General features: G+C 60.4%; 49 protein-coding genes (2 of these 49 running past the window's edge). 20 read left to right on the forward strand and 29 right to left on the reverse strand.

The genetic code is table 11. The features are described 5' to 3' along the window. Positions 1-663 carry the 5' portion of a DegT/DnrJ/EryC1/StrS family aminotransferase gene (locus tag V6M87_RS07585; protein WP_332875991.1) on the reverse strand. It extends 531 nt beyond the left edge of the window, so only the first 663 of its 1,194 coding nucleotides appear in the window; its start codon is at positions 661-663; its stop codon lies off the left edge, out of view. 163 nt (positions 664-826) lie between these two features. Between V6M87_RS07585 and V6M87_RS07590 the strand changes: the two genes are divergently transcribed. From V6M87_RS07590 to rfbC, 3 genes are read left to right on the forward strand one after another with little or no spacing between them, the layout of a single operon-like run. Beyond that, a complete protein-coding gene (locus V6M87_RS07590) occupies positions 827-2,389 on the forward strand; it encodes an acyl-CoA ligase (AMP-forming), exosortase A system-associated (protein WP_332875992.1) in 1,563 nt (520 codons plus the stop codon). Then, positions 2,386-3,660, forward strand: a complete 1,275-nt coding sequence (locus V6M87_RS07595; protein ID WP_332875993.1) for a pyridoxal-dependent decarboxylase, exosortase A system-associated — start codon at positions 2,386-2,388, stop codon at positions 3,658-3,660. The genes V6M87_RS07590 and V6M87_RS07595 overlap by 4 nt, the downstream gene beginning before the upstream one ends. Then, on the forward strand, positions 3,657-4,202 hold the full coding sequence (gene rfbC, locus V6M87_RS07600) for a dTDP-4-dehydrorhamnose 3,5-epimerase (RefSeq protein WP_332875994.1): 546 nt from the start codon (positions 3,657-3,659) through the stop codon (positions 4,200-4,202). The genes V6M87_RS07595 and rfbC overlap by 4 nt, the downstream gene beginning before the upstream one ends. 129 nt (positions 4,203-4,331) lie before the next feature. Here the strand turns inward: rfbC and V6M87_RS07605 are convergent, their stop codons facing one another. From V6M87_RS07605 to V6M87_RS07630, 6 genes are all read right to left on the reverse strand, one after another. Further along, on the reverse strand, positions 4,332-5,360 hold the full coding sequence (locus V6M87_RS07605) for a glycosyltransferase family 2 protein (RefSeq protein ID WP_332875995.1): 1,029 nt from the start codon (positions 5,358-5,360) through the stop codon (positions 4,332-4,334). 40 nt (positions 5,361-5,400) lie between these two features. Continuing rightward, positions 5,401-6,399, reverse strand: coding sequence for a glycosyltransferase (locus V6M87_RS07610; RefSeq protein ID WP_332876073.1), 999 nt, complete (start codon positions 6,397-6,399; stop codon positions 5,401-5,403). Between the two features lie 66 nt (positions 6,400-6,465). Then, positions 6,466-7,638: a hypothetical protein gene (locus tag V6M87_RS07615; RefSeq protein ID WP_332875996.1), complete on the reverse strand. Its 1,173-nt coding sequence runs from the start codon at positions 7,636-7,638 to the stop codon at positions 6,466-6,468. 60 nt (positions 7,639-7,698) lie between these two features. Continuing rightward, entirely contained in the window at positions 7,699-8,697 is a 999-nt protein-coding gene (locus V6M87_RS07620; protein ID WP_332875997.1) for a glycosyltransferase, read from the reverse strand. Positions 8,698-8,710: 13 nt separating this feature from the next. After that, positions 8,711-10,147 (reverse strand): oligosaccharide flippase family protein, encoded by a 1,437-nt coding sequence (locus V6M87_RS07625; RefSeq protein ID WP_332875998.1) that lies wholly within the window; start codon positions 10,145-10,147, stop codon positions 8,711-8,713. A gap of 192 nt (positions 10,148-10,339) precedes the next feature. Further along, positions 10,340-11,302 (reverse strand): glycosyltransferase family 2 protein, encoded by a 963-nt coding sequence (locus tag V6M87_RS07630; protein WP_332875999.1) that lies wholly within the window; start codon positions 11,300-11,302, stop codon positions 10,340-10,342. Between the two features lie 143 nt (positions 11,303-11,445). On the opposite strand from V6M87_RS07630, the gene V6M87_RS07635 reads away from it, so the two are divergent. Further along, positions 11,446-12,903: an oligosaccharide flippase family protein gene (locus V6M87_RS07635; RefSeq protein WP_332876000.1), complete on the forward strand. Its 1,458-nt coding sequence runs from the start codon at positions 11,446-11,448 to the stop codon at positions 12,901-12,903. A 7-nt stretch (positions 12,904-12,910) separates the two neighbouring features. Here V6M87_RS07635 and V6M87_RS07640 read toward each other — a convergent pair whose 3' ends face one another. The 4 genes from V6M87_RS07640 to V6M87_RS07655 are packed head-to-tail and all read right to left on the reverse strand — an operon-like array spanning position 12,911 to position 18,825. After that, positions 12,911-15,151 (reverse strand): glycosyltransferase, encoded by a 2,241-nt coding sequence (locus V6M87_RS07640; RefSeq protein ID WP_332876001.1) that lies wholly within the window; start codon positions 15,149-15,151, stop codon positions 12,911-12,913. 17 nt (positions 15,152-15,168) lie between these two features. After that, a complete protein-coding gene (locus tag V6M87_RS07645) occupies positions 15,169-16,497 on the reverse strand; it encodes a putative O-glycosylation ligase, exosortase A system-associated (protein WP_332876002.1) in 1,329 nt (442 codons plus the stop codon). After that, positions 16,490-17,650, reverse strand: a complete 1,161-nt coding sequence (locus tag V6M87_RS07650; RefSeq protein ID WP_332876003.1) for a glycosyltransferase family 4 protein — start codon at positions 17,648-17,650, stop codon at positions 16,490-16,492. Before V6M87_RS07650 ends, V6M87_RS07645 begins: the two co-directional genes overlap by 8 nt. Then, positions 17,647-18,825, reverse strand: a complete 1,179-nt coding sequence (locus V6M87_RS07655; RefSeq protein ID WP_332876004.1) for a glycosyltransferase family 4 protein — start codon at positions 18,823-18,825, stop codon at positions 17,647-17,649. Before V6M87_RS07655 ends, V6M87_RS07650 begins: the two co-directional genes overlap by 4 nt. Before the next feature lie 286 nt (positions 18,826-19,111). On the opposite strand from V6M87_RS07655, the gene V6M87_RS07660 reads away from it, so the two are divergent. Then, complete coding sequence (locus V6M87_RS07660) at positions 19,112-20,476, forward strand: UDP-glucose dehydrogenase family protein (protein ID WP_332876005.1); 1,365 nt, start codon at positions 19,112-19,114, stop codon at positions 20,474-20,476. Continuing rightward, positions 20,476-21,456, forward strand: coding sequence for an NAD-dependent epimerase/dehydratase family protein (locus V6M87_RS07665; protein ID WP_332876006.1), 981 nt, complete (start codon positions 20,476-20,478; stop codon positions 21,454-21,456). The genes V6M87_RS07660 and V6M87_RS07665 overlap by 1 nt, the downstream gene beginning before the upstream one ends. 81 nt (positions 21,457-21,537) lie before the next feature. On the opposite strand, the gene V6M87_RS07670 is transcribed toward V6M87_RS07665, so the two are convergent. From V6M87_RS07670 to V6M87_RS07725, 12 genes are all read right to left on the reverse strand, one after another. After that, positions 21,538-22,731 carry an acyltransferase family protein gene (locus V6M87_RS07670; protein ID WP_332876007.1) on the reverse strand — a complete coding sequence of 398 codons (1,194 nt, stop codon included), beginning with the start codon at positions 22,729-22,731 and terminating at the stop codon, positions 21,538-21,540. 153 nt (positions 22,732-22,884) lie between these two features. After that, positions 22,885-24,777 carry an XrtA/PEP-CTERM system amidotransferase gene (locus V6M87_RS07675; RefSeq protein WP_332876008.1) on the reverse strand — a complete coding sequence of 631 codons (1,893 nt, stop codon included), beginning with the start codon at positions 24,775-24,777 and terminating at the stop codon, positions 22,885-22,887. A 24-nt stretch (positions 24,778-24,801) separates the two neighbouring features. Further along, a complete protein-coding gene (locus V6M87_RS07680) occupies positions 24,802-25,953 on the reverse strand; it encodes a TIGR03088 family PEP-CTERM/XrtA system glycosyltransferase (RefSeq protein ID WP_332876009.1) in 1,152 nt (383 codons plus the stop codon). Further along, complete coding sequence (gene xrtA / locus V6M87_RS07685) at positions 25,950-27,488, reverse strand: exosortase A (protein ID WP_332876010.1); 1,539 nt, start codon at positions 27,486-27,488, stop codon at positions 25,950-25,952. Before xrtA ends, V6M87_RS07680 begins: the two co-directional genes overlap by 4 nt. After that, complete coding sequence (locus V6M87_RS07690; RefSeq protein WP_332876074.1) at positions 27,485-28,678, reverse strand: TIGR03087 family PEP-CTERM/XrtA system glycosyltransferase; 1,194 nt, start codon at positions 28,676-28,678, stop codon at positions 27,485-27,487. The genes xrtA and V6M87_RS07690 overlap by 4 nt, the downstream gene beginning before the upstream one ends. 5 nt (positions 28,679-28,683) lie before the next feature. Further along, the gene (locus V6M87_RS07695) at positions 28,684-29,775 is read right to left on the reverse strand and encodes a FemAB family XrtA/PEP-CTERM system-associated protein (RefSeq protein ID WP_332876011.1); all 1,092 of its coding nucleotides are present in this window, start codon (positions 29,773-29,775) and stop codon (positions 28,684-28,686) included. 1 nt (position 29,776) lies between these two features. Beyond that, positions 29,777-30,655, reverse strand: coding sequence for an XrtA system polysaccharide deacetylase (locus V6M87_RS07700; RefSeq protein ID WP_332876012.1), 879 nt, complete (start codon positions 30,653-30,655; stop codon positions 29,777-29,779). After that, the gene (locus tag V6M87_RS07705; RefSeq protein ID WP_332876013.1) at positions 30,652-31,728 is read right to left on the reverse strand and encodes an XrtA/PEP-CTERM system-associated ATPase; all 1,077 of its coding nucleotides are present in this window, start codon (positions 31,726-31,728) and stop codon (positions 30,652-30,654) included. The genes V6M87_RS07700 and V6M87_RS07705 overlap by 4 nt, the downstream gene beginning before the upstream one ends. A gap of 16 nt (positions 31,729-31,744) precedes the next feature. Further along, entirely contained in the window at positions 31,745-33,283 is a 1,539-nt protein-coding gene (locus V6M87_RS07710; protein ID WP_332876014.1) for a TIGR03016 family PEP-CTERM system-associated outer membrane protein, read from the reverse strand. Further along, positions 33,264-34,319, reverse strand: a complete 1,056-nt coding sequence (locus V6M87_RS07715) for an XrtA-associated tyrosine autokinase (protein ID WP_332876015.1) — start codon at positions 34,317-34,319, stop codon at positions 33,264-33,266. The genes V6M87_RS07710 and V6M87_RS07715 overlap by 20 nt, the downstream gene beginning before the upstream one ends. 15 nt (positions 34,320-34,334) lie before the next feature. Then, positions 34,335-35,867 carry an XrtA system polysaccharide chain length determinant gene (locus V6M87_RS07720; RefSeq protein ID WP_332876016.1) on the reverse strand — a complete coding sequence of 511 codons (1,533 nt, stop codon included), beginning with the start codon at positions 35,865-35,867 and terminating at the stop codon, positions 34,335-34,337. Beyond that, positions 35,855-36,109: a hypothetical protein gene (locus V6M87_RS07725; RefSeq protein ID WP_332876017.1), complete on the reverse strand. Its 255-nt coding sequence runs from the start codon at positions 36,107-36,109 to the stop codon at positions 35,855-35,857. Before V6M87_RS07725 ends, V6M87_RS07720 begins: the two co-directional genes overlap by 13 nt. A 190-nt stretch (positions 36,110-36,299) precedes the next feature. Here V6M87_RS07725 and V6M87_RS07730 point away from each other — a divergent pair, with 190 nt between their 5' ends. The 9 genes from V6M87_RS07730 (at position 36,300) to pepA (ending at position 43,721) form a co-directional block, all read left to right on the forward strand. Beyond that, a complete protein-coding gene (locus V6M87_RS07730; protein ID WP_332876018.1) occupies positions 36,300-37,037 on the forward strand; it encodes a S1 family peptidase in 738 nt (245 codons plus the stop codon). Between the two features lie 121 nt (positions 37,038-37,158). After that, the gene (locus tag V6M87_RS07735) at positions 37,159-37,779 is read left to right on the forward strand and encodes an XrtA/PEP-CTERM system exopolysaccharide export protein (protein WP_442920563.1); all 621 of its coding nucleotides are present in this window, start codon (positions 37,159-37,161) and stop codon (positions 37,777-37,779) included. A gap of 170 nt (positions 37,780-37,949) precedes the next feature. Then, on the forward strand, positions 37,950-38,618 hold the full coding sequence (locus V6M87_RS07740) for a hypothetical protein (RefSeq protein ID WP_332876019.1): 669 nt from the start codon (positions 37,950-37,952) through the stop codon (positions 38,616-38,618). A gap of 3 nt (positions 38,619-38,621) precedes the next feature. Beyond that, the gene (locus V6M87_RS07745; RefSeq protein ID WP_332876020.1) at positions 38,622-38,900 is read left to right on the forward strand and encodes an HPr-rel-A system PqqD family peptide chaperone; all 279 of its coding nucleotides are present in this window, start codon (positions 38,622-38,624) and stop codon (positions 38,898-38,900) included. Further along, positions 38,894-39,808, forward strand: a complete 915-nt coding sequence (locus tag V6M87_RS07750) for an HprK-related kinase A (protein ID WP_332876021.1) — start codon at positions 38,894-38,896, stop codon at positions 39,806-39,808. The genes V6M87_RS07745 and V6M87_RS07750 overlap by 7 nt, the downstream gene beginning before the upstream one ends. Beyond that, on the forward strand, positions 39,805-40,887 hold the full coding sequence (locus V6M87_RS07755; protein WP_332876022.1) for a nucleotidyltransferase domain-containing protein: 1,083 nt from the start codon (positions 39,805-39,807) through the stop codon (positions 40,885-40,887). The genes V6M87_RS07750 and V6M87_RS07755 overlap by 4 nt, the downstream gene beginning before the upstream one ends. Positions 40,888-41,107: 220 nt before the next feature. After that, positions 41,108-41,833, forward strand: coding sequence for a GNAT family N-acetyltransferase (locus V6M87_RS07760; protein WP_332876023.1), 726 nt, complete (start codon positions 41,108-41,110; stop codon positions 41,831-41,833). Positions 41,834-41,963: 130 nt separating this feature from the next. Then, positions 41,964-42,638: a class I SAM-dependent methyltransferase gene (locus V6M87_RS07765; RefSeq protein ID WP_332876024.1), complete on the forward strand. Its 675-nt coding sequence runs from the start codon at positions 41,964-41,966 to the stop codon at positions 42,636-42,638. 255 nt (positions 42,639-42,893) lie between these two features. Next, a complete protein-coding gene (gene pepA / locus V6M87_RS07770; protein WP_332876025.1) occupies positions 42,894-43,721 on the forward strand; it encodes a flocculation-associated PEP-CTERM protein PepA in 828 nt (275 codons plus the stop codon). Between the two features lie 89 nt (positions 43,722-43,810). On the opposite strand, the gene V6M87_RS07775 is transcribed toward pepA, so the two are convergent. The 5 genes from V6M87_RS07775 to icmF all read right to left on the reverse strand — a co-directional run bounded on the left by V6M87_RS07775 (position 43,811) and on the right by icmF (position 52,274). Continuing rightward, positions 43,811-44,677, reverse strand: a complete 867-nt coding sequence (locus V6M87_RS07775) for a ThiF family adenylyltransferase (protein ID WP_332876026.1) — start codon at positions 44,675-44,677, stop codon at positions 43,811-43,813. Between the two features lie 97 nt (positions 44,678-44,774). Beyond that, positions 44,775-45,368 carry an N-acyl amino acid synthase FeeM domain-containing protein gene (locus tag V6M87_RS07780; RefSeq protein WP_332876027.1) on the reverse strand — a complete coding sequence of 198 codons (594 nt, stop codon included), beginning with the start codon at positions 45,366-45,368 and terminating at the stop codon, positions 44,775-44,777. A 273-nt stretch (positions 45,369-45,641) separates the two neighbouring features. Beyond that, positions 45,642-48,422: an XrtA/PEP-CTERM system TPR-repeat protein PrsT gene (prsT, locus tag V6M87_RS07785; RefSeq protein WP_332876028.1), complete on the reverse strand. Its 2,781-nt coding sequence runs from the start codon at positions 48,420-48,422 to the stop codon at positions 45,642-45,644. A gap of 182 nt (positions 48,423-48,604) precedes the next feature. Further along, complete coding sequence (locus V6M87_RS07790; RefSeq protein WP_332876029.1) at positions 48,605-48,913, reverse strand: hypothetical protein; 309 nt, start codon at positions 48,911-48,913, stop codon at positions 48,605-48,607. Between the two features lie 73 nt (positions 48,914-48,986). Continuing rightward, positions 48,987-52,274, reverse strand: coding sequence for a fused isobutyryl-CoA mutase/GTPase IcmF (gene icmF / locus V6M87_RS07795; protein WP_332876030.1), 3,288 nt, complete (start codon positions 52,272-52,274; stop codon positions 48,987-48,989). A 196-nt stretch (positions 52,275-52,470) separates the two neighbouring features. On the opposite strand from icmF, the gene V6M87_RS07800 reads away from it, so the two are divergent. Continuing rightward, positions 52,471-53,697, forward strand: coding sequence for an HD-GYP domain-containing protein (locus V6M87_RS07800; protein ID WP_332876031.1), 1,227 nt, complete (start codon positions 52,471-52,473; stop codon positions 53,695-53,697). A gap of 42 nt (positions 53,698-53,739) precedes the next feature. On the opposite strand, the gene V6M87_RS07805 is transcribed toward V6M87_RS07800, so the two are convergent. After that, positions 53,740-54,777 carry a GGDEF domain-containing protein gene (locus tag V6M87_RS07805; RefSeq protein WP_332876032.1) on the reverse strand — a complete coding sequence of 346 codons (1,038 nt, stop codon included), beginning with the start codon at positions 54,775-54,777 and terminating at the stop codon, positions 53,740-53,742. A 317-nt stretch (positions 54,778-55,094) separates the two neighbouring features. Here V6M87_RS07805 and V6M87_RS07810 point away from each other — a divergent pair, with 317 nt between their 5' ends. The 4 genes from V6M87_RS07810 to V6M87_RS07825 form a co-directional block, all read left to right on the forward strand. Beyond that, positions 55,095-55,274: a Flp family type IVb pilin gene (locus tag V6M87_RS07810; RefSeq protein ID WP_332876033.1), complete on the forward strand. Its 180-nt coding sequence runs from the start codon at positions 55,095-55,097 to the stop codon at positions 55,272-55,274. A 78-nt stretch (positions 55,275-55,352) separates the two neighbouring features. Beyond that, entirely contained in the window at positions 55,353-55,865 is a 513-nt protein-coding gene (locus V6M87_RS07815; protein ID WP_332876034.1) for an A24 family peptidase, read from the forward strand. Positions 55,866-56,231: 366 nt separating this feature from the next. Then, positions 56,232-56,411 carry a Flp family type IVb pilin gene (locus V6M87_RS07820; protein WP_332876035.1) on the forward strand — a complete coding sequence of 60 codons (180 nt, stop codon included), beginning with the start codon at positions 56,232-56,234 and terminating at the stop codon, positions 56,409-56,411. 332 nt (positions 56,412-56,743) lie between these two features. Next, positions 56,744-57,671, forward strand: the 5' portion of a protein-coding gene (locus V6M87_RS07825) for an ATP-binding protein (protein ID WP_332876036.1). Its footprint extends 398 nt past the window's final position; the window shows 928 of its 1,326 coding nt (coding positions 1-928); it begins with the start codon at positions 56,744-56,746; its stop codon lies beyond the right edge, outside the window.

Genomic DNA, 57,671 nt, shown 5'->3' on the forward strand with positions numbered 1-57,671 from the left:
GCCAGGTAATCGGCCATAGGCAAAGCTGTGTTCCAGCGTGTTCAGTACCACTTTGGTTTCGAAACCGGCGCCGGCGCAATGCAGCACGATGCCAGCCAGGTCATGGCGCCGGGAGGCCAGTACGCCGCCTTCGTAGGCCGGGAAAAACTTCATGCTGCTGGCGATGGCATAGTCGCCGGACGCGCCAACCTGTTCACCAAAGAAGCAGTGCGCGCAGTCTTCCAGCAGGGCGACGCGCCTGCGGTCGCACCAGGCGCGGATTGGCGCCATGTCCTGCATGAACCCGAAATAATGGGTGACCACGATGGCTTTCACGCGGTGATCAAACCTCGCATCGAGGTCGGCCAGGTCGACCTGGGCGTGCGGCGTGACACGATAAAAGCGTGGCGTGGCGCCGCGCCACAGCACCGGCGGGATCATCGACAAGCTGTGGTAGGCCGGCATCAGGACAATATCGCCTGCTGCGACACCCATCGCGCGCAGGGCCAGTGCGATGGCAACGCGACCGCTGGTGACGAGGCGCACCTGGCCGGCGTCCAGGATGTTGCCCACGGGCGCATGCCCGCCTTTGGCGAACGAGGCGCGCGATAGTACCGGCGCCAGCGGCACCCATGGCCGCGCCGGTGGCGTTGCGGTGACGGGAGGAGGGGTGAAATCGCGCATGCGCGAGTATACGCACAGCCTGCGGCATTGGTCGAGGGCATAGTTAAATTGAAAGTATTCGCCCATCGCCCCTTGCCCCGGAATGGTAAGATGGCGGCTTGTTACGGCCACGTTTTCGCGCGGCCGCCTCCTGCCCCGAACGTATGCGTTATTTAACACTCTGATGAGCATTCTGGTTCACGATTTCCTGTTCGACGCCGCCACCGGCACGCCGCACGCCGAAGCGCTGGTACACGGCGCGCGCCGGCTCGACTACGCCACGTTGGCCGACGAGGTCACGCGCGCCGCGCAGCTGATTTTGGCGCGCGGCGTGCAGCGCGGCGAACGGGTGGCGGTGTACCTGGAAAAGCGCGTGGAAAACGTGGCGGCCATGTTTGGCGCCAGCCTGGCCGGCGCCGTGTTCGTGCCCGTCAATCCGCTGCTCAAACCCGAGCAGGTGCTGCATATCCTGAACGACTGCAATGTGCGCCTGCTGGTAACGTCGCCCGAGCGCCTGCCGGCCCTGGCGCCGCTGCTGGCCCGCTGCCCGGACCTGCGCGCGATCGTCGTCACCGGTGCACACGCGCTCGAGGCCAGCTTGCCTGTCACCGCATGGGATACGGCGCCGGTTCCCTGTGACCTGCCCGCACGCGTCATCGATGCCGACGTCGCCGCCATCCTGTACACCTCCGGCAGCACCGGCAAACCGAAAGGCGTCGTGCTCTCGCACCGCAATATGGTAGCTGGCGCCGTCAGCGTCGCGAGCTACCTCGACATCACGGCGCCTGACCGCATCCTGGCTGTGCTGCCACTCAGTTTCGACTACGGCCTGTCGCAGCTGACCTGCGCTTTTCATCGTGGCGCCACGGTGGTGCTGATGAATCACCTGTTCCCGCGCGATATCGTGCGCGCGGTCGTCGACGAGCGCATTACCGGCCTGGCTGCCGTGCCGCCACTGTGGGGCCAGTTGGCGCGACTCGCGTGGCCGGCTGACACCACGCTGCGCTATCTGACCAATTCGGGCGGCGCCATGCCCGGCGCCACGCTGGCGGCATTGCGCGCGGCGCTGCCGCAGGCGCAGGTGTTCCTGATGTACGGATTGACGGAAGCATTCCGCTCGACGTACCTGCCACCGTCCGAGATCGACCGCCGGCCCGGCTCCATGGGCCGCGCCATTCCGAATGCCGAGGTGCTGGTGGTGCGCCCGGACGGCAGCCTGTGTGCCGATGACGAGCCGGGCGAACTGGTGCACCGCGGCGCGCTGGTGGGGCTGGGTTACTGGAACGACCCGGCCAAGACGGCCGAGCGCTTTCGACCTGCGCCCGGCCAGAACAGCGCGCTGGCGCTGGTTGAAATGGCCGTGTGGTCGGGCGACACAGTGCGGCGCGACGCCGATGGCTATCTGTATTACATCGGCCGCGACGATGATCTGATCAAGGTGTCCGGCTACCGCATCAGTCCTGCCGAGATCGAGGAAGCGCTGCATGCCAGCGGCCTTGTCGATGAAGTGGCGGCGTTCGGCGTGCCGCATCCCGAGCTGGGCCAGGCCATCGTGCTGCTGGCGGTGGGTTCGGCCGAGCTGGCGACCCAAGCGCTGGTGAAGGAATGCCAGCGCCGCCTGCCGGCCTACATGGTGCCGGCCCATATCGTCGTGCAGACGCACGCGTTCCCGCGCAATCCCAACGGCAAGCTGGACCGAAAGCTGCTGCGCGCCGAGTACGTCAACCTGTTCGAAAGCGCCGCATGACTCCCGTAAAACCTGTGCATGCGCCGCAAACCGGCTTTGCGGTCGTTGGCAATGAATTGCAAGTGGGCGGCGTGGCGCTGTCCCTGTTGGCCGAGCGGGTTGGCAGCACGCCATTTTTCGCTTACGACCGCGCGCTGCTATCGCAACGCGTGGCGCAGGTACGGGCGGCGTTGCCGCCGGCCGTGCGCCTGCACTATTCGATCAAGGCCAATCCGATGGCGGCGCTGGTGCAGCATATGGCGAGTATGGTCGACGGACTGGACGTGGCATCTGCGCAGGAACTGCGCATCGCGCTCGACACCGGCTGCGATCCGGCCGCCATCGCCTTCGCCGGTCCTGGCAAAACCGACGCGGAATTGCGCCAGGCGCTCGCCGCCGGCATCTGCATCAACCTTGAATCGATGCGTGAAATCGACACCGTCGCGCGCCTGGCCGGTGAGTTGCATGTCGCGCCCAGCGTCATCCTGCGCATCAATCCTGACTTTGAATTGAAATCGTCGGGCATGCGCATGGGCGGCGGCGCCAAGCCGTTCGGCATCGATGCCGAACAGGCCCCAGGCGCAATGGCACGCCTCGCAGCACACGGCATTGCGCTGCTGGGCTTCCACATTTTCAGCGGTTCGCAAAGTCTCAAGGCAGACGCGATCATCGAGGCGCACGCGCGCAGCGTCGCACTCGCGCAGCAACTGGCCGAATACGCGCTGGCGCCCCTGTCGATGCTGAACCTGGGCGCCGGCTTCGGCATTCCCTATTTCCCCGGCGAGCAACCGCTGGCGCTCGACGCCATCGGGGCCAACCTGGCGCAGTGCGTGGCCCGCTTGCATGGCCAGCTGGCCGGCGCACGGGTGTCGATCGAAGCGGGCCGCTACCTGGTCGGTGAAGCGGGCGTGTACGTGGCGCGCGTGACGGACCGTAAAATCTCGCGTGGTCAGGTATTCCTGGTCACGGACGGCGGCATGCACCACCACTTGGCGGCGTCGGGCAACCTGGGCCAGGTGATCCGCAAGAATTATCCGGTGGCCATCGGCAACCGCATGGCCTCGACCGCACTGGAAACGTGTTCGGTGGTGGGGCCGCTATGTACGCCGCTCGACATTTTGGCCGACCGTATGGAGTTACCAAACGCCGTGCCGGGCGACCTGGTGGTCGTGTTTCAGTCGGGTGCATATGGCCTCTCGGCCAGCCCGGTCGGTTTTCTGGGTCACCCGGCGGCGCGCGAAGTGCTGGTCGGCACGCAACTACAACGTACACAAGACGAGGTTTTGAAATGAAAGTAACGCCTACCGCGATGCCCGAAGTGCTGGTCCTGGAACCGCGCGTGTTCGGTGACGACCGCGGCTTCTTTTATGAGAGTTTCAACGCGCGCACGTTCGAGCAGTTGACCGGGCAGCGCGTTAATTTCGTCCAGGATAATCACACCCGCTCGGCGCGCGGCGTGTTGCGCGGCCTGCATTATCAGATTCGCCAGCCGCAGGGCAAGCTTGTGCGGGTCAGCAGCGGCGCCATCTTCGACGTCGTGGTCGACATGCGGCGCAGTTCTCCGTTCTTCGGTCGCTGGGTTGGCCTCGAGCTGTCAGCGGAGAATCGGCACCAACTGTGGATTCCGCCAGGGTTTGCGCACGGCTTTGTCGTGACCAGCGAGCATGCGGAAGTGCAATACAAAAATACCGATTACTGGGCGCCGGAACACGAGCGCGCGGTGCTGTGGAATGATCCGGCGCTGGCGATCGACTGGCCTTTGAGCGGTGCGCCGATCTTGTCGGGTAAGGATAGCCAGGGCAAGCTGCTGGCGGATGCGGAAGCGTTTTCTTGAACGTTAGCGACAGGATTATCTGCCTTGCGTCCTTCTTTGCACAAATAGCGTTCTACAGGGAGCCTTGAGCTAGCTACTGCATTGGACTTGACTAGTTTTGACTGATGTAAGCGAGACGTGCTGCCCAGATTATTCTTGGCTAAGCTGCTGCGCCATCAGTGTTTTTTTGTATGCTTTTAGTCGTTCTTTGTGCATCAGGATAGACAACCGACACGCGGCGTGCATCAGGAACGGTACTTTGCGGGCCAGGTCGGGCCGGCCATGGCGCTGAATAATGAAATCCCAGATGCCCAGCAATGCCGCCTTGGCCTGAGTGTGCATGCCGCGCAGCGGCAAGCGAATGGCGTTGTACAGCGCTTGGTTAACGAGTTTCGCCCAGAGGAAGCGGCGCCGGCCGGCCGGCATGTGGGTATGCAGAAAAATGAGTTCGTTGCGGTAAAAGAGATAAAAGAAATAGTCTGGCAGCTGGTCGATCGTCCGCCAGCCGTGATCGATGGCCGCGTCGAATATCACCTTGCTGCGCCAACCCTTGCGCGCCAGGCGCACGCCAATATCGCTGTCGTCGTAATAGGCAAACAGGCGGTCGTCCAGGTCGCCGACCTGCGCCAGCGCCGAAATGCGCAACATCGAGGCGGTGCCCGCAACGAACAATTCGTCAGGGTGCTCCACGTGCGCGGCGCGCGACTGTGCTTCTGATTTGAACCAGACAGTCTCGCGCGTTGCCCAGTTATGCATGCCACCCCACGCGGCGATGGCGTCGCCGCCGCCGCGCGGCTCAATCACGGGTGACACTGCACCGATGCGCGATTCGGTTTCCATTGCGCGCACCAGGCGCGACAAACAACCGGGCAGGACAGTGGCGTCGTTGTTCAATAGCCAGACATAGTCGAAGTTGTGAGCATGCGCCCACGCGATGGAGGTATTGTGGCCACCGGTAAAGCCAAGGTTGTGTTCCAGGCGGGTGATGTTGAAGCAGATACGCTGGGCGCCTTCCTGCAAGGCCAAGTAGTCGGCCAGCGTCGAGCCATTGTCGATCACGCGCACCTCTACGTCGAAAGAGTCGCTATGTACCTCGGCAGCGAGCGATGCGACACAGTGGATGGTTTCTTCAGCGTTGTTCCAATTGAGGATACTGATCAGGACGGAGGGACGGGTCATGGCGTTTTCGCTTTGGAGGATCGGTGCATATTGGTAAGCGTCAGGCGACTTTGTCGAGCCAGCGCGCGTGTTTTAGTAGTAGCAGTTTGCGTGCCACTTGCATCAGTAGCGGCGGACGCCGGTCCAGCGCCGGCACACCGCCTTGTCCGCGCCAGCCGTCCAGTGCACCGAGCAGGCAGGCATCGGCGCTGCTGGCCAGTCCCTTGCGGCGTAGCCGGTTTGCCGTGAACATTGCCTTGTCCATCAGCCGCCAGCGCAGCCTGGCGCGGTATGCTGCTGGGGTGTGCGCTACAAAAAACAGAAATGCATTCCGGTGCATCAAATAAAAATAATGCGGCGGGCGTTGCTTGGCGGGTGGGGTTGCGTGCAGGGCGCTGGTCTCGAAAGCCATGCGGTTGCGCCAGCCTTTCCGCGCCAAGCGAATGCCGATATCGTCGTCTTCGTAGTACGCGAACAAGTGGGCATTGAGTTCTCCAATGTCGCGCAGCGCAGCCATGCGAAACAGGACGACGGTACCGGTCAACCACATGTCCATAGGGCGGTCCGATTCCATCTGGCGCCCTTCCGCTACCGTTTTTGCCCGCACGAAGGTCAGGTTTTCCCAGTCGTGATACGTGCCGCAAAAATCGATCTCTTCCTGGTTTTCCAGGATCCGAACTACCGGGGAGACGGCACCGCATTGCGGATCGGCGGCCATCACCTTTAATACCTCAGTCAGCGTATTGGCTTCGAGCAGCGAATCGCTGTTCACCAGCCAGATGAAATCCATCTGACGCTCGTGAGCCAACTTGATCGCCACATTATGTCCACCCGCGAACCCGCGATTGGTGTCGTTGCGAATCAGTTCGACGTTCAGCCTGGCCAGGCGCCGTTGCAGGTTTTCCCAGTCTGGCGCCGCCGAGCCGTTGTCGATCACTAGGATCGTGAGGCTAACACCGGGATCGACGCGCATCTTCATGACGGACTCGACACATTCCCCCGTCATCTCTGAGGTGTTCCAATTCAAGATGCTGACAAGGACGTTGTGGTCTGTTTTCATGGTCTGCAAAATTCTACGATATGAGTAAGGCAATAGCGGTAGTGGCCTGACGAACCGGCCTTGATGCTAGGACCAGCAGCGTTCCTGCATGGCGCGGTACGCCGGGGCTGTCGCGTCGGGCAGGCGGCTTGCATAGGCCCGGTCGAGATTTTCCCGTTGTTGCTGGTAGCGTTGCGCATCGAATTGATGCAGCAGGCGTTCGGCGGTCGACTGTATCTCGGCCTCGTCCGCGCAAATGTAGCCGATATCGCCAAACATGTTGGCCAATTCGCGGATGACAGGCGTGTCGAGCGCGATGACGGGTTTGCGCCAACGCAGCACGTCGAGCAGCACGCCACTGGCCGACAAGCCGTAATAATTCATGTTATAGGGCAAGACGACGTAGTGCAGCGCACAAATCTCTGTCTCGAATATTTCACGCGTTAGCCACGATTGGGAAAACGGTAAGGGGCCGCTGATACCGCTCAGATCGAGGGTATTGGCGTCTTGCTGAAGTTTTCCGACCAGGCGAAAGTCTGGCTGGAACGGCTGGTCGCGGCTGACCCGCAAGGCCAGCTTCGCAAACAGGTCCAGTCCTTTCGATGGGCCGGCGATGCCGAGCAGGCCGAACCGGATCGACGTCGTTGGCAAGCACGATGAAAGCCAAGGCGTATCGGACGCAATACAGGGGTGACGAATCATGTCGATGACGGGTGTCGCCGGGGGAATGCGTTGAGCAAGATTGACGGCGATATGGGTTTCCAGCGTGATGTAGCGGATATCGCGCAGCGGTAGCGTACCGATGGCGCTGGTGTAATCGAGGCCGCGCAGCATGGGGTTGCGCGCGCGCGGCGCCTGGATGCTGTTCAGATCACCGTGCAGTACCATGTGGCAGCGAAAGGCCGGATGCAGCATCTTGAAGCACTTTGCGGCCCAGATATGATGGGGTTCGCTGCTCAAAAACACCACTTGCGGCGCCTGCTTTTCCAGTGGCAGCCAGGTCTTGTGCAACATTGCGAACGTGGACATGAAGCGGCGCCGGAAGTCGCGCGCCTTCAGTTGCGGCGGGAGATATGCGATTCTTGTGAGGCGACGAGCGAGTACGTCGTCCAGCTGGCCCAGCGCTGCTTCCAAGTGGGAAGCCTGGGCAAAAATCGTCAGCTGCTGTTCCGGAAACGCCAGCGCTGCAGTTTCAAGGAACGCACGGGTGAACGGCGCATGTGACACGCCAGCCTGGGTTAGCTCATAAAATAAAATCATTGAAAGTGCTTTCGCAAACCTGGCGTTATCGTTTTAAAAATCATTGTGTCCGTAACTGGCTTACGGTTCCACCTTGAGAATCAGACGGTACTGTTTGAGCAACAATACCTTGCACAGGACCCGCAACCAGAGAGCCGGTTGACGCGCCAGATCGGGCCGCCCACCGTGCCCGCGCAAGCCATCCATCGCGCCGAGCAGGCACGCGTGCGCAAGATCGTTTTTGCCTTTGCGGCGCAGCCGGTTAGCGGTAAACACGGCGCGGTCGAGCAGGCGATAGTGAATCAGGCGGCGAAATTGCACCGGCGTGTGCGCCAGGTAAAACAGCAGGGCATTTCGATTCATCAAGTAGAAATAATGCGCCGGCCGTTCCTTGACGTTTGGCTGCGCATGGCGCGCGCGTGACTCGAACGCCATCCGGTTCGACCAACCGGCCTTGATCAGGCGTACGCCAATATCGTCATCTTCGAAATAGGCAAACAGTTTTTCATTGAGCAGGCCGACTGCGCGCAGTGCCTGCATCCGGAACATGACAACCGTGCCGGCGAGCCACATTTCCTTACCGTTTGCCGCTTCCATGGCGCGTGCTTGTGCCACAGATCCGGCGCGTACCGAGTCGAGCGCGGGCCAGTCGTGCTGGGCACCGCAAAAGTCGATGGCGTTCTCGTTGTGAAGGGCCGTGACGACGGGTGAAACAGAACCGCAGGCCGGGTCGCTACGCATCAGGTCAAGCAGCTGCATCAAAGTTTCCTGCTCCAGCAGCGAGTCGCTGTTGACCAGCCAGATGAAGCCGGCATCCTGTTCAAGTGCCATGCGGATGGCGACGTTATGCCCACCGGCGAAGCCCAGATTGTCCGGCTGACGGATCAGTTTCACGGCGGGGTCGGTGACCAGTTGCTTCAATGTCATCCAGTCCGTCTCGGCGGAACCGTTGTCGATGACGACCACTTGCAGATCGACGTCCGGCCCTTGGCGCATGGCCAGCACCGACGCGACGCAGGTAGCGGTCATGGCCGCGGTGTTCCAGTTGAGGATACTGACGATGATGGAACAGTTTTTCATGGCAGAGGACAAGTTAGCTGGCGCGGACGCGCGTCATGACGTGGGCGAGCAGCATGCGTAATTCGGTGCTGGCAGGGTGGCGGACGATAAACACCGCGGCGATCCAGGCGACGCCTGCGGTCAATCCGGTGATCAGAAGTCGGACCAGGGGTATGGCGACCAGCCAGGTCGTCAGGGCCCAGATGACGGCGCTGACGAGGACGGTAACGATCAGGCTGCGCCAGCACATGGCCAGGACGGCGCTGAGCGGAATCTGGACTGCACGCCGCACGAAAATATAGGCTGCGATGCATTGCAAAGCTTCCGCCGCGACCAGCGCCAGCGCCACAGTGCGCAGGTCGCCGGTCAGTGCGCCGGCCAGCAGCAGGGTGATGCGGATACATTGGGCCACCAGGCTATAGCGCGAAAGCAAATCGGCCCGATCGGTCGCGTTGCAGATGGTACCGGTCAGTGACGACAGCGCTGCGCACGCGGCGCCCCAGCAAAGGATGCTGGTCAATGGCGCCGCCTCGACCCATTTTGCACCGAAAAGGACCAGAACGGCATCGTGCGCACAAAGTGCGACAACAGCAAAAACCGGCCATAACACGACAGTGAAGTACTGAATCGATTTGAGCAGCAGGGGCGTTACATTGCCGGTCTTGCGCGCGTCGCCAGCCATATTGGTCAGGACCACGGGCATGACGGAATTCTGGATCGAATCCTGCACCATCGTGATCAACGTACCCGATCGGCTAAGCAAGCCAACCGCACTGAATCCCACCAGTTTGCCGACGATCAGGTCGCTCGCACGGGCGCCCAGCTGCTCCGTCACGCCGAACACAGTCATGTGCATGCCAAACCGCGCGATCTGTGGATAGTGCTGTAACGAAAAGCGGTACAGGCCACGTTCGGTCCAGAGCAGATTCGATACCACCACCAGCGTGACCGAACTGGCCAGTTGTCCCAAGGCAAGCGATTTCGCGCCGAAACCGAGCCACGCCAGAAGGATCGCCACGCCGGCGTTGACCAGTGCGCTGGCCATGCTGATCTTGAGCATGTCCAGGAATCGGTTGCCGCGCAACAGCAGCGCCAGATTAACAGTCGACAGCGGCGAAATTAGCAGGCCAGCGGTGGTGATCCAGATGATGGTGGCAACTTCCGGCTTGCCGTAAAAGTTGGCGACAGGTATGGCCACCACCGCCAGCACAAGCGACAGCACCATGGCGATCATCATCGAGATGGTGAATGCGGTTTGCACCTTCGGCGGGGTAATTTCCGCTTCCTTGACCAGGTAATTACCGACGCCAAAGTCACGAACCGCATGGGTCAGCGCCGCAATGGCGACGCCAATTGAAAATACGCCGGTTTCTTCCGGAGAGATCAGGCGCGAGAGCACCATCACCGATCCGATACTGACTAACAATTGCAAGTGCTTTTGCAGGAATGAAACCGCTATGTTCCTACGCACGGCACCCCCTGCGTTCAGCAAGGGACAGCGATGCAGTCGTCAGTGAAATCGCTGCAAGGGTATGGGTGGGGCAGGTCATGGAAACTCTCGGAACAGAAAGCAATGAAATGTTTGACCCATTATATCGTTGCCTTGACTGCACGAGTTGCAAGTTGGTAATAAGTGTGGAATCAATTACAAAAAACGGATTATTTATTGCGTCATTTTCCACAAGGGCCTGCGCAAAAACGCCGGCAACTTCATCAGCATGACCTTGACCTGAAACTTGAGGTTAGCTGGGCGCATGCGCAGGCGCGCCAGGGCGTCGGCTGCGATATCGAACGTGCCCCGCGCGAAGGCGCCATTGAAAATGTCGAGGCGGCGCACATCGATACTCTCCAGGATCGCCGCGCGATGCCGCGCCGCACCGGGATGCTTCTCAAGGGCAAATTCGAGGATCTGCACGCAGCCGCGTACTTGCCGAATGTTGTCGGTCGAATCGTTGCCAGCATGCTTGCGGACCCGCACAAGTGGTGTGGTGCAAAGGACAATATCGGTGTGGTCGATCAGGCGCAGTGTAAATTCGTAGTCTTCGGCGCCGACGCCGTTGAATTGCGGGTCGTAGCCGCCAATGGCCGTGTACACCGAGCGACGAATCAGGCTCCCGGATGGAAACAAGGGTTGGTAGGCAAGCGTGCGCCGATACAGGTCGGGAATGGCATGCCAAAAGGCGCCGTCGCGCCGGGCGCCGGCAAAAAAAGTGACCGGGGCACCGGCAAATTTGTCGGCGTGGACGCCTTGTTCGTCGAACGTTACGAAGTTGCTGTAGACACTGTCGCACCCGGGATGGGCTTCCAGCCACGCCTGCATGGCGGCGACATAGCCGGGTTCCAGCAAATCGTCGGAATCGCACAGGACAATGAATTCACCGCGCGCCGCTGCTACACCGATATTGCGCGCGCGCTGGACGCCACCATTTGCCACCGTGATCACTTGCACGCGGCCGGCATAGAGCGCCAGAACAGCGGCCGTGTCGTCGCGTGAACCATCGTCGACGACGATGATTTCGAGGAAGGAAACCGCCTGTGCGATCGCACTGTCAAGCGTGGCGGCGATCAGGTTGCCCCGGTTGAAGGTTGGAATCACCAGCGTGATTGAGGGGGCGGTAGAATCCACAAACTCTCCGAGTATCAGTGACGCAAAGAAAGGCAAGATACCTTGGCAGGGTGAATTAAACAAGTGCCAAGGTCTGAAGTGTTACCGGGGTGGAGGGCAGTGTAAAATCGCTGGCTTCTCCGCGGGCAATTACAGGACTGACTATGGCAACGCTGCGCCGCTCGCTGGTGATCAATTTTTTCTCGTCGTCGGGCGCGGCCTTCCTGCAATTCCTTGTCAGCGTGATTCTGGCCAGGCTGCTGGCGCCGGGTGAAATCGGCGTCTTTTCGATGACCGTCGTCATTGTCAATGTCGCGCACATCTTCCGCGATTTCGGCGTGGCCTCGTATGTGCAGCGCGAACCGGACCTGACGGTCGAAAAGATGCGCTCGGCCATCGGTGTCATGCTGGCGTCGTCGTGGACCATCTGCGTGCTGCTGTTCACGCTAAGCGGTGCGCTGGCACGCTGGTTCGGCGAACCTGGCATGGCCCCTGTAATGCGCGTGCTGGCGCTGGGGTTCTTTATTATTCCGTTCGGTTCGATTACCAATTCACTGCTGGTGCGGCGGTTTGCCGCCGACAAGCAGGCGCTCGTCAGCGCCGCCAGTACCATCACGTATTGCACGGTTTGCCTGACCCTGGCAACGTTCGGTTTCGGCACCATGAGCCTGGCCTGGGCCAACCTGGTCAGCCTGGTGGTGACAGCGCTGGCGCTGTTGCCGCTGCGGCCGCCAGGCACGCCATGGCTGCCCGGCCTGGCGCATTGGCGGGCAATCGTCCACTTTGGCCTTGGCACCCTGCTGGTCAACTGCACCACTGCCGTCAACAACGCGATTCCCGATCTTCTGCTGGGTAAATTGGGCAATGCGCGCCTGGTGGGTCTGCTCAGCCGGGCCAATTCCACCGTGTCAATTTTTGGCTACGTGGCCGGTTCCACCGTCACCTATGGCGCGGTATCGTACTTGTCGCAGGCGCATCACCGGGGCGAATCGCTGGCGCCGGTGGTGGCACGCGCCACGTCATTGTTGACCGGCGTGGCCTGGCCAGCGTTTGCCTGTACCGCGCTGCTGGGTGCGGATATCGTGCTGGCGCTCTATGGACAGGGATGGCGCGACAGCGTGCCGGCGATCCTGCCGTTGACCGTGTCCGCTGCGGTGGCGATGGTGTTCCATTACACGCCCAGCGCGCTCATTGCACTCGGGCGGCCCTATCTGGGGGCGCTGCCGGTGCTGGTCATGTTGGTCAGCCGGCTCGGCTTCGGTTACGTGTTATATGACGGGCGCCTGGTCAACTTTGCCTGGGCGATCTGCCTGGCAACGCTGGCAGCAACCCCGGTGATGTGGTGGCAGCAGCGGCGCCATCTCGGTATGGGCCGGCTGGTGCATGCTCTGGCGCCGAGCATGGCGGTCGCGCTGGCATGTGGCTTGACCTGCTTCGCCCTGCAACACGTGCTGCCGCTGGCGCCGGGTGCGACGCGGCTGCTGGTGATGGCGTTGCCGCTGGTGTTGGCCTGGTATGGTGCGCTGCGCCTGACGCGCCACGCGCTGGTCGATGAAGTGCACCACCTGGGCGCCGGTCTGCTGGTTCGCCTGAAATTGCGCCCGGTCGGCGGCGCCGGCTAGTCCAGCGTCAACGGGCGTATTCGCTCAACATCCGTTCACAGGTTTTGACAAACTGGCGCGCCACGGCGGCGGTGTTGTTGTCGAGCGCCAGCTGCAATCCGTTTGCCGCCAGGTGCTCGGCCAGCGCGTCGTCACCCAGTACTCGCTCGATGGCTGCGGCAATTTCGTCGATGTTATTACCGTCGACCAGCAAACCGCTCTGATTCTCCAGCACCGCTTCGACCGCACCGCCGGCGCGGCCACCGATGACAGGTTTGCGGCAGGCATTCGCTTCCCGAAACACCAGGCCAAAGCCTTCCGTATCGCCATCCGGCATGGTGCGATTCGGCATCAGGAACAGGTCGCACAAGCGCAGGTAATCCACCAGTTCGGCATCGGTGACCTTGCCAACCAGGGTGATGTGCTCCCCCATGTTTGCGCGCGCGATGATTTGCTCGATTTCGGCGCGCATCTCGCCGTCGCCGATGATCAGGTAGTGCACGTCCTGGCGATGACGCACCACCTGCGCCATTGCCAGGACGGCTTTGTCAATGCCCTTGCGCGCCACCATGCGGCCCACCGTGACGACGACCTTCTTGCCTGCCAGCCGGTGTCGCGCGATCATGTCCGGGTTGCGCGGGCCGGGCGTGAACCGGGCCGTATCGACCCCATTCTGGATCAGGACGATCGACTTGGGCGGCACCTCCATCAGGCGCGTGAGCGCATCGCACGTGAAGGCGCTGACGGCGACGATCTTGTCGGCCGCGTGCAGGTACTGGCGTCGCTTGTTGCCATAAAATCGTCCGCCAGTCTCGGTCGTGATTTCTTCGCCGTGCACATATACCAGTAATTTTACGTTGTACAGCTTGCGCAGCGCCAGGCCCAGCCAGCTCCCCGCCACCAGTTCGCCGACGCACACCACATTGATGTCGTGCCGGCGCACGATGCGCGCCGCCGCCAGCAGCGCTTTGGCATACAGCGGAAAGTCCTGGAACAACAGGCGCCATACCGACACCAGAATATTGGCTGGCGGCGTCGCGATCAGGGGGCGCAGCAAGTCGGTGCGATCGATCGGATAGCCGGCGGCTTCATCGAACGCACGCCAGCCTGGCACAGGCTGGTTGGTCAGGTAATTCATTTTGGCCGTCAGTACCCGGATACTGCCGGGCGGCATGAACTGGCACAAGTTGTCGTAGACGACTGCCGAACCGCCATGCAGCGGTGGAAATGTACTGGCGATGAGCAGGCAGCGTACGTCGGTGCCGTCGCTACTGGTATCGTCGGCGGCGCCCGCTTTTTTCGCCAGTGGCATGGCGCGGGTGCGCATATTGCGCGCCAGCTGAAAGGCGATGCGGTTGTTGGAACGGCCCCATGGCGTAAAGCGTGGCAACTGAAACATGTCGCTGTCGCGCGTCGCCACGCCACTGCTGGTGGTGACGGCCGAGGTGTAGCCGAGCGATTTCACCATGGCCACGTGTTCCGGCCCGTAGTCTTCGTTGGGACGCCCGTTCGGGTAGGCGAATGAATGCACGCGCGCGCCGATGATCGCTTCCAGTTCTTCTTTGCAGTTGCCAATTTCAGCACGCGCCTGAGCGCGCGTGCATTCGTTCAAAATAGGGTGATGAACCGTGTGGGCGCCGATGTCGAAACCCTGGTTGTGCAGCGTGCGCACGGTGTCCGTATTGAATGGGCGCGGCAGCGAAATGGTGCTGCGCGCTTGCGCCTCCAGCACTTCGATGGCGCCGACCCGGTCTGCCAGAGGCGCGTATTTCAGGCGTCCCTGCAGTTCTTCAATCAGGCGCAGGCGCGTACCCGGTTGGCCCAGATCGGTGTATTTGCCAAAGCCGTAGGGCAGCAAGAAACCGCTGTCGGGCAGGGCCCGTACGGCCGCGACAATGCGTTCGTGCCACAAGGCACCGCCGTCCAGTTGTCCAGTGGTGACGAAAAACGTGCCCGGCAAATTGCGCTTGCGCAGTGCCGGACTGACGTTGTCGAGCCACTCCGCGTAACCATCGTCGAAGGTCAGCGCCATGGCGCGGCTGGGTAGCTTGCCAGCCTGCAGCGCCGCGGTCGCTGCCGGCAGCGGCATCACATTGGCATTGACAACCAGGAAGTCGAGGATCTGCTCAAAGCCGGCCAGGTCCAGCTCGTCGGCGATGAGCGGATCGGCGACAGTCGGAATCTTGTGGAACAGCAGGACAGACAGGCGCCCTCCCGTTCCGGCAGGCGACAGCAACGAAAACACACTCTGGACAAGGGACGATTTCATAAGTAATACGGCACGTTTCAAAGTATGTGGTCGAGAAGCCCGCGCAAGCCTTTACGCCGCTTGATGTCCACGCGCGCCGCTTGCGGGACATACGGGATAGGCTGGCCTGCCTTGTCGCGTTTCAGGAGGAGCAGCTTCTCCAGCGCCACCAGGATGATGATGATGTCATAGTACAAGTCGAAGTAGGCCAGCGACAGGAAGGCCCCGCTGACCGCGTAGCCGATGATGCAAACCTGGGCCATTTTGGCCAGGTCCGACGCCCATTTCAATTCCGGGGCATCGGCGCAGAATTTGACTACCCGCGTGCCGGTGCGCCACGCGCACAGCATCAATACGACGAACATCGTCAGACCAACGACACCATGGTCGCCGAGTACCTGAAAGAAAATGCTGTGGGCGACATGGTAGTCGAGCGGATTGGGCGCGTAGATGGCGAATTGGCGCACTGAAAACACGTTGAAGCCGCCACCCAGCACATTATGGGTGGCCACGTTGATGGCAAATTGCCACGCGTTGATCCGGCCCATGGCCGATCCGTCCTCTTTGTATTCGCCAATCGTATCCATACGCTCGAACCATTGCGCGGGCATGACGAGCGATACCAGCGCGATCATCCCGATGACGGCCACGCCAGTGGCTGCCTTGTTTTTGCTCTTGAGCCAGAGGAAGCCCAGCATGGCGCCGCCGCCGACCAGCGCACCGCGCGAATACGATCCGACCGCAGCGATGGCCGTGAAGATCGTCATGGCCAGCATGAACAGCGATACCAGCTTGTTGGTGGCCTGGTTGCGCAAGTACCAGATCAACGGCAGCGTCACCACCAGCGCCAGCGCCATCGCATTGTTTTCAGCGATATAGCTGCCGTCGGGGCCATACACCTTGAAGTTGCCGCCTGACGCCAGCACGAACAGCCCACCTTTCAGGCCGTAGATCCCGATCGAGAGCGCCACGACCCATGTGTATTGCTTAATATCGCGCTCGGTATTGAGCACCATGAATGACACGAACACCATGAACATGGTCTTGATAACGCGGTTCCATTCCTGCCAGACCAGGCCGGGTTCCAGCGCGAAGAAACTGGTAAAGGTCATCCACGCTGTGAAGACCAGCAGCAGTATTGTCACGGGCGTGCGCGGAAAGCCTTTTGGCTGCTTGGTCAGCAGCACCGCCAGTGTCGTGACGCCCGCGATCAGCGCGACAAATGGAAAATCGTAGGCCGCGCCGTAACTGAGCCGGTGCGGATTCATCAGACTGATCCAGGTGAAGACGATGACGCCGACGGCAGGACGCTTGAAGATGAACGGAATCGTTCCAAATATGATCGCGAACAACAGCAAGTCACGCATGGCGCTTCTCCAGGCTGCTGAACAATTCGACAACGCGGCGGGCGTTGGCCTTCCAGGTGAGCTGCTGCTCGACGATCGCATCGCGCGCACCTTGCGCAACGTGCAGGCGCAGCGCCCTATCGATGCACAGCCGGTGGATCGACGCGGCTAGCTGCTCAGGATGCTCAGGATCGAACAACAGCGCATTTTTTTCGTGCGTCAGGATTTCGCGGATGTTCGGCTGACCCGGCGCCACGATCGCCTTCCCGAGCGCCAAATACTCAAACAGTTTCAAAGGCGAGGCGTAGTCGACCACGGCCGGCTGCAGCGCAATGTCGAACGCTGAAACATATTTGGCCACGTCGTCGCGCTCGACGATACCCGTAAAGTGTACGCGTGCGCCAATGCCCAGTTTGGCTGCCTGCTGTTCCAGCGCCGCACGCGCCGGGCCGTCGCCGACCACCAGCAGGGTGCGCAATGCATCGGGCGGGTCATCGGCGATCAGCTCGATCACCTTGTCCAGGCCATGCCAGTCGCGCACGAAACCCGTAAAGCCCAGCACAAGCTGCCCCTCCAGTCCGAGTGCGCGCTTGGCGGCCGCGACGTCGGCGTTGCCGTCGAACCGGTCGCCATTGATGCCGTTCGGGATCACGACGATGCGTTCGGCCGCTACGCCATAGGCCTGCACCATGTCGCCCAGTACCTGGGTGACCGGCAACACCAGGTCGGCGTTTTTCCAGGCATAGGATTGCGACCAGCGCGCCAGGCGCCGCAAGGAAAGACCGTCGTATTTGGCGCGCTCCTCCAGGATCGGTGCATTAATTTCCAGCAGCATCGGCAACTTGTACTTGCGCGCCAGCCAGATACCGGCCGGTAAAAACAGGTTGTAGCGTTCGTACAACACGTCCGGCTGATGCTGGCGCACGGCGGCAGCCAGGCGCCGGTAGGCGACCGCCGAATAGGCCAGCTCGATGAGCTCGTAGCACCATTTTGGCATGTAGCGTTTCAACAGGGCGACAGCGCCGGCGTCCGAACCGAACGATTCGGTTTCGGCACTGGGCGGTGCGACGATGATCACTTCATGGCCGAGCGACCGCAGGGCGTTGATCATTTCTTCGATATGGACGTACTGCCCGTCCTTCGAACGGGTCCGGTGGTGGTAGAGAATCCTCACGCAGCTTTATCCAATATGACTTGCTGGAACAGGGCGATCTGTCCCTGGGTGGTGTCGTCCCAGCTGAAACGCTCGGCGTAGCGGCGCGTGGCGCCGTGATCGGGGTAGTTGGCGCGCAGCAGGCGCACGCTGGCGGCCAGGCTGGCCGGCGTGCGTTCGTCCATCAACAAGCCAGCTTCCGGCGCATTGACCACTTCCGGCGTGCCCCAGACATTGCTGGCGATGACTGGCGTGCCGCACGCCATCGATTCGAGCAGGACATTCGCCCAGCCTTCGCGCGACGATGCGAGTACCAGCACGTCGGCGGCGTTGTAATACTGCGCCAGGGCCGTCTGTGCAATGGGGCCGAGGAAGGTTACGCGGTCGTTCACGCCAATCTGCGCGGCCAGGTCTTGCAGTTTTTTCAGGTCGGGGCCGGAGCCGGCGATCATCAGGCGCACGTCGGGCAACTCGACCAGCGCACGGATCGGGATATCGTGGGCTTTGCGGGGATCGAGCAGGCCCACCGACAGGATGGTGAACGCCGTGATGCCCAGCGCCGCGCGTGCGGCGGCGCGGTCGGTCGGCTGGAAGCGTTGCAGGTCGACGCCGTTGCGCAGCGCCACGATGTTCTTGTTGACCACGCCCAGTCCGGTGATCTCTTCCTTCAGTGCCTGGCAAACGGTCACGATGCCGCTGGCGCGTTCGGCGGCCCACATGATCATCTTGCGCGGCAAAGCGAACTGGGGAATCAGGTTGATGTCGGTACCGCGCGCGGTGATGACCACCGGCTTATTAAAATACTTTCCCAGCATGACGGCAGCGACGCCGTCAGGATAGAAATAGTGGGCGTCGATGGCGTCGAAGTCGTAGCCTTCGTCGCGGATGCGGCCGATGGCCTTTTTGGCCGACTGGGCCAGCATGAAGGGTGTGATGTTCATGCCGATGCGTGGCACCACCAGGTAGCGCGGATGGTCCACCGACAGGCCATTGCGTTCTTCATGGCGCGGCACGCGCGCGAACTGGGCGTAGGGACCGTATTTGGGATCGCGCGAGGGGAACCAGGGCACTGGGGCCACCACGCGTGATTCGGCCTTGCCGCTGGCAATCAGGTAGCGCAGGCGGGTCTCGACGAAAATGCCGTGATTCGGCTGCTCCGAATTCGGGTATAAAGTGCTGAAAGTTAATAGCTTCATATATATTAATCAGGCGCAGGCATGCCCGGAACCGCAGAGGTGAGCGGCGATACTAGCAGACACACTTGGGGACGCTGCGCGATTGTCGCCAAAAAGGAATAAATTTTGCCAAAGGGCAGCACAATTGGCGGGCTAGCGTATGAATACTTATCAATCATGATACTATAATTCAAGTTTACTTTAGACATTTCCACTACCCGGCGACAGCGCCAGGGCGGCCTCCCAAGCCCTCTGCACCGCGGTCGCGCCTGTTCCCTGCCGTGCTGACAATTCCCCTATATACATTATGAAGATTTCTATCATTGGTACCGGCTACGTCGGCCTCGTTTCCGGCGCTTGCTTCGCGGATGTCGGCAATGCCGTCCTTTGTCTGGACGTCAATGAAGACAAAATCGCGATGCTGAAAAACGGCGTGATCCCGATTCACGAGCCTGGCCTGGACCAGCTGGTAGCGCGCAACGCGAGTGCCGGCCGCCTGCTGTTCTCCACCAGCTACGACGAAGCGATCGCCCACGCGGACCTGGTCTTCCTGGCCGTCGGCACCCCGCCTGACGAAGACGGCAGCGCCGATCTGACCCACATCCTGGCTGCGGCACGCTCGATCGGTCAGCGCATGGAGCGTCCGCTGGTCGTGGTCGACAAGTCGACGGTACCGGTCGGCACCGCCGACAAGGTCCGTGCCGCCATCCAGGGCGAACTCGACAAACGCGGCAGCAAGGTGTCGTTTGCCGTTGTCAGCAACCCTGAATTCCTGAAAGAAGGCGCAGCGATCGACGACTTCATGCGCCCTGACCGCATCGTGGTCGGCAGCAACGACCCGCGCGCTACCAAGTTGATGCGCCAGTTATACGCGCCGTTCAGCCGCAACCATGAAAAACTGGTCGAAATGGACGTGCGCAGCGCCGAACTGACGAAATACGCCGCTAATTCGATGCTGGCCACCCGTATCAGTTTCATGAACGAACTGGCGAACCTGGCCGAACTGCTGGACGCCGACATTGAAGCGGTGCGCCTGGGAATGGGCCTCGATCCCCGGATCGGCTCGCAGTTCCTGTACGCCGGCATGGGTTATGGTGGTTCGTGCTTCCCGAAAGACGTCAAGGCACTCGTGAAAACCGCGGGCGACCATCAACAGTCGATGCACATCCTGGATGCCACCGAGCGCGTCAACGAAGCGCAAAAAAACGTGCTGTTCAACAAGCTGGTGCGCCATTACGGCGGCGTCGAGAACCTGGCTGGCAAGACGGTTGCACTGTGGGGCATGTCGTTCAAGCCGAACACCGATGACATGCGCGAAGCGCCGAGCCTGGTGCTGATCCGCGAACTGTTCAAGGCCGGCTGCACTGTGCGGGCTTACGACCCGGTCGCCAGCAAGGAAGCGCTGCACCTTCTGCAACAGGAACACGGCATTGAGATATGCGCTGCGCAACTCACCATCGTTGCCTCCGCCAGTGCCGCCACCGACAATGCGGACGTGCTGGTGCTGGTCACCGAGTGGAAAGAATTCCGCGCACCCGATTTTGCCGCGCTGGCCGTGAGCCTGCGCGACAAAGCCGTGTTTGATGGCCGCAATATCTACGATCCGGCTGAAGTTGCCGCGGCCGGCCTGTCCTACGAGGGCATCGGCCGCGTCAGCCGGAAAGCGGTTTGATGATCGCTGGGACGCACCGCATCCTCGTCACGGGCGCGGCAGGCTTTATTGGCAGTTACGTGTCGGCGCGCCTGGCGGCGATGGGCCACCAGGTGTTCGGTTGCGATAATTTTAACGACTACTACGACCCGCAGCTCAAGCACGACCGCGTCGCGGCCTTGCTGGTACCCGCCGGCGTGGTGTGCGATGTCGTCGAACTGGCCGATACGGCGCAGGTCGAGGCCCTGTTCGCGCGGGTAAAACCGACGCTAGTGGTACACCTGGCGGCGCAGGCCGGGGTGCGTTACTCGCTGATCAATCCGCAAGCGTACATTCAGTCGAATCTGGTCGCTTTCGGCAATATCCTCGAAGCCTGCCGCCAGGGCAAGATCGAACACCTGTTGTATGCCAGTAGCAGCAGCGTGTACGGCGCCAACGCCAAGGTGCCGTTCAGCGAAGACGACATCACCGATACCCCGGTGTCGCTGTACGCCGCCACGAAAAAATCGAACGAGCTGATGGCGTATTCGTATAGTCAGCTGTACAAAGTACCGGCCACCGGGCTGCGTTTCTTTACCGTGTACGGTCCCTGGGGCCGGCCGGACATGGCCTACTTCAGTTTTACGCAGAAGCTGCTGCAAGGCGCGCCGATCCAGGTGTTCGCCGAGGGCAAGTTGACGCGCGATTTTACCTATATCGATGACATCGTCGAAGGCGTGGTGCGCTTGCTGTTCAAGCCGAGCGACGAGGGCGGCGTGCCGCATGCGGTGTACAACATCGGCAACGACCAGCCGGTGTCCGTGCTGTACTTTATCGAGACGCTGGAAAACGCCCTTGGGGTCAAGGCGGAGAAAGAGTTCTTGCCGATGCAGCCGGGCGATGTGCCGGCCACGCACGCGGACACGCGCAAGCTGCAGGGGTGGGTCGACTTCGCGCCGCAGACCTCACTGGCGACGGGACTGGCGCGGTTTGCGCACTGGTACCATAGCCACTTCAAGTGACGTCTCTTCCTTCGGTTTGAAGCAAATAAACCCAGCTAATTTGGCTGGGTTTTTATTTGCGCCAAGCTTGACGCGACGATATTATTCTCGGGTTTTTGATGATAAAAAGGGTACGCGAAGTATGCGTTTCGCTGGCCAGCGCTTGCCTAATTTTTTACCCATCTTAATCCCTGGTTTTTCAATGATATGAAATGTTACTGCGGATAGCGTCAGTAGGCATGGAACCAGTACGGCGACGTACATCCAATATGTCGTGCTGGATAGCGAAGAAATTTTACCCTTGCCTATTACAAAGTTTGCCATTGAAAACAATAAAATTCCATGAGTCAAATAGATGCTGTAGGCTAGCTCGCCTAATCTGCGAGAGGTGGAGGCATTTAGCGAGCCGAATAGATCGGCGCCACCGGCGATCAGACTAAACGCAAGCGTAAGAATGAGAGACGGAAAAAAATCATACGCTGTAGGGAACATCAATACCGTGGAAAAGCAGGCTAGTACGATTATCGAAGCCACTGGAGATTTTGCAAATCGGAGAAAGTTCTCGTTGCGCACTAGCCGCGCAGCAATCATTCCACCCAAAAAAATAAAGGCAAATTGTGGTCGCATGGCGGTTAGCCATGCCATTGCAAGCCCGATGCCGGCGACCGCCAGCATTACCCAATGAGGGCGCTGACCAGTGGTCAAAGCTATCAAGGGCAAAACCAGGTAAAAGCACCACTCGTAAGGTAGGGACCAAGTTACACCAGCAACGATACGAGCGGTATCTATATGATTGATAGCAGGACTACCTGGAACTGTGAAAAGTAACCAACGAACCGCGCAGAAGAAAATATATCGTGGTGTATCGATCAGAGTGCCATCTGATAATATGGCGACAATCAAAAAAAGAAAAATCATCACAACAAAATACAGCGGAGTAAGCCGAAAAAAACGCGATATGAAAAAAGATCTCCATTCGAAAAGTTTCGACTTGCTATCCAGAAGCTTGTCATAAAATAGAAAGCTTGTGATCATAAAAAAAAGCGCTACGCTGGATTCACCCAAGTGCGTGTAAAGATGAGAATCTGGTACCGTCCATTCACCGGTGCGGCTGTATGTAAACCAGATTGCTGCATGATGAAGGAAAACAAAAAACGCCAAGTACCCGCGCAAGCCATCGATTGTACTGAAGCGCCCAGGCTGTTCACCGCTCTTCGCCCAGATAAAGGTCGCGCGAACGCAGCCAATAGTAAGTATTAAAAGTGCGACAGCGAACAGAGGATTTAAGTGATGCATGGTTATCGTTTGTAATTTGTTAAACGGCAATGCAGTGATTGACGAATCCAGTCACAGTGGCCGATATATATTTTCGGGTCATAAAGTGTCCGTTTCGTAAAGGAGGCAACAGCGACTTCAACCGGCAGGCAGGTTCTAGTCTAGTTAGTATTGTCAGTGTTCCACGCTGACGCGCAAAAACGCCTCGAACATCATCACCGACCACAGCGACGCGCTGTAATCGTTCGCCCCCGACTCATGCTGGTCGACCATATGGCGCAAATACGCCGGATTGAAAATCCCGGTGTCGAGCAGCAGCGGACTCAATACTGCCGCCCGGACCTGCGCGCGCAATGGCCCGCGGAACCAGGCCGCCACCGGAATCGAAAAACCTTTTTTTGGCCGGTACATGATGTCTTCCGGCAGGTACGGCTCCAGCGCCTTTTTCAGGATGTACTTGCCTTCGCCGCCATGCAGTTTCAGGTCCGACGGCAGGCTCGACGCCCATTCGACGAACTGGTGATCCAGCAGCGGCACCCGTACTTCCAGTGAATGGGCCATCGCGGCGCGATCGACCTTGGTGAGAATGTCACCCGGCAGCCAGGTCTTGAAATCGAGGTACTGGATCAGCGCCAGCGGATCGTCGGTCGGCGAATTGGCCGCGTGGCCGCGCATGACCTCAATGGCGCGATAACCCTGCAGCCTGGTGCGGAAACCGTCGGAAAATAACTGGTCTCGCACGCGGTCGTTCATGATCGACACGCCGTGGAAGTAGCCGTCGGTCAGGTCGCGCGCCAGCGCTTCGAAGGTCGTCTTGGCGCGGAACATGCGCGGCGCCCAGTCGGCTTTCGGGTAGATCGCGCCGAGCGTGCCGAACACGCTTTTGCGCAGGCCGGCTGGCAGGCGCGAACGCACGCTGTCTTCGGCCATCGCGTAGCGGTAGCGGCGGTAGCCGCCGAAATTTTCGTCGCCGCCGTCGCCGGACAGTGCCACCGTCACGTGCTTGCGCGCCAGCTGGCAGACGCGGTAGGTCGGGATGGCGGAGCTGTCGGCAAACGGTTCGTCGTACAGGCGCGCCAGCGTGTCGACAAGGCCATGGTCGTCTGTGCTGACCGTCTGGGCGAAGTGGGTCGTCTCGTAGCGTTTTGCCACCTGGTTGGCAAACACCGATTCATCGTAGTCCGGGTCGTCGAACGAAATTGAGCAGGTTTTGACGTGGGCTTCTTCCTGCGCCATCATCGCCACGACGGCACTCGAATCGACCCCGCCGGACAAGAACGCGCCGAGCGGCACTTCGGCCACCATCTGGCTTTTGACGGCATCGCGCATGCGCACGATGAGCTCTTCTTCCACTGCCCGCATATCCTTTTGCGGCTGGATGTTGAACGGCACATCCCAGTAGCGCACCGGGTTGACGGTTTTGTCGCCCACTTTCAGCGTGATCGAATAACCAGGCGCCAGTTTATAGGCGTTATAAAAAATCGTTTTCGGTTCCGGCACGTAGCCGTAGGCGAAATAATCCTCGACCGCCGGCAGGTTCAGTTCGCGCGACAGTTCCGGGTGCGTCATGATCGATTTCAGTTCGGAGCCGAACACGAACAGGCCATTTGGCAGCAGCGAATAAAACATCGGCTTCACGCCGACATGGTCGCGCGCCAGAAACATGGTCTGCTGCGCGCGGTCCCAGATGCCGAAGGCGAACATGCCGCGCAGGCGCTGCAGGCAGCCGGCGCCCCAGGCTTGATACGCCACCAGCACCACTTCGGTATCGGATTTCGTTTTGAAGATGTAGCCCAGCGCTTTCAGCTCGGCCATCAGCTCGCGGTAATTGTAGATCTCGCCGTTGAAGACGATCACCAGGCTGCGGTCGGCATTGAACAGCGGCTGCTGGCCGGTGGCGATATCGATCACCGATAATCGCCGGTGGCCCATGCCGAGCGCCGTTTCCGTGTACAGCTCGGCTTCGTCCGGGCCGCGGTGGGTTTGCGTTTCGTTCATGCGCGACAGGAGCGCGCGGTCGATCTCGCGCTGGCCCAGGGTATCAAATATTCCGACTATTCCGCACATGCTGGTATCAGTTCCAAAGAGACGTTATCGAGGAGCGACGCGCTTTTGCCGGCACAGGCGCGCGTACAAGGCTGTATAAGCAGTCAACATTGCCGCCATACTATATTGTTGCACGACCCGGGCCCGCCCAGCCCGCCCGTGTTGCCCGGCCAGCGCCGGCGATCGCACGTATTGCGCGAGCGCCTGGGCCAGCGCCTCGGTATCTTGCGGCGGCACCAGGCTGCCTTCCACCTGTTCGGTGACCACTTCCGGGATGCCGCCGACGTTTGACGCCACCACCGGCAGCGCGCACGCCATCGCCTCCAACAGGGACACGGGCGTGCCTTCGGCCAGCGAAGGCAAGGCAAACACGGAAAATTCCGGCACCAGTTGCGCCACGTCGCTGCGCGCACCGGGCAGCCAGACGACATCCTGCAGGCCGGCGGCCGTTACCTGCGCACGCAAGGCGGGCAGTAGCGGGCCGTCGCCGATGATCGACAGGCGCAAGTGCGGCGCCTGTTCGGGCAGCATCTGGCGCAGGAGAATAAAGGCGTCGACCAGGCCGCGCTGGTTCTTGATGTCGGAAATGCGCGCCACCGTGCCGATGACGAAGTGCTGCGCGCCCCACGGCGCACCCGCACCGCGTGCACCCGGCTGGTATTTGTCGGTATCCACGCCATTCTTGATAAACAGCGTTTTTGCGGCGCCAATTTTCACCACCTGGCCGAGCCACTGGTGCAAATCTTCCGACACCGGCACGTAGCAATCGATGAAGGGCGCCAGGCGCCGGCGCAGGAAATTATGTTTCGGATTGAGACCCTGCGGATCGCTGGTATCGCGCCCGTGTTCTGCGTGCACGCGTACCGGCACACCGGCGGTCGCTGCGGTGAAGGCATATTCCATCGCAGCCAGGTTGTAGGTGTGCAGGATGGTCGGACGGAGTTGACGCGCCAGCTTCCAGAAGGCGACGTGGGTACCCAGGCCGAGACCGGGCGCCTTGTTCAGCGCATACACCTCGACGCCCGGTTGGGTGATGCGCTCGGCAAATTTTGAAGAGCGCGTCAGGCAGACGACCACGTGGCGATACTGGTCGGCCGGCATCTTGTTGATGCAGTCGACCAGCAGCGTTTCCAGCCCGCCCACGTCGAGTGCGTAGGTCAGGTGCATGACCAGCGGTAAAGCGTGATTCGGCTTCACTTAGCCCGGGTGGCAGCCAGTGCCGCATCGATCGCCTTGCCCTGGCCTGCCGTGAAGGCGCGCAATGCCGCCCGTGCCGTAGCCGGGTCGGCCTCGTACGGCGCCGCCAGCAGGATGGCTGCGCCATCGTCGCCGCGGAACAGCAACTTGGCGCGCGCCTGCATCAATTTGCCTTTGATATTGCTGGCCGTAGTCTGGCCATCGATGGCCATCCACTGCCACACCAGCATGTGGGCGCCGTTCGGGCCGGACATGCGCGTTTCGCGCAGCGCCAGGGGACGGCCATCAAGCTCGGCTGTCACGCCAGCGTTGCCGATTTCGTGCCAAGGGTCTTTCGGGCCGGCCAAGGTATTGACCGAACTGATCAGGGTGCGGAAAGGTGCCTGGTTGCGGTAGTACAGCAGGTGCAGCGACACCGGCGTGGCGTCCTGCTGGAATACACCGCTGTACTGCGCGGCAGGACCGCGGTAGGCCGGGTTCCAGGCGGCAAACGCCGGCGCCGCGCCCAGCCTGATGGCTGGCGCTGCCAGTTGCACGGGACGCGGGTTCAGATTGGCGCGCGCGTTGTAGAACGCGAAGGCCGGCCACAGCGCCGCCGTCACCAGCACGGCGGCGACCAGCGGCGCCATGCGGCCAGTCACTTGCGATACGGGCGCCGCAGCCACGGGGGCCGGCGTCGGCGCTTCATCCTCGCGCCAGAAACTGCCGATCCAGAACATGATGAACATCACCAGGCCGAAGAACAGCCAGCCGTAGACCAGGTGGTCGACCCCGGTGGCCAGTTCCATGCCGGACAGGTGGCCGATCATGACGATCATGAACGCGCGCAGCCAGTTGGCGACGACCGGCACGACAATCGACAGCGCGACGAACATCAGGCGCCGTTTGGTGGAACGGAAGGTCAGATAGGCGTACAGGCTGCCAAGCGTAATTGACGAAATCAGGTAGCGCACGCCGCTGCACGCTTCGACGACCGACCAGCTGCCGGTGGGCAGTTCAAAGCGGGTGCCGTTGCGCAGTACCGGAATGCCAACGGCGCGCACGGCAGCGACGGTGAAATTGGCGGTGTGTTCGATCAGCGGGCCGACAAAAATTTCGCCGAACGGCACCGCAAACAGTAAAAATAGCAGCGGGAACGCCAGCGATGCGGCCAGGCGCCGGCCGAATACGGCCAGGGCGATCACCGGAATCATGGCGACGAACATGTACTGCTTGATCACTTGCACTTCGCCGATGTGGGCGGCCAGCCAGCCCATGCCCAGCAGGGCCAGCAGCAGCAGCGCCGGCCAGTACGGCGTCGGCGGCAGGGCGCTGAAGTTGGCGCGGCGGCGCCAGATCAGCCACAAACTGATCGGCAGGATGACATAGCCGTGGGCAAACGTTTCGGAGCTGTCCCAGATGCTGATGATTGACGCGATCGTGCCGAAATACAGCACAAAGGGCGCCAGCAACGCCAGCGCGATCAGCAAGATGGTGGGCGTCGGTACGGGCCGGCTGGCAACTTGGGGAACGGGCGTGCCCGCAGTGTCGTTCATGAACATTCGAGCTGCTCTCCGATGCAGGCCAGGTTGCTGGGCCAGCTGTATTGGGTTTCGACCCGGCGCCGTGCGGCGGGGCCTATCGTGGCATTGCGGGTTTCCAGCAGTTCAGCGACGGCTGCGACAAAGGCCGGCGCGCCATCGGCCAGGATCAGTTCGGTTCCAGGCGTGGCATCGATGCCTTCCAGCGCCTGCGGCGAGACCACCACCCGGCTGGCCATGGCCATTGCTTCGAGCACCTTGTTCTGGATGCCGCGCGCGATGCGCAAGGGTGCCACCGCCACGTCGGCATGCAGGATGTAGGGGCGCACATCGGGAACGGTGCCGGTGACCGTCACGCCGGGCAGGCTGCCGAGCGCCGTGACGGGCGCGCTCGGCCGGGCGCCGACGATATAAAAATGCAGGGCTGGAAAGCGCGCGCGCAGCTGCGGGAAAATATCGTTGGCAAACCATTGCACGGCGTCGACATTCGGCCAGTAATCCATGGCGCCGGTGAACACCACCGCCTGTTCACCTGGCTGGTACGGGCTGTTTGACGGGGGCAGCGGCGAAAAATACTCGGTATCGACGCCATTATTAAAATGGCCGATACGGTCTACGCTCTCCGGCGCCAGCTGGCGGAACAGGTCCGCTTCCGGCTGCGAAACGAACAGTGCCGCATCGTAGTCGCGCGCCACGCGCCGCTCGTAGGCCAGCAATTGTTTGGCTTCATGGCGATACAACATATTCATCGGCCACGATTTCTGCTCGGCGTACTGGCGCCATTTGTCCGAATCGACATCGCAGAAATCGACCACGCGGCGCATGCCGGGATACGCGTCCGCATACTGCGCCATGGCCGACGAGAACACCAGCACGCGCGCAATCTTGTGCTTCTGGACGGCCTGGTCGACCCACTGTTTGGTGGACGCGTCGCGATAATAATCGAGCGACAGCGAACGGTTGCCGAACAGCGCGCCCAGGCTGCGCACGCGCGCGCGCAGCGGATGCAATTTCGCAAAATGGCTGCTGGCGCACAGCGCTTCGACGCGCGCCACGTGCTGCCAGTCATCCGGATCGTCGACGAAGGTGGCCAGGTGCACCCGGTACGATTGCGCCAGGTGTTTCAGCAGGTGATACGAGCGGATCTTGTCGCCCTTGTTGGGCGGATACGGAATCCGGTGGATCAGCAGCAGCAGGTCTTCCACGCGCATCAGCCCAGGTTGCGGACGATGTACGGCCCGATGAAGTTAGCGACCGGCAGCGGCAGTTTTTTCCACACCTTGATGAACAGCGCGTACTTGGGATTCAATGGATTGTTGTCCGGCAGCGCAGGCGACGCATACAGCTTGTACTCGTAAGGCAGCGGCTGCGCGACAAAACCCCAGTTCTTCTTGAAATCGTAGGCGCCGGTGCCGAGCTTGCTGCGGCCGAAGTCGAACAGGCGGCAACCCTTGGCGGCGGCGGCCTGCATCAAATTCCAGTACATGAAATCGTTGCCGGCCACTTCGCGCGCCAGCGCCGTGCCGCCGCCGTAGTACGGGACGACTTCATCGCGCCAGTAAAAACTCATCACGGAGCCGACCAGGCGGCCGTCTTCGGTGACAATGGTGCGTACTTCGCATTCCGCGCCGAATGCCTGCTGCAGCAGGGCGAAATATTTTTTCGGGAACACGGGCGTGCCGAGTCGATGCACGCTGTCGGCGTAGGCCGCGAACAGGCGCTCGACATTGTTGTCGACTTCGCCGCGCAGGCCGAGCTTGATGCCCTTCCGCACCATTGCGCGCTGCTTGCGCGGGATGGCGTTCAAATTTTCTTCGTCGTCGGCCGAGATCGCCTTGCGGAAGGTGACGTACAGCTCCTTGGTGGTCCAGCTGGCGTCGTCCGGGTGAAACCGCTCCATGCCGCGGTATTCCAGATGGCCCACGCCCAGTTGCTTTGCCAGCGCGTCGGCAGCGCCATCGAGCAGCAACAATGCGGCATCGTTGGTCGCGACCGGCCCGCCGTAGACGCAAAAGGGCATCGCGCCGAGTGCGTTGCCAAACAATTTGCTTTTGACTTGCGACAATGGCAGCACGCCGGTGATCTGGCCATCCTGCTGCGTGTAATAAAACCAGGTTTTATTGCCGAACGCGCGTTCGATCACGTTTTGCCAGCCGGACAGGTGGAAAAAGTTGGCGGCTGGTGTGGCGCGCACAAAGGCGTCCCAGCGGGCGCGGTCCTGCGGCTGCATCAGGTGTAGGGTCTGCGGGCCGCTGGCGGCGGGTACGGGTGTAGCCTGAAGCGCTTCGGTCATCGAGGTCATGTTATTTGAGGAAAATGCGGTCCATGCGGTCCCACGCGAAATCGCGGGTCAAGGCCGCCAGGCGGTTTTCCATGCGGTCGATATTGATGTAGTGGCGGAACCGCGACTTGGCGCTCAGGCCTGCCGGCCGCGGCTGGCCCGGATCGAGTTCCCATGGGTGGAAGTAGAACAGGGTCGGCTCGCGGTCTTCGCGGTTGACCTTTTCCATCATCCATTTCGAGATCGCGTACGGCAGCAGGCGGAAGTAGCCGCCGCCGCCGGCCGGCAGCTTTTTGCCCATCAACATGGCAGTCGTGATCGGCACTTCCAGCAAACCGTCCGGGCCGTTCGGGTAGAACGCGAAACGGGGCGCGCTCGGCATGCCGTAATGGTCGTGCTGAATCGGATAGATGCTCGAGCTGTAACGGTAGCCGGCTTCGGCCAAGGCTTCCAGCGCCCACAGATTGTCTGCGCCGATCGAAAAACTTGGGGCACGGTAACCGACCACGGCCTGGCCACCCAAATCTTCCAGCATCGCTTTACTGGAGCGAATGTCCTGGTCGAATTCGGCGCGCGTCTGGTCCGACGCGCGCAGGTGGCCGTAGCCGTGGCTGGCCAGCTCGTGGCCCTCGGCGACGATGCGTTTGACCATCTCAGGATAGCGCTCGGCGATCCAGCCCAGCGTGAAAAACGTGGCTTTCACATTGCCGCTTGAAAATACGCCCAGTACGCGATCGATGTTCGCTTCCACCCGGCATTCCCGCTCGGGCCAGCTGGCGCGGTCGATGAAGGGCGCGAAGGCGGACACCTGGAAATAATCTTCCACGTCGCAGGTCATGGCGTTGCGTAGTCGCTCGCCCGGGGCTGGCGCCGGCCGGGCTGCGGGAGTTTGCATCATCATTCGGGCTGGTCCGTGGTGTGGTTGGTTGCCTGCGTCCCCGCAGCGGGCATGCCGCCAGGCGTGGCGACGATTTTCTTCAGAATCGACAGTACCGAGACGATCGATTTTTCCAGCCGCATCATACGCTCATCCAGAATTTCGGCGCTCACGCGGCGTTCCGTTTGTGCGTTGTCCAGCGCGCGCTGGTCGAGCGACTGCAGCGCACCCAGATTGGCGCTGATGTCGGCATCGTCCGCGCTGCCGGGACCGCTTTCGGGCAGCTTGAATTCGTCGGCGATGTCGGCGATGACTTCATTGACGTGCTGTGCCGTAAAATTGTGCAGCTCTTCCAGGTAGCCCATCAGCAGCAGGCGGTCGCACAGGGTGTTGGTCTTGCGCGGGATGCCGCCGGTATGGGCGAAGATGGCCGCGTAGGCGCCGTCATCAAAACTGGGGTCGCCCTTCCAGCCGACGGTGGCCAGGCGGTGCTCGACGTAGGCACGGGTTTCCGTCGCATCCATCGGACCCAGGTGATAGCTGGCGATGACGCGCTGGCGCAACTGCTGCATGCCGGGGCTGTGCAGCGTGGTGCGAAATTCCGGCTGGCCCAGCAAAAAGGTTTGCAGCAGCGATTTGTCGTCGGTCTGGAAGTTCGACAGCATGCGCAATTCCTCGACCGTTTTCGGGTTCAGGTTCTGGGCTTCGTCGATGACCAGCAGCGCGCGCTTGTTCTGCTGGTCGCAGATACGCAAAAATTGTTCGAGGCGGGTCAGCAGATCGGTTTTACTTGCGCCTTCGTACGGCAAACCAAAACCGGCCACGACCATGCGCAGCGTGTCGTCCGGATCGAGGTGGGTGTTGACGATATGGGCAGCGACGATCTGTTCGGACGGCAAATGGTTAAACAGATTGCGCACCAGCGTGGTTTTACCCGCGCCGACTTCGCCGGTGACGACAATAAAACCTTCACCTTGCGACAGGCCGTACTCGAGGTAGGCCATGGCGCGCTTGTGGCCCTTGCTGCCAAAGAAGAAATGGGGGTCGGGGCGGAGCTGGAAGGGCTTGCCGCTCAGCCCGTAATATGATTCATACATCTGGACTGAACTCCGTCTAGAACTGCTTGGAAATGGTGGCCGATATGGCGTTTTCACGGAACCCGGAATTGCCGGTATTGTAATAACTGCCGCGGTTGTGGCGCAGTTCTGCCGTGCCGCGCAGCTTGGAATCGAAGGCATGCGTCAGGCCCAGGCGCAGGTTCTGGCTGTTCGTGGTCAGGTCGGCGCCGAGCGTTTTGCTGCGCTGGTAATTGAGCGATGCGATGGCCTGGGTGGCCTGCGTCAGCCGGCGCGTGTAGCTCGCCGAAGCCCCGGTGGAATCGAGATTGTTGTTCAGGGTGGCCAGGTTCTGGCCCAGCAGGTCACTGTCGGCCGTCTGGGTCGATAGGGCGGCACGGCGGTTCTTGAAAACGGACACTGTGCCGGTGCCGTGCGCGCCTTCCAGCGAGTACCCCAGCTGGAGCGATTTCTGGCGCTGGAACACATTGCTCAGATAATTGGTGTTGTTCGTGATGTTCGGATTCACCCCGGTTGCGGCGATATACGCGGCAATCGCTTTTTGGCGCTCGATCGGATCCGGGATCGAGGCGGTCAGCATGGCGTCGAGCAGGTCCGCGGTGCTGAGTGCCCCGCTGGACAGGAATTGCTGGCGGCTGGTGGTGACATTGTCACTATAGCTGGCGTTGAACGCACTGCGGTGCCCGCGGAAGTTGAAGGTCATGCTGCCGGTGTTGCCGTAATAACGGCGCCCGTACGACATTTGCAGTCGCGTGCGCGACGACGGCGTCCAGATGAAGCCGCCGGTATAGCTGGCGCCCTGGGTGGTGTTGCCGCCTTGGGCCGAGTAATCGTATTTGTCGTAGCCGCCGGTGGCGGTCAGGCTGAGCGAGTGGCTGAGCCGATAGCGCAGGTTCGCTTCCACATTCTGGCTTTCCGAGGTGCCGAAGCGCCCATCGGTAAAGGTATCCTGGTTCGCGCTCAGGCCCCACCCGATGGTGCTGAAATTACGCCCGCTGGTGATGCTGGCAACGATGTTGTCGCCATTGGTCGTGCCCAGTACCCGGTCGCCGTCGACCCGGTTGCGCGTATAACGCACATAAGCGTCGGCGGTGGCGCCGAAGCGGTGGCGCAGCGTCGGCGAGATGCTGTAGGTGTTGATATTCGTGCGGTTGCTGCTGGAATACTGGCTGTCATTGCCCTGTGGCCCGAAGGCGGACCGGCTGGACTGCTGGCGCGATGCGTTGGCGTCCAGGTCGAGCAACTGGTCAATCAGCTTGGCCTGCATGTTCAGCTGGTATTGGCTGGAGGCGTTATTGGTGTTGTCGACCTTGTTGCTGTACGAGTACAGATGCAGCTGGTAACTGGCTGACAGCTTCAGGCGCGGCCCCTTCGAGTAGACCGAAAACGCCGGCGTCACTTCGCTAATGAAGGCGCTTTGCGCCAGCTCTGCGGTCTGTTGCGACACGTTGTCGCTATACGTCTCGGAGCCGGAAATAGCGGGGGTAAATCTCACTTCGGCATGCGCTGCGGGCACCAGCAACAGCGCCATCAGCGCCGCCGGGGCGCGCACGCGTTTAGCCATAGTGATAGTCATAACTTTCTTCGATGCCAGGGAATTCACGCGTCTTGTTGTAGATGAGGTTGACGTTGGCGCAGCCTTCCAGCTGGCTGAGCGATTCCTTGACCGCGTGCTGGGTGGTCGTTTCCGCTTCTACCACGACGGCGATCTGGCCCATGTGGGTGGCCAGCACGCGCGCTTCACTGGTCAGCAGCAGCGGCGGCGAATCGAAAATGACGATCCGGTCCGGATAGCGCAGGGCAATTTCCATCACCAGGTTGGTCATCGCAGCGCTGGCCAGCAATTCGGTCGCGCGCGGGGTGCTGGTGCCGGCTGGCAGGATCGCCAGGGTCGGTACATTGGTGCGCAGCATCACGTCGGACAAATCGAGCGTTTCATCGACCAAAATATCCATCAGGCCGCGCTGGGCCGGCAGTCCGAGCGTGCGCAGCACGGACGGGCGCGCCACGTCGGCGTCGACCAGCAGCACGGTATGGTCCAGCTCCATGGCAATGCTCATGGCCAGGTTGATGGCGCAGTAAGTCTTGCCTTCGCCTGGCAGCGAGCTGGTCACCATGATCAGGTTGCCGGGCAGGTCGCCCGGTGCCCGTTCGGCAAAGGCGCGCTTGATCAGCGGGCGCTTGATGACGCGGAAATCTTCCACCAGGGCCGTGCGACCGCCAGCGGCGGTCACCATGCCGAGGTCGCGCATGCGGGCCAGGTCGAGGTCGACCTTGCGGGTGGTCGAGCGGGCGGCGCTATTGCCGCTGGCCGGCGCTTTGACGGGGGCCGTCGTCACCGGTCCTGCAACTGCAGGTGCTGCCACCGGCGCGACAAGGGGCGCGGTTTTCAAGCCCTGCGATTGCGCCATGGCAGCCTGTACCATTTCCGCTTGCGTCATGGCGGGCAGCGCGGGCGCGCCCGGTCCGACGGCCTCCGCCAGCGATTGCTCGGCCTTTGTGGCGGCGCTGCGTGCCATCGCTTCGACGATCATGTCGGGATGCGGCACGTCGGTGTCCGGCGTGCGTTGCGGGTCGTTGCGGCGTGCTGCCGCTTTTTCGATGATGCTCACAGGATCTCCTTGCGCTTACAGCGCTGGCCGAACGATGATCGCGGCCATGACCGCGCCGTACATGCCGAACAAGGCCAGCACCGACGCGCCCAGCGCGTACAGGCGCCGGCGCCGGCGAATGGTCTGTTCCGGCGTCCAGTTCATGCCGATGGCGCCCAGGATCGGGATCCCGGTGACCTCGCGCAGCGCTGCCTGGCTGAGGAAGGTCGGGCGGAACTGGCTCATCAGGAAAGCGGCTGCCAGGCCGGACAACAGGGCGCCTCCGAACACCATCGAGAACAGGCGCACCCGGTTCGGGCCCGATGGAATCATCGGCGCGGTCGGTGGATCGATGACGCGGAAGGTCAGCATGTCGGTTGCCGACGACAGTTCGCCGGACAGCTTGGCCGACTCGCGGCGCTCGACCAGTTTGGTGTAGTTGTCGCGGTTGATCGCATAGTCGCGGTTCAGCTGGGCGAACTGGGCTTCGATTTCCGGACTTTCGATACTCTGCGTTTTCAGGCGGTTGTAGCGCTGCGTGTATTCGCTGACCCGGGCGCGCAATGCGGCGACCTGCGCTTCAGCCGTCGACAGCGACACGCTCATCTGCTGCAACATCGGGCTGTAGCTGGCGCCTGGATCGGCACTGCGCTTCTTGTTCTTTGCATCGTCGGCCTTACGGGCGATCAACTGCTCGAGCAGGCGCTTGTTGGATACGATATCCGGGTGCACTTCGGTGTATTGCATGCGCAGCGCATCCAGCGTTTTTTGGGTGGCGGCAATGCGCGCTTCCACTTCCGGATCGACGAAGCCGACGATCGGCTGGCCTGACGGCGTCTTGGTGTCGCCGTTGATCTGGGCGCGCAGGGCGTTGCGCGATTGCTCGGCTTCGGCCAGCTGTAGTTTAGCCTGGTTCAGCTGGTCGCTGGCGTCCTGGACCTTGCCGCTGTAGTCACCGGTGCCACTCGGTAGCACGCCCATGTTTTTCAGCTTGAATTCCTTCAGGCGATTTTCAGCGGACGACAGCTTTTCTTCGTAATTCTTGATCTGGTCATCGATGAATTGCACGGCCTTGTCGGAATCCTGCTTCTTGCCGCCGAAGCTGCCTTCAACGAACATTTGCAGCAGCGTCGCCACGACATCCTTGCCCAGCTTCGGGTTCACGGCGGTGTACGAGATCGTATAGATGTCGTCGCGCTCTGTACCGCCGATCTTGATCGCGGCCATCAGCTCGTCGACCATCTTCTCGTGTTCTTTAGTGTCCTTGGCCTTCACGTCCAGGTCGACCATACGCATCAGCTTTTCCACGTTGGGACGGCTGATCAGGGTACGGCGCATGAACATGACTTGCTGGTCCAGGTTCGGCAGGGTAGTCATGCCCGACAGCAATGGCTTCAGGATGCTCTGAGTATCGACGTAGACGCGTGCCGACGCTTCATATTGATTCGGCAATTTATACACCACGGTCCAGCCGACCAGCGCGACGACCCACGCGATCACCACCGCATGCCAACGATACTTGCCGATTGCCTTGAGGAAGCTAAGGATTAGGGCCGTTATTTCTGCCATCGCGTCTGTCTCGTAAAAGAAGGAAAATCAAAAAAAATCAATACAACCAACAGCATCATCCCTTTTACCTTGAGCAATTGCAATTGCGCGTTGGAAAAGCCCAGACAGGAACTGCGGAAAGTATTGTTTTTACAACAGGTTGTGCCGATTTGCAACAAATTTACCCACTCGTTTGCCTGCCCGGCGGCGTTTATTGTTGTGCGTACTAGCGGAGAAGGCACGGGCTGTTGCAGAATCTGCATGGCGAATAACACGGATCACGATTTGACTGGCTGTGCCAGAGCATAAAACAGGCCTATTCTAGTGTTGCCTTATGCAAAACGCTACATTCTAATGTCTTTCTTACCTCACACGGGCGTACAGTTGATTCATTTTCGACATCATTCGAATGCCAGTCGGGCATGCGCCACACGCGCCCTCGCTGCGCTTTTGTTGCTTTGCAGCATACCACTCGGCCAGGGTGCGCACGCTTCACCGCTGGAAAAAACCATCGCCGCCGTCAAGCCGTCGATCGTCGGGGTGGGCAGTTACCAGAAGACACGCAGCCCGCCGATCCGGTTTGTCGGCACCGGCTGGGTTGCAGGCGATGGCATGAGTGTGATCACGAATTCGCACGTGGTCGCAGAATTGCCGGACGGCGTCAATATTGAACAGTTGGGCATCGTGGTCGCGCAGGGGGAGGGTGTGGTGTTCCGGCCGGCCCGCCTTGCCGGCCGCGACGCCGTGCACGACCTGGCCCACCTGCGCCTGATCGACGGCCCGCCTTTGCCGGCCCTGAAGCTGGGTGACTCCATGAATGTCGCCGAGGGGCACGATCTTGCATTCACGGGCTTTCCGCTTGGAATGGTGTTGGGTTTGCACCACGTTACTCATCGTGCAACATTGTCTGCAATTACGCCCATCGTCATGCCCTCGATCAGTTCCGGCAAGCTCGATGCGCGTGCCATCGTGGCCTTGCAGCGCGATGCGTTCAAGATTTTCCAGCTTGATGGCACCGCTTACCCGGGCAACAGCGGCAGCCCGGTGTATGACATCGACACCGGCGCGGTGCTCGGCGTCATCAATATGGTGTTCGTCAAAGGCTTGAAGGAGACGGCGATCACGGCGCCGAGCGGGATCACGTATGCCGTCCCGGCCCGGTATGTCGAAGCATTATTGCAACAAAAATGAAGTGAGCGAAAGATTCTTATACCGTGCGATTTTGCACTGCAGCTATGGTATAAAATGGTAGTTAAATCAATGGCTGAATAACAACTTTTAATGTGCGGCAAGGGGATCGGTAGTGAAAATGATGAATAAAACATGGATGAAGCCGGTACTCTGGGCCTGCGTTGCCGCGTCGGCACTGGTGTTGAGCGGCTGCGCGACCAAACATCCTATGGCCAGCTCGGCGGTGGTAGCGCCAGCCAACGATTACCTCGTCGGTCCTGGCGACAATATCAATATCATCGTCTGGCGCAACCCGGAAGTGTCGATGTCAGTGCCTGTGCGCCCGGATGGCAAGATCACCACACCGCTGGTCGAAGATTTGCCGGCGGCCGGTAAAACCTCTACCCAGCTGGCACGCGATATCGAAGTTGCCTTGGCAAAATTCATTCAGCAGCCGGTCGTGACGGTTGTGGTGACCGGCTTCGTCGGTCAGTTCAGCGAGCAAATTCGTGTGATTGGCGCTGCCGCCCGTCCGCAGTCGTTATCGTATCGACGCGACATGTCGATGATGGACGTCATGATTGCCGTGGGTGGCGTGACCGAGTTCGCCTCGGGCAATCGCGCCAATTTGATTCGCACCGTCAATGGCAAGCAACAAACGTACAACGTGCGTCTGAACGACCTGATTCGTGAAGGGGACATCAGTGCGAACGTACCGGTTTTGCCCGGTGATATTCTGATCATTCCCGAAAGCTTCTTTTAATTAAAAATACGACCTCGGCGCTGTCGAAGAATTTTACAGTGCGATGTTATATTTCCAGTAGACAATAAAAATTGCCTGCTTGACCCGGCTAAGCTGTTGATTATTAACAGTACGCAAGCACGGTGGTCGATCTGGCACGAAATTCGCTTACATGTCATCAGGAAATTTAATTGCATGTTAGGCAGGTTTTGCACCATCGCACACTTTTAGGAAACCACATTGTGGCTATTGATAATCAACCGAATGATCTTGACCAGCAACCGGACGCGCCGCAGCAAGCGCTTGCCAGCCTGGACGCCATTGCGCTGGGTCAACGCGGTGCTTCGCGGCGCCGGTTCGCGCGCGCGGGCGCTGGCGCGACCGGGGTTCTGCTGACGCTGACCAGCCAGCCTGGCATGGCCTGCGATATTTGCATGGCGCCGTCCGGCTTCCACTCGTATTCAAAAACCATGACCAAGGCCTCGCACGCCGTGGCGCCGGTCTGCAATGGCAAAGGCCCTGCTTATTGGCGCAGCAACCACAGCTGGCCAAACGGCTGCCATTCGACAACTAAGTTCGGCGAGATTTTCGACTGCAAAAGGACCACGTCCGGGCAACTGTATGCCACCAGGACGTGCATGGACAGCCTGAAGCCGCAGTGGTTCGACTCGCACGCCGTGGGCATGTATCTGATGGCCATGTATCTGAATGTGTTGTCCAAAAAAACCAGCTTCATGACCATCGCTGATGTGCGGAACATGTGGAGAGAATACCATTGGAGCGGTTATTACGTGCCGACGGCCGGTGTGAAATGGGATGCGTCCGACATTGTTTTCTACTTGTCCGGCACGATGGATTAAAACGTGCCGGACCTTTGGCGCTTGACCCCGGGGCAACAGTTGGCACACCGGGGCTGGCAAGATGAATTTGTGGTCTACAATAATCTCTCCGGCGACACGCACTTGCTCGACGGCGACACCCTGTCCTTGCTCGCACAGCTGCGCCATGCGCCCGCCAGCATTGCCGCGCTTTGCCAGGCACTCGGTAGCGATCTTCTTGCGGACGACCGCGCAGCGCTCCCCGACACGCTCCACGCCATGCTCATCAGCCTGGCGCGTTTGTACCTGGTCGAGCGGTGCTGACCGTCGCTGACCTCAGCCACCGCGACCTGGTGGCGCGCCTGGCCGGAAACGGCCTGTTTCTGCGCACCGGGCCTTTCACGAGTTGCATCCGCAGCAATATTTCCTATCTCATCGACGGGGTCGCCCAGATGTATGGCGCCTACCCGGTCGATGACAGCGGCTTCGCAGATTTTCACCTGCAACTGCGCCGGCCGGGCGGCTTGCGACGCTGGTTCCATCCGCAGGTGCGGTTCGACCACGACGGCCTGTCGCCGTTCGAGCCGCTGCCGGTCAATCACGCCTTTCCGATGCTCGAATGGATGCTCAACTATTGCGTCTCAAGCCAGGCGCATGGCTACCTCATCATCCACGCCGCCGTGGTCGAAAAGAACGGCCATGCGGTGATCTTGCCAGCGCCGCCGGGATCGGGCAAAAGCACGCTGTGTGCGGCGCTGGTCAGCCGCGGCTGGCGCCTGCTCAGCGACGAGCTGACCTTGATCGGCCTGGACGACCAGCAGTTGACGCCGCTGCCCCGTCCGGTCAGCCTGAAAAACGCCTCGATTCCCATCATGAAGGCATACGCGCCGGCCGCCGCCTTCACCCGCTCGGCCATGGACACCGCCAAGGGCACGGTCGCGCACCTGAAGGCGCCCGACGCGAGCGTTGCGCGCGCCGCCGAGACCGCGCGCGCCGCTTGGGTCGTGTTCCCCAAATATCAGGCCGATGCCGACGTGACGGTCAGCCCGATCGCGCCGGCGCGCGCCTTCATGCGGGTGGCAGAAAATGCCTTCAACTACAGTCTCACGGGCGAACGCGGGTTTCATGCGCTGGGCAAGGTCATCGAAACGTGCACCAGTTTCGACTTTACGTATAGCAAGCTCGACGAGGCCATCGCATTCTTCGATGCCCTGCGCGTGGCGCCCCGATGACGCCGTCGCTGCTGCTGCGGACCCTGCGCGATCCGGCCTCGGCGCTCGACCTGACCCTGGCGCAATGGGATCTGATGCTGCGCCAGGCGGCGCGGGCGAAGTTGATGGCGTGCCTGGTCTGTTTGTTCGATGACGCCGGTCTTGCCAGCAGCCTTCCCGCACCCGTGCTGCCGCACCTGGAATGGACTCGCGTCATGCTGCAGCGCCACGCCATGGCGGTCGATTTCGAGGTCGAGCGCATCCATGCCGCGCTCGCTGGCCTGCATACGCCGCTGCTGCTGCTCAAGGGCGCCGCCTACCGTGCTGCCGGTTTGGCGCCAGCGCGGGGGCGTTTGTTCAGCGATGTCGACATCCTGGTGCCAAAAGCACGCATCGGCGAAGTCGAGGCGGCATTGATGATGCACGGCTGGAGCGGCGCCGAACACGATGCCTACGACCAGCGCTACTACCGCGAATGGATGCACGAAATTCCACCTATGCAACACACGCGACGCCAAAGTGTGATCGATGTTCACCATGCAATCTTGCCGGAAACGGCGCGCGTGCGCCCGGACCCGGCCCGCCTGCGCGCCGCCGCCGTCAATGTGCCGGGCATGCCCGGGGTGCAGACGCTGGCGCCGTTTGATATGGTCCTGCACAGCGCGGTGCACCTGTTTTATGACGGCGAGTTCGACAACGGCCTGCGCGACCTGTTCGATTTGCACCGCCTGCTGACGCAGTTCGGCGCCACGCCCGGCTTCTGGGACGGCTTGCCGGCGCGCGCTTTCGAGCTGGAACTGGCGCGGCCCCTGCTGTACGCCTTGCGCTACAGTGCCCGCCTGCTCGATACGCCCGTGCCGGCCGCCGCGATCGCCGCGCTGGCACCCGCGGCGCCCCGCCGCGGCTTGATGATGTTGATGGATGGCTTGTTCCTGCGCGCGCTGCAGCCCGCCCATGCCAGCTGTAACGATGCACTCACGGGCGTGGCGCGTGCTGCGCTGTACGTCCGCGGCAACTGGCTGCGCATGCCGCCGCTGCTGCTGGCGCGCCATCTGTTTCACAAAGCGTTCCTGTCCAGGTCTGGCGCAAGCGTCTCCTGAGACAGCTTGTGCCCGTGTCGGGAATTCCCTCCGGCGACCATTCTTCGAGCTCTGTCAAGAAATTTTTCTTTCAGTTCAGTATTGTTGCTGCAAGTAATTTAATTACTGTTGGTCTAGAGAAAAGTGCTTTTTAATAACTGTTGCAGTAGATTATGGATGCTATGATGGGCAACAGTACGAACGGCGCATCAGGCGTCATCCTGCTTGGAGAATGTCAATGATGGACACGTTAGCGAACGAGCGAACCCATGCCAGCACGGCCGTTCAAGCCGCGACGTCTCCCTCTCCGAGTATTGTCGACGTGACAATCAATGAGCGTGTTTTCGGCATTCGTGCCGCGGACATCGACGACCGCCGCAATTCCGCCAGTGTGCTCATCAACAAGATGTACGCCTGGCGTGGCTACGCTGGCTCGCACCAGATTGTCACGGACCCGAACCGGATTACCCTGACCGCGTCCGACAAAGGCGAAGTCATCGGCACCCTGAGCCTCGGGCTCGATTCCAGCGTCCGCCTGCTGGCCGACCAGGTATTCCAGGACTTGATCGATCCCATCCGCGCCAACGGCAGGGTGTGCGAGCTGATCAAGTTTGCCATCGACCCTTCGGTGAAATCGAGAGCCGTGCTGGCTTCGCTGTTTCACGTCGCCTTCATCTACGCCCGCGACCTGAACAATTGCAGCGATATTTTCATCGAGGTCAACCCGCGCCACCGGCGCTTTTACGAGAGATTGCTCAAGTTTCGGGTGGTGTGCGAGCCGCGTGACAATCCGCGCGTCCAAGCGCCGGCCGTCCTGATGCACATGAACACCGACTACGGAACCAGCCTCATCGCAGAATGGGCCGGCCGCACCGACGATTTGGAACATGAACACTCGCTGTTTCCGTATTTCTTTTCGCAACGCGAAGAGGTCGGTATCATCAACCGTTTGAAACTGATCGGTTGACCGGCGTCGCAGCATTCCACCTGCCATCTGCATGCAGGCGCGCCCTTCACGGGATGCGCCTGCTACATGCGTTCCGCGTTGCAATTTTAATGTCTCTTTTCTCCATTTACATTCATACAAGGAAGTATTCATGACGATCGGTAAAAACCGGGATGAAATCGCTGAAGCGTATTCCTCCCCACCATGGTGGTATGACCTGCGCGGGTTCTTCATTTTGACATTTGCCTATAACAGCACAATCGGCACCCAGCTGCGTTTTTTTGGTCCGAACTTCGGTCCAGAGCACCTGGAGGTGGCGTGCGGCACGGGCACCTTGCTGGAAATGATTTTGAAATGGCGCCGCCGCAAGCAGCTGCCGCAGGTGAAAGTGATGGGCATCGACTACGCGCCCTCCATGCTGGCCGGCGCCGTCAAGCGCTTTGCCAGGGATCCGCAGGTGCAAGTTCAGCACGCCGACGCGGCGCAGCTGCCTTTCCCCGACAACACATTCGATACGGCCAATATCGCGAACTCGATCCATTGCTTTCCGACAATCGATGGCGCCTTGCGCGATATTTTGCGCGTGCTGAAACCGGGCGGGACGCTGGCGGCGAACGTGCTGTTGTACCCGAGTGGTTTTGCGCCCTTGCGCTGGGCGGCGCAGAAGATCAACGACTGGGGCATCAAAAAGGGCATTCTGTACAGCCCCTTCGAACAGGCTGATATTCGCCAGAAGATGCTCGCGGCAGGCTATGAAATTGCCTCCGACTTCAAGGCTGGGAATACCTGGAATGTCGTGGCCCGCAAGCCTATGCATGGCGCGTGAGCGCGTCAGCATGCATTAAATCATTATGCTTAATAAATAATAATGACCTATGGAAACTTACTAAATTTCCACAGGTCATTTATATTTCTTATTTGTAAGTTTGTTGCAGCAAAACGTGTCGGATTTTTTTACAGTGTTAATTCCGCGACAGCTTTTTAATTTGTAAGTCATTGATTTTTAAGGGGGTTGGATATCTGGCACAGTTGTTGCTATATACCTGTCATCGGTACTACCTCACACCCCACGGAGATTAAGATGAAATTGTTTTCGAAAACCATTCTGGCCTGCTCGATCGCTGCAGCTTCCCTGTTCGCTGGCGCAAGCGCCCAAGCTGCTGAGTTCAATCAGTTCATCATCAATCCATACGGCACGTATGACAACTTCGCCGCAGACAAAATTACTGGTAATTATGTCGAAACGGCGACGTTTAATGTTGATGGCACGTTCAACGTCTCTTTGTACTGGAAAGCTGGCCAGTTCGTCACCAACCAAGGCACCTATGCCTACGATGCTGATGAAACTGGTCTGGGCAATTCCTACGGTATCTATGCTCTTTACAAGGCATCTGGTAAATACAGCCAATCTGGCGCCATCACGACTTTCCAATTCATTTCCAGCCCTTCGGACAGTCTTGAGCTGATCGTCGATACCAATAAAAATAACAAACTGGTCTCGAATGCGTCGACCGGCACGGGTGACTTCGTTTTCTCTAACACCACCGATGATGTCGTCTTGGCATCAGGCGATCCGCTGGTTGGCCAAGGTGAGCTCAATCCTGCGTTGAAGACCTGCGGAACCGGCCCCACCCCAGGCGCAAGCGGCATCAACTGCGGTAGTTTCGGCTCTACCACCACGTTTGTGCTGACCGATGAAGGCAAGGCGTTTTTCATTTCGCCAACACCTTTCTACAATCTGTCGTTTCAGTCGGGTCAGTTGAACAATTTCCCTGTCGGCGGCACCCGCACGATCAACGGTTCGCTTGACGTGGTATTCGCCAACGAAGTTCCTGAGCCAGCATCGCTGGGTCTGATGGGCCTGGGCCTGCTGGGTCTGGGTTTCCTGCGCGGTCGCAAGCAGTCGTAATTGATGTGCCTGGCCTCGTGCCAGGTCCGTCATACGATATAAAAAAACCACTGTCTGCGGACAGTGGTTTTTTTTATGCCAGGTTCAAATCAGGCTTTGCCGGCAAACTGGCGCTTGCCGATCGCAATGGCCAGGCGCTGGATCGGGTGTTTGTTACCCCACGGGCGCCAGGTGCGCGACAGCCTGTTGCGGTAAGCGTCGAACTGCATGCCGTGCGGCGCTGCCAGTACGTCGCCGCGGCCGAGCAGGATTTTCAGCGATTCGGTCGCGGCGACGCCGGCACACAGCTGGCAGCCCATGATGGTCGACGGTCCGCGCTGTTCGGCAAAATTGACCGCCTCCGGAAACACCAGGTAGGAACGGTGCAAACCCGCCGGCGCCAGGCCGACGGCAAACCGGATCGCCTTGTCCAGGTCCGGCAAATCGCCCCACTGAAAATATTCTTCGAACGTCATTTTGCCCGGCATGAAATTCAGTAGGGCCGTGCCCATGCCCAGCGGCGCGGCGGTGGTCGCCGGAATGCCGAGTGTTGCGCACATGGCAAAGGTTTTCTGGCGTATTTCGAAGGCAAAGAAATCCAGGCTGTCGACATACAGGTCGACACCGCTGAAAAATGCCGCGAGATTGTCTGAATTAATTCCTTCTGGAAATAACTGTATATCGATTTCGGGATTGATATCGCGCGCCATGCGCGCCAATACGTCCGCTTTCGGTTGTCCCAAAGTCGACATGTTCGCGCCAACCTGGCGATTAAAATTGGGCAAATCGAAGGTATCGAAATCGGCCAGGTGGAATTTGGTAATGCCCAGGCGGGCCAGTGTCAGCAAATGGACGCCGCCGACTCCGCCGCCGCCGGCGATGGCAATGCGTTTGGTGCGCAGAATGGCTTGTTCCTCAGGCGTGACCCAGCCGATATTGCGGGAAAATGCCTGCTCGTAGCGAAATGAAATCGTCATGGGAAGCCGTTAAATAGTAAAAGGTTCGGTAATGCGGCGCCATAAACGCCAGCGCCGGCACAAGGCCGGCGCTGCAACATCGGGAAGCGGGCGCGCGTTAGTGCGCCGGCTGTTCGTCGATCGATAGCAGACGGTGAATAATACCCTGCTCCTCGCGTGGCGAAAAGAAATAGGGGTAGAAAGAGCGCTCATTGACCGCCGTGCTGAACGATCCGCCGTGTTTCGCGATTTGTTCGCTGACGAAGGCCAGGTTCACGCGCAGCAGATAGGCCGGGGCATTCACACGGGTATTGGTCTTCATGTCGCCGATGCGCCTGAAGCCGAGCATGTATTCGTAGAACCGGCGATGGCGCGGATTGACCTCGATGACGATGTCGGTGCACTGGTGAATATCGCGCGCATAGATCACGGCCAGGTGGAACAGGTTGGCCAGCGCGGTCTTGGAACGGACCGCCGGATCGAACGCCAGCTTGGTAAATTCGCACAGGTGCGCACCGCTGCGGCGCAGTTCATCGAGTTCATCCTTGAATACCTGGTCGGCCACCAGGCCAATTTCAGAGTCCATGCCCAGCGTCAGGGTGCCGACGACATCGCCTTTGTCGGTGGCAGTGAGGGTAATACGGTTAGGATCGTCGGAGAAATGGTGCGTTCCCGCGTATCCACGCCACGCATACATCTTATTAATCAGCATGCTGGCCGAGTTGCGACCTTCCGCAGTATCGGTCAACCTGATTCCGAATGAATCTTGGTTCAAGATAACGTCCTCATCTATGAGGACGTCATATTATCGCGTTCACCGACAAAATGGCGATTCGATAGGAAATTAATCAGCCTATTATCAAATTAATACCAAAAAGTGGAAACAAAATGTAAATCAGGTATTAATTTCCCATTCTTCGGAATTAATGCACTGAGGTAATAACGGTGGCGCCCCAATTTATTTCCATGAGGAACCACATTATTATTACAAGGTCTTTAACAGCGCACGTGCTTCATCGATTTCGCGGAATGGTTTGTTTTGCGCGAGCAGCGCCGTCAATTCCTTGCGTGCACCGTCCTTGTCGCCGTTTTTATGCAGGGCGGCCGCCAGGTGATAATGGACGTCAGGGGCGTTCGGCATCAGCGCTGCCGCTTTTTGCAGCAGCACCAGGCCGCCCTTGGTATCGCCCTGTTCGACCATCATCCAGCCGACGGTATCCATCACCACCGGACTGTCCTTGCTCACTTTGAGCGCTTGCTGCGCAGTGGCCAGGGCGCGTGGGTCTTTTTCTTGCTGGTACACCCATGCCAGGTTGTTGAGCACGACCGGATTGGCCGGTTCACGTTTCAGAATGTCTTCGAACAGGATGGACGCCGGTTTGTATTGTTTCGCAGACATCATCTGTTCGGCGTAGTACATCGCGCCCATGGTATCGGCCGGATGGTCCTTGTTCCACTGCGCCGCCAGCGCAGAAGCCGCCGCGGTTTTGCCGCTCAGGCGCATCGCTTCGGCCAGCTTCACCATCATCGGCGCCGTCTTGTTCAGCGCAAATGCCTTTTCGTAGGCTGGCTGGGCCAGTGCCGGCTTTTTCAGGAAGCTCTGCATATCGCCTTCGAGCAGGAAGCCAAGCGGATTCTTGTCGTTGATCTTTTGCACCTGGCGCGCCATGGCGAGCGCTTCTTCCGTCTTGCCGGTACGCATAGCCAGCTCTGCCTGGGCCACGCGGGCAGGGGCGAAGTCAGGCTGCAGTTCGACTGCGCGGCGCAAGTCGGCTGCCGCTTCCGTATCGTTTTTCATTGCCGCGTGGGCCACCGAGAGGTGGACGTGCGCCAGCGCCGACTTGGGCAACACCGCCACCAGTTTGCTGAACGTTTCCAGCGCGCCGGGAAAATCCTTGGCGCCCACCTGGGCCTGGCCCAGGATGTCGAGCAAATCGGCGTTGGCGGGATTGGCCGTCTGGTACTTGCGCAGCAGCGTGACGGCTTTTTCGGCTTGCTTGGTGCGCAGGTAATGGGCCCCCAGCGTCAGCGCCGGCGGCAGCGCATCGCCATTTTCCGCAACGGCTTTTTCGAGCAGCGTGGTGGCTTCTGCAGGCTTGTTTTCCCGCATTGCAATTTCTGCCAGGGCCGCGAGTGCACCGTAGTTTTTCTTGTCGGCGACGAGCATCGTTTCGAAGCGCTTGCGTGCCGCGTCGGGTTTCTTTTCGCGCAGGTCGAGCTGGGCCAGGTTGTTCACCGCGTTGAACAATTTCGGGTCCAGTGCGACGGCTTTTTCGAATGCCGCACGGGCATTGACCACATCGCCCCGACTCACGTAGACGGCACCGAGCATATTGAAGCCTGGGGCATAGGCAGGTTGTTGTTTGGTCAGGTTTTGCGCGACGACCAGGGCCTTGTCGAACTGCCTGGTGCCGCCATACGCCTGCACCAGCGACGCGGCCGTGGCCGTGGCTTTTGGATCCATCGTGACCGCGGCCTCGAGGTCGCCAATGCCCTTGGCCACATCACCCTGGCCGATGCGCGCCGTGCCCAGCGCCGCGCGGACGGGTGCTGCGGTTGGCTCTAGCGCGACCGCTTGCTGCAAATACTCGATTGCCTTGGGGAAATTTGACACCTGCAAGTTTGCCTGGCCGGCCAGCAACAGCAGCTGGGCGTCGACCTTGCCATCGGTGAGCGCCGGCGCCAGCGTGGCAACGGCTTGCGCCGGTTGTCCCAGTTTCAACTGAGCCTGGGCCAGCAGTTTGCGCGCGTACACATTTGACGGAACCGATTCGATGTACTTGCGCAGATACTGCTCGGCTTGCGTATTTGCATTCAGGTTCAGCTCCACTGCGCCGGCCAGCAAGGTACTGGGCAAGTGGTCCGGGGCTGCGCGCAGCACTTTCAACAGCGTATCGCGGGCTGCGGCAGATTTGCCCTGGCTGAAATCGAGCACGGCCTGGGTGTAGAGTACCATCAGGCTGCCCGGCGCCTGCTTGCTGGCGGCGTCGAGGTCGGTCTTCGCTTCGGCAAACTGCTTCAGGCCAATTTCGATATTGGCGCGCTCGATGTGGGCGCTGCGGTGTTGCGGGTTGAGCTTGAGGGCCTGGGCGAATGCGGCCAGCGCTTCGTCGAGTTTGCCCTGTCCGGCCAGCAGGGAGCCGCGCGCCACGAATACCTCGGCATTGGTCGGGTCTTTTGCAACCGCTTCATCGACCAGGCGGCTCGCCCCGTCGAGGTCTTTCTGGCTGGCCGCGATACGTGCCTGACCAACCAGCGCATCGCCACGGCCCGGCTGCAGCGCCAGCGCCTGGTCGTAGGCTTCTTTGGCGTGCACCGTATCGTTCAGGGAGAGGAAGGCGTCACCGCGCAGGCTGGTCAGTTCGGCAGAGTTTTTCGCCAGTTCCGGGGTGACATCCTCCAGCACTTTTTTGGCTTGCCCCAGCGCCAGCGAGGCGCGACCCAGCGGCAGCAACACGCGCTTGTCGTCGATCTTCAGTTCGCGCGCCTTGCGCAGTTCTTTTTCGGCCGACACCATGTCGCCGTTGTCGGCGTAGAACGTGCCCAGCGCCAGACGGGCTTCGCCGTCTTGCGGCGACTTGGTCACCGCGTTTTTCAGTTGAATCAAGGCAGCCTTGACGTCGCCCTTTTGCTGGTACTGCTTCGCGTCGGCCAACAGCGTAGCGGTCGTTTCAGTCTTGCCACAACCGGACAGTCCGGCGCCCAGGACGATGGCGCCCGTGACGACAGCGGCGGTGAGGGTGCGGCGAGCATTGGTGCGCGGCATACAAATTCCTTTTAAATGAAGCAGAGCTGTGCCGACGCAACAAGGCCGGCGAAGTTTCCTGACCAACAAGAATAATACCCGATGGAACAGCGCACTCGACCAACGCACGAGAAATTCTGTCAACGCTGTGTAAGCGGCGCAACTGACTGTCAAGGCAGTTTGTAATTGCCGGTCGGGGCTGTTCAGCCGCCGTTTTTGCGCAGACGTTCCAGTAGCGCTTCGACATTGGCGCCGACCGGCAGACCATGACGGCGCAACAACTGTACGTGCAGGACCAGGTTTTCGAGCACCAGCTTGGCCGAGACGGCCAGCAGGGTCATCAAACGGTCTTCGGTGTTGAAATTGTCCATCGCTGTGGCCATGTCACACAGGTGGCTGGCGACCAGGTCGCGCAAATCATCTTCCGGGAACGGCAAATCGGCAAAGTCGATCGGATCTTCACGTTCGACTTCGCGCATCAGGGCGGCTAGTTCGGCTGGCTGGATGGGCATGATAAGTTCCTGGCGGAGAATGTGCCATTCTATGCCCGGCACCGCGCCCTGGGGCTACTGGCGTACAGCGCGCTTACATATTGCGCCGGTATTGCCCACCCACCTCGAACAAGGCGGTCGTGATCTGCCCCAGCGAGCAGACCCGCACCGCTTCCATCAGTTTTTCGAACACGTTCAGGTTATCGATCGCCGCCTGCTGCAGTGCCGCCAGCGCCGCCTGCGATTGACCCGCGTGGCGGCTGTGGAATTCAATCAGGCGCGTCAATTGCGACTGCTTTTCTTCGTCGGTCGAGCGCGCCAGTTCGATGGTGGCCGGCGTCTCCGGTGCATGCGGGTTGCGGAAGGTGTTCACGCCGATGATCGGTAGCGTGCCGTCGTGTTTCTGGTGCTCGTACAGCATCGACTCTTCCTGGATCTTGCCGCGCTGGTAACCGGTTTCCATCGCGCCCAACACGCCGCCGCGCTCGGCGATGCGCTCGAATTCCTGCAGCACCGCTTCTTCGACCATGTCGGTCAATTCTTCCAGGATGAACGAGCCCTGGTTCGGGTTTTCGTTCTTGGCCAGACCCCATTCGCGGTTGATGATCAGCTGGATGGCCAGCGCGCGCCGCACCGATTCGTCGGTCGGCGTGGTGATCGCCTCGTCATAGGCGTTGGTGTGCAGCGAATTGCAGTTGTCGTAAATGGCGATCAGGGCCTGGAGCGTGGTGCGGATATCGTTAAAATCAATTTCCTGCGCGTGCAGCGAACGGCCCGAGGTTTGAATGTGGTATTTCAGTTTTTGCGAGCGGTCGTTGGCGCCGTATTTGTCGCGCATGGCAATGGCCCACAAGCGCCGCGCGACGCGGCCCAGCACCGTGTATTCCGGGTCCATGCCGTTCGAGAAAAAGAACGACAGGTTGGGCGCGAAATCGTCAATGTGCATGCCGCGCGCCAGGTACGCTTCGACAAACGTGAAGCCATTCGACAGCGTGAAGGCAAGCTGGGAAATGGGGTTGGCGCCTGCCTCGGCAATATGGTATCCGGAGATCGAGACGGAGTAAAAATTGCGCACTTGGTGGTGCACGAAATACTCCTGGATGTCGCCCATCACTTTTAAAGAAAACTCGGTCGAGAAGATGCAGGTGTTCTGGCCCTGGTCTTCTTTTAAAATATCGGCCTGCACCGTGCCGCGCACATTGGCCAGCACCCAGGCGCGGATCTTGGCCGCTTCGTCATCGGTCGGCTGGCGCGCATTGTCCGCCACGAATTTGGCCAGTTGCTGGTCGATCGCGGTGTTCATGAACATGGCCAGAATGGTCGGTGCCGGACCGTTGATGGTCATCGAGACGGATGTCGACGGGCTGCATAAGTCAAAACCGTCGTACAGCACTTTCATGTCGTCCAGGGTCGCAATCGAGACGCCCGAATTGCCGACCTTGCCGTAGATATCGGGCCGCAGGGCCGGATCGGCGCCATACAGCGTGACGGAATCGAAGGCCGTCGACAGCCGCTTGGCGTCCATCCCGGTCGAGACCAATTTAAATCGTTTATTGGTGCGGAACGCGTCGCCTTCGCCAGCGAACATGCGGGTCGGATCTTCGTTCTCGCGCTTGAAGGCGAATACCCCGGCGGTGAACGGGAACGAGCCGGGGACATTTTCCGCCATCAGGAAACGCAGTATTTCGCCGTGGTCTGCGTAGCGGGGCAGGGCGACCTTGCGGATCGAAGTGCCGGACAAGGTTTTGTGAACCAGCCGCGTGCGAATTTCCTTGTCGCGGATTTTAACGACGTAGTCTTCGCCGGCATACGCCGCCTGCATGTCGGGCCACATGGCCAGCAATTTGCGCGCGTTCGGTTCCATCGCGCCATCGCGCTCGGCGATCAACGGTTCGACGTCGGCGGCCTGGCCGGCCGCTGCCAGCATGCGTTTCGCTTCCGTCAATTGCTGGCGCTCGCGTGCCAGCGTCACCTGCTTGTCTGTGTTGCGGTGGTAACCGCGCACGGTGTCGGCAATCTCGGCCAGATAGCGCGCACGCGCAGGGGGCACAATCACGTGCTTGCCGCTCGAGTGGCGGATACTGCTGGCCGCCAGTTTGCCCGCTTGCACCGGCAAACCGCGTTTGGCCAGCGCCGGCAGCAAGCCGTGATACAGGGCCGTCACGCCATCGTCGTTGAAGCGCGAGGCCTGGGTGCCGAACACCGGCATCTGGTCGGGCGACTGGCTCCACAATTCGCGGTTCCTCTGGTATTGCTTGGCCACGTCGCGCAGGGCGTCGAGCGCGCCTTTGCGGTCAAACTTGTTGATCGCAATGAAATCGGCGAAGTCGAGCATGTCGATTTTTTCCAGCTGCGACGCGGCGCCGAATTCCGGCGTCATCACGTACATCGACAGGTCGACATGCGGGACGATGGCGGCGTCGCCCTGGCCGATGCCCGACGTTTCGACGATCACCATGTCGAAGCCGGCCACCTTGCATGCCGCGATGACGTCCGGCAGCGCGTGCGAAATTTCGGAGCCCGCTTCGCGCGTGGCCAGCGAGCGCATGAACACGTGCGCCTGGCCATTCCACTGGTTGATCGCGTTCATGCGGATGCGGTCACCCAGCAGTGCGCCGCCCGATTTGCGGCGCGACGGGTCGATCGAGATGATGGCGATATTCAGGCGATCGCCCTGGTCCATGCGGATGCGGCGTATGAGTTCGTCGGTCAGCGACGATTTGCCGGCGCCGCCGGTGCCGGTAATGCCCAGTGTGGGCGCATGCAGAGCGCGCGCCGTGTCGACGATTTCCTGGCGCAGGATGGGGTTGATCTTGCCGTTTTCCAGCGCGGTGATCAGCTGCGCCAGGGGGCGATGCCGGTCCGCCATGGCGCCCGTGGTCAGCGGGGTCAGGGACGTCGGTGCATATTGCGTCAGGTCGATGTCGCAGGCGTCGATCATGGAGCGGATCATGCCGACCAGCCCCATTCTCTGACCATCTTCCGGGCTGAAAATGCGCGTCACGCCATACGCGTGTAATTGCGCGATCTCGGACGCCACGATCACGCCGCCGCCGCCGCCGAACACTTTGATGTGCGCGCCGCCGCGCTGGCGCAGCAGGTCGATCATGTATTTGAAATATTCGACATGGCCGCCCTGGTAGCTGGAAATGGCGATGCCCTGCACGTCCTCGGCCAGTGCCGCGGTCACGACGTCGTCGACCGAGCGGTTGTGGCCCAGGTGGACCACCTCCACCCCGTTGGCCTGCAGGATGCGGCGCATGATGTTGATCGAGGCGTCGTGGCCATCGAACAAGGAAGCGGCAGTGACGAAGCGCACCTTGTTGGCCAGCCTGGGCTGGTCGGGCACGTCAAGCTTGGTGGCGGGAGTCAGGTCGTTCATGGCGGCGGATCCTTGCATGGCAGTTCCGGATACGGTATCTGACGTTTACGTTAACGTCAAGCGTGCCGCGCGTGCATTTTTGATAGAAAGTGTGCATATTAGACAAAGGCAATTATCAGTCTGTTTGTTTTGGGCAACTAACCCGCTATACTTGACCAGATGTGACAACCGCATCGTTAACCGGGGCACGAAGGAAATGTTAAAGAAAATCGATTCAGATCAGCTGCGGGTAGGCATGGCGATCCACGACCTCGATTGCGGCTGGATGGAGCACCCCTTCGTGCGCAGCAAATTTACCTTGACCTCGTCCGACGAGATTCGCAAGATTCGCAGCGCTGGCATTCGTGGCGTGGTGATCGATTGCGCCAAGGGTGTCGATGTGATTGACGCGCCCACGGTGGCCGAAGCCGAGGCCAGTATCGAAGCGGAGGTGATGGCCATTGCTGCGCGTCCGGTCGCGCCGAAGCGCGTCACGGTGTCGGAAGAGCTGGCGCGGGCCACCCAGATCCAGAAGCAGGCGACCGGGCTGGTGCGCACGGTGATGCAGGACGTGCGCCTCGGCAAAGTCGTCGAGCTCGACCAGGTGGCACCGATGGTCGAGAACATCACCAGCTCAATCCTGCGCAATCCCGGCGCGTTGACGGGGCTGCTGCGCATCAAGAGCAAGGACGACTACACCTTCCTCCATTCGGTCAGCGTGTGCACGCTGCTGGTGGCGTTCTGCAATGTGCGCGGCATCGACGCCGAAACCACGTACCAGGCCGGCCTGGGCGGCTTGCTGCATGACACCGGCAAGGCACTGGTGCCGGACGAAATTTTGAACAAGGCGGGGCCGCTGACGGACGCCGAGTTCGCCATCATCAAGAAGCACCCGCGCGATGGCTACGACATCCTGGTCAAGTCAGGCGGCATTGGGGCGGTTCCGCTCGATATCACCCTGCACCACCACGAACGGCGCGACGGCAGCGGTTATCCCGACAAGCAGGACGAGACCCAGATCAGCGAACTGGCGCGCATGGCGGCGATTGTCGACGTATATGACGCGATCACCTCGGACCGCAGCTATCACAAGGGCATGTCGCCGGCTGATGCGCTGCGCAAGATTTTTGAGTGGAGCAAGTTTCACTTCGACCCGGTGCTGGCGCAGGAATTCGTGCGCTGCGTGGGCATTTATCCGGTCGGCACGCTGGTGTTGCTGGAGTCCGGACGCCTGGGCGTGGTGGCGGAAGCGCACGAAACGAGCTTGCTGACGCCAAAGGTGAATGTGTTTTTCAGCACCAAGACCATGGGCTATATCCGGCCGCAACAGATCGACCTGGCCCGTCCGGTGGGGCATGGCGGCGGCGACAAGATCGTGCGCCACGAGTCGACCGACAAATACAATGTCGACCCGATGCAGTTCCTGAACCTGAACGCGCTCTAGAAACCTGGCCGCCGCAACAGGGCTGGCGGCCACTGCTTCGCGCTAGAAGAATTCCGCGGTATCGTTCGACGCCACGGCCTGCAGCTGGCCGCCGGCGACCAGTTCGTCGTAATGGCAGACCTGGTTGCGGCCATTGCTCTTGGCAAAATACAGCGCCTGGTCGGCGTGCCCCAGCGACACCACCGGCGACTCGCCGGCACGGATCGACACAAACCCGACACTCACCGTCACCGTCCCGACTTGTGGGAACAGGTGCGCCGCGACATTCGTGCGGAAGCGCTCGATGATGCGGTAGGCGTTTGCCAGCGTGGTCGAACGCAGCAAGATGACGAATTCTTCGCCGCCGAAGCGGAATACCCGGTCTTGCGAGCGGAACGACGACGTCAGCAGGTTGGCGATCAGGATCAGCACTTCGTCGCCATACAGGTGGCCGAAGCGGTCATTGACGGATTTGAAGTGGTCGACGTCGACCACCGCCAGCCATTGTTCTTCTTCTTCGCCGGTGTTGCGCCGCTCTTCCTGGCCGGGCAGCAGCAGTTTCTGGTCATTGACCGCCTGCAGCATGCGCGCCAGCTGGTCGTCGAAGGTCTTGCGGTTCAACAGGCCGGTGAGGGAATCGCGTTCGCTGTAGGCCAGCAGGCTGTGGAAATTGCGGTAGACCCCGACGATGCCGGCCACCATGTGCAGCGCCTCGCCCACGAAGGGACCAGGGCGCACGATTTCGAGCACGGTGTCGGCCTTGTCGCCAAACCAGATGGGTAGCCACATCGTGTGGCAATGCTTGTCGTCGACGGACTCGGCGCTCGCGCCAAACTCGTCCAGGCAACGTACCAGCTCGGGGAAATGTTCGATCGGTTCCCCCAGCTGGCTGTTGTCGGCCTCGTCCACCCGTGCGCTACTGCCGCCGCCAATGCTGGCGCGCGAGCGCAGGAAGCGCCGCTCGCCGATGATCGCGATGTTCAACACGCGCGTTTGCGCGGCACCAGCCAGTTCCTGCACTGCTGAAATCACGGAGATATCGAGCATCGCATGATCGCGGTGGCCGGTCATGTCGACCATGTGTTTCAGAAGGGAATCCATGTGTTCTCAGAAAGGTGATCGATAACCTTGTTATGCACGCCAGCCAGTATCTCTGCAACGATTTCGCTACGGCAAGCTAAGTAGCATAGATTGTTTTGACGTATCAAGCAATTATTGGTGAGAAATATGTTCGAAGATGTGGCGGGCTTGTCGAAACGTTTCTTTTTGGTTCTGTATGGAAAGTTTGCGTCGACTCAACTTGCTTGCTGGCATCAAGTCATATAGTGATCTCAATGACGGGCGGTAGCAAGCAAAACAGCGCAAGTTGGTGTCTGGCAGAGTCTGGTGTTGTTCCTATTCACTCATGGGAGTATGTCATGAAGACGTTTAAATCCGCAGTTCAAGCATTCATTGCCGACGAAGATGGTGTTACTGCTATCGAATACGCTCTGATTGCTTCGCTGGTCGGGGTTGGCATTGTGGTTGCAGCTGGTGCCCTCGGGACGAAGATCAGCGCAGCTTTTACTTACGTTGGTACGAAGCTCGTGACGGCGTAAGCCGAAGTTACCGCCAAACGGAGTACGCTCCGTTTGGCGGTTTTTTTAGCTGGAGGTTGCATGTTTCCTGTCCAGACTGTGCTTGAACTGACGCTGCTGGCGCTGGTCATCGCCGCTGCCGCAGTCGACCTGGCGCGCCGCCGTATTCCGAATCTTTTATTGCTGACCGGCTGGGCGGCGGCATTACCGCTCCACTTGCTGTCTCCGCAACCTGGCCTGCTGAGCGCCTTGAGCGGCGCCCTTTGTGGGCTGATGGCATTTCTACCGCTGTACCTGTTGCGCGGCATGGCCGCTGGCGATGTCAAGATGATGGCCACAGTCGGGCTGTTCGTGGGGCCATACGATGCACTGCAAGTTGCGGTCATTACGTGCTGCGTCGGCGGCGTGATGGCCGTGGCAATCATCGTCGGCAGAGGCCGCGCGCGCCACGCTCTTGCCAATGTCGGCGGCCTGCTGAAGCCGATCTTGATGCGTGTATGCGGTATGCCGGCGGCCGCTGAACCGATGCGTCACCCCAGTGTGGGCGGGATGCCCTACGGCTTGGCCATCGCGATTGCCACCATGTGGCTATTATTCATGCGACACAACTGAACCTGCAAACGGTATTATCCTCTTCACTTCGCGCTTCGCCCGCCCTCCGCGCTGCGCATCAGTCTGGCTTCCACCTGCTCGTGCTTACTCTATGACGTACGGCTCCCGCCAGATGCTGCAGGGGCCAGCAGCGTGCACATTCCAACAAATCCCTTGTTTTTTAAAATTATCTAGCGAACAGATCCGTCGGTGGAAAGGCTTGTCAAAAACTTCGTTTCGATTCTTTCTGGAAATATTGTTTCTAGTCAACTCACTCCTTTGCTTCAACTTTAAGGTGGACACAATGCCGGACGGTGGCAAGCAAAACAGCGCAAGCCGCTGTCCGACAGAGTCAGGTGCTGTTCTTATCTACTATGGGAGTGTGTCATGAAGACGTTTATATCCGCAGTTCAAGCATTCATCGCCGACGAAGATGGTGTTACCGCTATCGAATACGCTCTGATTGCTTCGCTGGTCGGGGTTGGTATTGTGCTTGCAGCCAGTGCTCTCGGGACGACAATCAGCGCAGCTTTCACTTACGTTGGTTCGAAACTCGTCACGGCGTAAGCTGACGTTGCCCGCCGAACCGAATCGAGCTGCTCTGTTCGGCGGGTTTTTTTCCAGCAAATGACGCGTATTCGTGAATGGTTTTCGAACGATGCCGTTGCGATATCGAAGCAGCGCGCTTATGTTGCGAACTTCTGTCGCGGGTCAGTTGGCAACGTCATTCTGCCGTTGCAGCGCTGAAGAGCGCTCCCATGCATGGGCCAAGATGCTGTATCGCTTGATACAGCAATGAGGAATTTGCATTCAGCCTTTGTTGCTTCATGTCAAGCCCTTCAAAATCTTGCTAACTAGAATCGAATTCTGGGTTTTCACTGCAGATTACAGGGGCCGGCATGATCGATACCGTAACAGATTGGGAAGCGCCCGCGCAGCAGCGCAAGGAAGACATGACGCTGCCGCCCGCCGCCCGTACCGTGCGCGACACCGGGCTCGATCCGCAACTGCTTTCCTCTCTATTACTCAAAGCCGCGTATGGCACCGGCAAGACGCCGCTGGCGGTATTGGCCGGCAAGCTACGCCTGTCCATCGGCGTCATCCGTGAACTGCTGGCGCCCATGCTGGCCGAGCAGCTTGCCGAAGTGGCGTGGTGCGGCGATTCCGATATCGATGTGCACTATCAATTGACAGTCGCCGGCAAGCAGGCCGCCAGTGCTTGCCTGGCACGCTCGCGCTATGCGGGTCCGGCGCCGGTGACGCTGGCGAGCTACCGCGCCAGCGTCGAGCGCCAGTCGGTGCGGCAGCCGCAGGCGCCGCGCATCAGCCCGGCCGAACTGGCGGCGGCCCTGGTTGACGATGGCTTGTCGCCCGCCTTGCGCGAGCTGATCGGCGCCGCGTTGCATGCCAATCGTACGATATTGCTGCACGGCCCGTCCGGCAGCGGCAAGACGCGGCTGGCCCGCAAGCTGGGGGGCTTGCAGCGCGGTGTCGTGGCGGTGCCGCACGCTGTCCTGATTGGCCAGGAAATCGTGCAGGTTTACGATCCACTGCTGCACCTGCCGCCAACAACCTTGCAAGTCCGCCAGCAGGATGAGCGCCGCTTGCCGGACATGCGCTGGCAGCTGTGCCAGCGCCCCACGGTGCAAGTCGGCGCCGAACTGAACCCCGTCATGCTCGACCTGCGCCATGACAGCGCGAATGGCGTGTATTACGCGCCGCCGCATTTCCAGGCCAACAACGGCATGTTGATCGTCGACGACCTGGGCCGCCAGCGCATGGCTGCCGTCGACCTCATCAACCGTTGGATGGGACCGCTCGCCGCCG

Source organism: Massilia sp. S19_KUP03_FR1 (assembly GCF_036688685.1).
GTDB lineage: Bacteria > Pseudomonadota > Gammaproteobacteria > Burkholderiales > Burkholderiaceae_D > JALYUM01.

What these genes read in the sequence shown, in the direction of transcription:
- V6M87_RS07590 (WP_332875992.1), top strand. Translation starts at nt 827, where the DNA reads ATGAGCATTCTGGTTCACGATTTCCTGTTCGACGCCGCCACCGGCACG.
- V6M87_RS07595 (WP_332875993.1), top strand. Translation starts at nt 2,386, where the DNA reads ATGACTCCCGTAAAACCTGTGCATGCGCCGCAAACCGGCTTTGCGGTC.
- rfbC (WP_332875994.1), top strand. Translation starts at nt 3,657, where the DNA reads ATGAAAGTAACGCCTACCGCGATGCCCGAAGTGCTGGTCCTGGAACCG.
- V6M87_RS07605 (WP_332875995.1), bottom strand. Translation starts at nt 5,360, where the DNA reads ATGACCCGTCCCTCCGTCCTGATCAGTATCCTCAATTGGAACAACGCT.
- V6M87_RS07610 (WP_332876073.1), bottom strand. Translation starts at nt 6,399, where the DNA reads ATGAAAACAGACCACAACGTCCTTGTCAGCATCTTGAATTGGAACACC.
- V6M87_RS07615 (WP_332875996.1), bottom strand. Translation starts at nt 7,638, where the DNA reads ATGATTTTATTTTATGAGCTAACCCAGGCTGGCGTGTCACATGCGCCG.
- V6M87_RS07620 (WP_332875997.1), bottom strand. Translation starts at nt 8,697, where the DNA reads ATGAAAAACTGTTCCATCATCGTCAGTATCCTCAACTGGAACACCGCG.
- V6M87_RS07635 (WP_332876000.1), top strand. Translation starts at nt 11,446, where the DNA reads ATGGCAACGCTGCGCCGCTCGCTGGTGATCAATTTTTTCTCGTCGTCG.
- V6M87_RS07640 (WP_332876001.1), bottom strand. Translation starts at nt 15,151, where the DNA reads ATGAAATCGTCCCTTGTCCAGAGTGTGTTTTCGTTGCTGTCGCCTGCC.
- V6M87_RS07645 (WP_332876002.1), bottom strand. Translation starts at nt 16,497, where the DNA reads ATGCGTGACTTGCTGTTGTTCGCGATCATATTTGGAACGATTCCGTTC.
- V6M87_RS07655 (WP_332876004.1), bottom strand. Translation starts at nt 18,825, where the DNA reads ATGAAGCTATTAACTTTCAGCACTTTATACCCGAATTCGGAGCAGCCG.
- V6M87_RS07660 (WP_332876005.1), top strand. Translation starts at nt 19,112, where the DNA reads ATGAAGATTTCTATCATTGGTACCGGCTACGTCGGCCTCGTTTCCGGC.
- V6M87_RS07665 (WP_332876006.1), top strand. Translation starts at nt 20,476, where the DNA reads ATGATCGCTGGGACGCACCGCATCCTCGTCACGGGCGCGGCAGGCTTT.
- V6M87_RS07670 (WP_332876007.1), bottom strand. Translation starts at nt 22,731, where the DNA reads ATGCATCACTTAAATCCTCTGTTCGCTGTCGCACTTTTAATACTTACT.
- V6M87_RS07675 (WP_332876008.1), bottom strand. Translation starts at nt 24,777, where the DNA reads ATGTGCGGAATAGTCGGAATATTTGATACCCTGGGCCAGCGCGAGATC.
- xrtA (WP_332876010.1), bottom strand. Translation starts at nt 27,488, where the DNA reads ATGAACGACACTGCGGGCACGCCCGTTCCCCAAGTTGCCAGCCGGCCC.
- V6M87_RS07695 (WP_332876011.1), bottom strand. Translation starts at nt 29,775, where the DNA reads ATGACCTCGATGACCGAAGCGCTTCAGGCTACACCCGTACCCGCCGCC.
- V6M87_RS07700 (WP_332876012.1), bottom strand. Translation starts at nt 30,655, where the DNA reads ATGATGATGCAAACTCCCGCAGCCCGGCCGGCGCCAGCCCCGGGCGAG.
- V6M87_RS07705 (WP_332876013.1), bottom strand. Translation starts at nt 31,728, where the DNA reads ATGTATGAATCATATTACGGGCTGAGCGGCAAGCCCTTCCAGCTCCGC.
- V6M87_RS07710 (WP_332876014.1), bottom strand. Translation starts at nt 33,283, where the DNA reads ATGACTATCACTATGGCTAAACGCGTGCGCGCCCCGGCGGCGCTGATG.
- V6M87_RS07720 (WP_332876016.1), bottom strand. Translation starts at nt 35,867, where the DNA reads ATGGCAGAAATAACGGCCCTAATCCTTAGCTTCCTCAAGGCAATCGGC.
- V6M87_RS07725 (WP_332876017.1), bottom strand. Translation starts at nt 36,109, where the DNA reads ATGCAGATTCTGCAACAGCCCGTGCCTTCTCCGCTAGTACGCACAACA.
- V6M87_RS07735 (WP_442920563.1), top strand. Translation starts at nt 37,159, where the DNA reads ATGAATAAAACATGGATGAAGCCGGTACTCTGGGCCTGCGTTGCCGCG.
- V6M87_RS07755 (WP_332876022.1), top strand. Translation starts at nt 39,805, where the DNA reads ATGACGCCGTCGCTGCTGCTGCGGACCCTGCGCGATCCGGCCTCGGCG.
- V6M87_RS07760 (WP_332876023.1), top strand. Translation starts at nt 41,108, where the DNA reads ATGGACACGTTAGCGAACGAGCGAACCCATGCCAGCACGGCCGTTCAA.
- V6M87_RS07765 (WP_332876024.1), top strand. Translation starts at nt 41,964, where the DNA reads ATGACGATCGGTAAAAACCGGGATGAAATCGCTGAAGCGTATTCCTCC.
- pepA (WP_332876025.1), top strand. Translation starts at nt 42,894, where the DNA reads ATGAAATTGTTTTCGAAAACCATTCTGGCCTGCTCGATCGCTGCAGCT.
- V6M87_RS07775 (WP_332876026.1), bottom strand. Translation starts at nt 44,677, where the DNA reads ATGACGATTTCATTTCGCTACGAGCAGGCATTTTCCCGCAATATCGGC.
- V6M87_RS07780 (WP_332876027.1), bottom strand. Translation starts at nt 45,368, where the DNA reads ATGCTGATTAATAAGATGTATGCGTGGCGTGGATACGCGGGAACGCAC.
- prsT (WP_332876028.1), bottom strand. Translation starts at nt 48,422, where the DNA reads ATGCCGCGCACCAATGCTCGCCGCACCCTCACCGCCGCTGTCGTCACG.
- V6M87_RS07790 (WP_332876029.1), bottom strand. Translation starts at nt 48,913, where the DNA reads ATGCCCATCCAGCCAGCCGAACTAGCCGCCCTGATGCGCGAAGTCGAA.
- icmF (WP_332876030.1), bottom strand. Translation starts at nt 52,274, where the DNA reads ATGAACGACCTGACTCCCGCCACCAAGCTTGACGTGCCCGACCAGCCC.
- V6M87_RS07800 (WP_332876031.1), top strand. Translation starts at nt 52,471, where the DNA reads ATGTTAAAGAAAATCGATTCAGATCAGCTGCGGGTAGGCATGGCGATC.
- V6M87_RS07805 (WP_332876032.1), bottom strand. Translation starts at nt 54,777, where the DNA reads ATGGATTCCCTTCTGAAACACATGGTCGACATGACCGGCCACCGCGAT.
- V6M87_RS07810 (WP_332876033.1), top strand. Translation starts at nt 55,095, where the DNA reads ATGAAGACGTTTAAATCCGCAGTTCAAGCATTCATTGCCGACGAAGAT.
- V6M87_RS07820 (WP_332876035.1), top strand. Translation starts at nt 56,232, where the DNA reads ATGAAGACGTTTATATCCGCAGTTCAAGCATTCATCGCCGACGAAGAT.